Source organism: Proteiniphilum sp. (assembly GCF_034927365.1).
Lineage (GTDB): Bacteria > Bacteroidota > Bacteroidia > Bacteroidales > Dysgonomonadaceae > Proteiniphilum.
In genome coordinates this window covers 1-57,671 of the sequence record NZ_JAYFQD010000020.1, presented here as the reverse complement: position 1 = coordinate 57,671, position 57,671 = coordinate 1, and the positions used below count along the sequence as shown (strand labels likewise).

General features: G+C 43.3%; 38 protein-coding genes (1 of these 38 running past the window's edge). 23 read left to right on the top strand and 15 right to left on the bottom strand.

Annotation, left to right across the window (positions count from 1 at the left end):
* The 5 genes from VB073_RS13175 to VB073_RS13155 all read right to left on the bottom strand — a co-directional run.
* A protein-coding gene (locus tag VB073_RS13175) for an IS110 family transposase (RefSeq protein WP_323404655.1) crosses the window boundary here: on the bottom strand, positions 1-59 show its 5' end (the start). Its footprint begins 550 nt before the window's first position; 59 of the gene's 609 nt are visible here — the first part of the coding sequence; it begins with the start codon at positions 57-59; its stop codon lies beyond the left edge, outside the window.
* A gap of 340 nt (positions 60-399) precedes the next feature.
* Positions 400-3,870: a protein O-mannosyl-transferase family gene (locus VB073_RS13170; protein WP_323404651.1), complete on the bottom strand. Its 3,471-nt coding sequence runs from the start codon at positions 3,868-3,870 to the stop codon at positions 400-402.
* A gap of 353 nt (positions 3,871-4,223) precedes the next feature.
* Entirely contained in the window at positions 4,224-4,724 is a 501-nt protein-coding gene (gene tpx, locus VB073_RS13165) for a thiol peroxidase (RefSeq protein WP_323404650.1), read from the bottom strand.
* Positions 4,725-4,792: 68 nt separating this feature from the next.
* Positions 4,793-7,657: an excinuclease ABC subunit UvrA gene (gene uvrA, locus VB073_RS13160; protein ID WP_323404649.1), complete on the bottom strand. Its 2,865-nt coding sequence runs from the start codon at positions 7,655-7,657 to the stop codon at positions 4,793-4,795.
* 33 nt (positions 7,658-7,690) lie between these two features.
* The gene (locus tag VB073_RS13155; RefSeq protein WP_323404648.1) at positions 7,691-8,671 is read right to left on the bottom strand and encodes a lytic transglycosylase domain-containing protein; all 981 of its coding nucleotides are present in this window, start codon (positions 8,669-8,671) and stop codon (positions 7,691-7,693) included.
* A gap of 314 nt (positions 8,672-8,985) precedes the next feature.
* Between VB073_RS13155 and VB073_RS13150 the strand changes: the two genes are divergently transcribed.
* The 5 genes from VB073_RS13150 to meaB all read left to right on the top strand — a co-directional run bounded on the left by VB073_RS13150 (position 8,986) and on the right by meaB (position 20,742).
* Positions 8,986-11,970 (top strand): PEP/pyruvate-binding domain-containing protein, encoded by a 2,985-nt coding sequence (locus VB073_RS13150; RefSeq protein WP_323404647.1) that lies wholly within the window; start codon positions 8,986-8,988, stop codon positions 11,968-11,970.
* Between the two features lie 214 nt (positions 11,971-12,184).
* Positions 12,185-12,919, top strand: a complete 735-nt coding sequence (locus VB073_RS13145) for a hypothetical protein (protein WP_323404646.1) — start codon at positions 12,185-12,187, stop codon at positions 12,917-12,919.
* 274 nt (positions 12,920-13,193) lie between these two features.
* Entirely contained in the window at positions 13,194-19,031 is a 5,838-nt protein-coding gene (locus VB073_RS13140; RefSeq protein ID WP_323404645.1) for an alpha-2-macroglobulin family protein, read from the top strand.
* 139 nt (positions 19,032-19,170) lie between these two features.
* Positions 19,171-19,563: a DUF1573 domain-containing protein gene (locus VB073_RS13135; protein WP_323404644.1), complete on the top strand. Its 393-nt coding sequence runs from the start codon at positions 19,171-19,173 to the stop codon at positions 19,561-19,563.
* Positions 19,564-19,647: 84 nt separating this feature from the next.
* Entirely contained in the window at positions 19,648-20,742 is a 1,095-nt protein-coding gene (gene meaB, locus VB073_RS13130; RefSeq protein ID WP_323404643.1) for a methylmalonyl Co-A mutase-associated GTPase MeaB, read from the top strand.
* On the opposite strand, the gene VB073_RS13125 is transcribed toward meaB, so the two are convergent.
* A complete protein-coding gene (locus VB073_RS13125; RefSeq protein WP_323404642.1) occupies positions 20,690-22,867 on the bottom strand; it encodes an acylase in 2,178 nt (725 codons plus the stop codon). The two genes, meaB and VB073_RS13125, sit on opposite strands and share 53 nt — an antisense overlap.
* A gap of 311 nt (positions 22,868-23,178) precedes the next feature.
* Positions 23,179-23,757 carry a hypothetical protein gene (locus tag VB073_RS13120; RefSeq protein ID WP_323404641.1) on the bottom strand — a complete coding sequence of 193 codons (579 nt, stop codon included), beginning with the start codon at positions 23,755-23,757 and terminating at the stop codon, positions 23,179-23,181.
* Between the two features lie 464 nt (positions 23,758-24,221).
* On the opposite strand from VB073_RS13120, the gene VB073_RS13115 reads away from it, so the two are divergent.
* The gene (locus tag VB073_RS13115; RefSeq protein WP_323404640.1) at positions 24,222-25,580 is read left to right on the top strand and encodes a helix-turn-helix domain-containing protein; all 1,359 of its coding nucleotides are present in this window, start codon (positions 24,222-24,224) and stop codon (positions 25,578-25,580) included.
* A 202-nt stretch (positions 25,581-25,782) separates the two neighbouring features.
* On the opposite strand, the gene VB073_RS13110 is transcribed toward VB073_RS13115, so the two are convergent.
* Both VB073_RS13110 and pheT read right to left on the bottom strand, forming a co-directional pair.
* Positions 25,783-26,502 (bottom strand): YebC/PmpR family DNA-binding transcriptional regulator, encoded by a 720-nt coding sequence (locus VB073_RS13110; protein WP_323404639.1) that lies wholly within the window; start codon positions 26,500-26,502, stop codon positions 25,783-25,785.
* Between the two features lie 54 nt (positions 26,503-26,556).
* Positions 26,557-29,019: a phenylalanine--tRNA ligase subunit beta gene (gene pheT / locus VB073_RS13105; RefSeq protein WP_323404638.1), complete on the bottom strand. Its 2,463-nt coding sequence runs from the start codon at positions 29,017-29,019 to the stop codon at positions 26,557-26,559.
* Positions 29,020-29,263: 244 nt separating this feature from the next.
* Here pheT and VB073_RS13100 point away from each other — a divergent pair, with 244 nt between their 5' ends.
* The 3 genes from VB073_RS13100 (at position 29,264) to VB073_RS13090 (ending at position 36,585) form a co-directional block, all read left to right on the top strand.
* Positions 29,264-30,553, top strand: coding sequence for an O-acetylhomoserine aminocarboxypropyltransferase/cysteine synthase family protein (locus VB073_RS13100; RefSeq protein ID WP_323404637.1), 1,290 nt, complete (start codon positions 29,264-29,266; stop codon positions 30,551-30,553).
* 41 nt (positions 30,554-30,594) lie between these two features.
* Positions 30,595-33,567: a DEAD/DEAH box helicase gene (locus VB073_RS13095; protein WP_323404636.1), complete on the top strand. Its 2,973-nt coding sequence runs from the start codon at positions 30,595-30,597 to the stop codon at positions 33,565-33,567.
* Positions 33,568-34,128: 561 nt separating this feature from the next.
* Entirely contained in the window at positions 34,129-36,585 is a 2,457-nt protein-coding gene (locus VB073_RS13090; protein ID WP_323404635.1) for an HRDC domain-containing protein, read from the top strand.
* Positions 36,586-36,717: 132 nt separating this feature from the next.
* Here the strand turns inward: VB073_RS13090 and VB073_RS13085 are convergent, their stop codons facing one another.
* Positions 36,718-37,977, bottom strand: a complete 1,260-nt coding sequence (locus VB073_RS13085) for a phosphoglycerate kinase (protein WP_323404634.1) — start codon at positions 37,975-37,977, stop codon at positions 36,718-36,720.
* Positions 37,978-38,092: 115 nt separating this feature from the next.
* A complete protein-coding gene (locus VB073_RS13080) occupies positions 38,093-38,515 on the bottom strand; it encodes an OsmC family protein (RefSeq protein ID WP_323404633.1) in 423 nt (140 codons plus the stop codon).
* A 179-nt stretch (positions 38,516-38,694) separates the two neighbouring features.
* Here VB073_RS13080 and VB073_RS13075 point away from each other — a divergent pair, with 179 nt between their 5' ends.
* From VB073_RS13075 to VB073_RS13035, 9 genes are all read left to right on the top strand, one after another.
* Entirely contained in the window at positions 38,695-39,738 is a 1,044-nt protein-coding gene (locus VB073_RS13075; protein ID WP_323404632.1) for an asparaginase, read from the top strand.
* A gap of 324 nt (positions 39,739-40,062) precedes the next feature.
* Complete coding sequence (locus VB073_RS13070) at positions 40,063-40,551, top strand: hypothetical protein (protein WP_323404631.1); 489 nt, start codon at positions 40,063-40,065, stop codon at positions 40,549-40,551.
* A gap of 38 nt (positions 40,552-40,589) precedes the next feature.
* The gene (locus tag VB073_RS13065) at positions 40,590-41,033 is read left to right on the top strand and encodes a DUF1801 domain-containing protein (RefSeq protein ID WP_323404630.1); all 444 of its coding nucleotides are present in this window, start codon (positions 40,590-40,592) and stop codon (positions 41,031-41,033) included.
* Positions 41,030-41,383 (top strand): iron chaperone, encoded by a 354-nt coding sequence (locus VB073_RS13060; RefSeq protein WP_323404629.1) that lies wholly within the window; start codon positions 41,030-41,032, stop codon positions 41,381-41,383. Before VB073_RS13065 ends, VB073_RS13060 begins: the two co-directional genes overlap by 4 nt.
* A gap of 322 nt (positions 41,384-41,705) precedes the next feature.
* Positions 41,706-44,069 (top strand): TonB-dependent receptor, encoded by a 2,364-nt coding sequence (locus tag VB073_RS13055; protein WP_323404628.1) that lies wholly within the window; start codon positions 41,706-41,708, stop codon positions 44,067-44,069.
* A 29-nt stretch (positions 44,070-44,098) separates the two neighbouring features.
* Complete coding sequence (locus tag VB073_RS13050) at positions 44,099-45,220, top strand: alpha/beta hydrolase (protein WP_323404627.1); 1,122 nt, start codon at positions 44,099-44,101, stop codon at positions 45,218-45,220.
* A 128-nt stretch (positions 45,221-45,348) separates the two neighbouring features.
* Positions 45,349-46,542: a histidine kinase gene (locus tag VB073_RS13045; RefSeq protein ID WP_323404626.1), complete on the top strand. Its 1,194-nt coding sequence runs from the start codon at positions 45,349-45,351 to the stop codon at positions 46,540-46,542.
* A 12-nt stretch (positions 46,543-46,554) separates the two neighbouring features.
* Complete coding sequence (locus tag VB073_RS13040; RefSeq protein WP_323404625.1) at positions 46,555-47,319, top strand: LytTR family DNA-binding domain-containing protein; 765 nt, start codon at positions 46,555-46,557, stop codon at positions 47,317-47,319.
* Between the two features lie 142 nt (positions 47,320-47,461).
* The gene (locus tag VB073_RS13035; protein ID WP_323404624.1) at positions 47,462-47,809 is read left to right on the top strand and encodes a DUF2200 domain-containing protein; all 348 of its coding nucleotides are present in this window, start codon (positions 47,462-47,464) and stop codon (positions 47,807-47,809) included.
* Between the two features lie 85 nt (positions 47,810-47,894).
* On the opposite strand, the gene VB073_RS13030 is transcribed toward VB073_RS13035, so the two are convergent.
* From VB073_RS13030 to VB073_RS13020, 3 genes are all read right to left on the bottom strand, one after another.
* Entirely contained in the window at positions 47,895-48,485 is a 591-nt protein-coding gene (locus tag VB073_RS13030; protein WP_323404623.1) for an outer membrane beta-barrel protein, read from the bottom strand.
* A gap of 259 nt (positions 48,486-48,744) precedes the next feature.
* Positions 48,745-49,215 (bottom strand): hypothetical protein, encoded by a 471-nt coding sequence (locus tag VB073_RS13025; protein WP_323404622.1) that lies wholly within the window; start codon positions 49,213-49,215, stop codon positions 48,745-48,747.
* A gap of 146 nt (positions 49,216-49,361) precedes the next feature.
* Positions 49,362-50,246, bottom strand: coding sequence for a helix-turn-helix domain-containing protein (locus VB073_RS13020; RefSeq protein ID WP_323404621.1), 885 nt, complete (start codon positions 50,244-50,246; stop codon positions 49,362-49,364).
* A gap of 282 nt (positions 50,247-50,528) precedes the next feature.
* Here VB073_RS13020 and VB073_RS13015 point away from each other — a divergent pair, with 282 nt between their 5' ends.
* The 5 genes from VB073_RS13015 (at position 50,529) to VB073_RS12995 (ending at position 57,126) form a co-directional block, all read left to right on the top strand.
* Positions 50,529-51,590, top strand: a complete 1,062-nt coding sequence (locus VB073_RS13015; RefSeq protein ID WP_323404620.1) for an efflux RND transporter periplasmic adaptor subunit — start codon at positions 50,529-50,531, stop codon at positions 51,588-51,590.
* Between the two features lie 12 nt (positions 51,591-51,602).
* The gene (locus VB073_RS13010; protein ID WP_323404619.1) at positions 51,603-54,716 is read left to right on the top strand and encodes an efflux RND transporter permease subunit; all 3,114 of its coding nucleotides are present in this window, start codon (positions 51,603-51,605) and stop codon (positions 54,714-54,716) included.
* A 59-nt stretch (positions 54,717-54,775) separates the two neighbouring features.
* On the top strand, positions 54,776-56,137 hold the full coding sequence (locus VB073_RS13005; protein ID WP_323404618.1) for a TolC family protein: 1,362 nt from the start codon (positions 54,776-54,778) through the stop codon (positions 56,135-56,137).
* A gap of 34 nt (positions 56,138-56,171) precedes the next feature.
* The gene (locus VB073_RS13000) at positions 56,172-56,621 is read left to right on the top strand and encodes a thioredoxin domain-containing protein (protein ID WP_323404617.1); all 450 of its coding nucleotides are present in this window, start codon (positions 56,172-56,174) and stop codon (positions 56,619-56,621) included.
* Positions 56,622-56,697: 76 nt separating this feature from the next.
* Positions 56,698-57,126, top strand: a complete 429-nt coding sequence (locus VB073_RS12995) for a UDP-3-O-acyl-N-acetylglucosamine deacetylase (RefSeq protein WP_323404616.1) — start codon at positions 56,698-56,700, stop codon at positions 57,124-57,126.
* Between the two features lie 19 nt (positions 57,127-57,145).
* On the opposite strand, the gene VB073_RS12990 is transcribed toward VB073_RS12995, so the two are convergent.
* A partial coding sequence (locus VB073_RS12990; RefSeq protein ID WP_323404615.1) for a hypothetical protein occupies positions 57,146-57,671 on the bottom strand: 526 nt, incomplete at its 5' end.

Genomic DNA, 57,671 nt, shown 5'->3' with positions numbered 1-57,671 from the left:
TTGTCGCCGTCACGATCTTCGGGAACACATACTTGCATTTCTGTTGATGAAACATCAATACCTGCCGCGTTCAGATTAACAACTTCAAGCTTTAATCCTTTGATGGTCTTCGTTTTTTCGCTTTATACGTTTACGCGGAAAATCTTAACTTTGCATACAGATAACAGAGTTATTTGAAAGCATGAAAAACTAAGTGTATATCAGCACTTTCTCATCTACTTATCCGTTGCCTTTTTCATGCGAAATTTTTCCAGATTGCTGAAAGTCAAGCAAGTTCCCTCTGACTGCAACAATAGTATGTAAAAAATATCGTATAACAGAAGAATATGACACGACAAAGTAAGTTGCTGAAAATTATCCTGTTTATAAGATAATAGAGCTTCTTATATCACCAATGTATCATTCTTTTACAGAATATTGTTCCAATAATTTCGGGTTGAATTGGTGCATCATGCTGAACGCTTTTTGCATTGTTTGCTCTTCCATTCTCTGTTGCAAGGTATCACCAGTAGAGGTAGAGTAATACCCTTCTAGTGAGCCATTTGCGATTTCTTTCAAGAGAATATCTCCAGCATATGGTACACCCCGCATATAGAATGTTTGTGCACGTTGTAATAAATCGTCAATCAATAAGCTGTACTCTTCTTTGTTATATTGCTGATAAATACTGGTGATCAGCAACTGGTGAGTAATATTATTCCATACCACCTCGGAGAGTGTATTTGACAGTTGTGCCGGTTTTAACCGTACAAACCAGTCGAGGTTCCTGTTTATCCTGTCGTTAATTTCTTCGATAAGTGCCTCAGCCTTTTCTTTCTCACCCAGTCTGTAATATGATTCGGCAAAATCTAATCCTTCTGTACCGTAAGGCATGGTGGAAGGGGGTATCATTGTAGTGATTTTATCCAGTGCATTGAACGCTTTTTCGTTTTCACCTGCATCAATTAGTGCATCCACTAGTTGTGCAAAAGAAAGACGGAGCCTGTTAAGTACCCTTCGGCAATTTTCATCGAAATAGATATCGGGATTCTTTTCGAGCCCACCCCATCTGATCTTATTCATCATATTATCATATGTTGCGTCTATATTTACACTATCATAAAGAGGTACACCCGGTACAACCTGGTAAGTGAGACCATTGAGTGAGAAATTGCGGCTATGCATGTTCAGGAAGAGGTCATCGGGAATAGTAGTAGCGAAATGAATGGGACGCTGCCAGTTGTCGTCGTTGATATTGGTGAGGAGTTCCATAATCATTTGTTCACCAAAAGAAACGGAGGATTTGCCTCTTAGATCAATGTACATCTTGTCGGATGGTTTTGCGGCAAGTGTTTTCCAATCTACCTTCATGGTATCCACGTTAAGTGTCAGGATATTACCCGGAATAACAGGCATATCTCCAATATCGTAAAGTTGAGTCATCGGCTTATTTTGCCCTGTCTTTAGATTCTCCATAGTCTGCTTCAGGGAAAGCGTGTCTTTAAATGTATTCACATCGAAATAGGAGCTGAATGAAATGGGTAGAATCTTTCTCTCACGGAGCTTGTCTTCGTGTTGCTTTCTGGTGATAATGAATGCACTGCTTCCCGATTTTTCAAAATATTGCTGAGGTGTCCACTTAATAGGTAGCGGTTCCGACTCGTAGGCTTGTCGCATCAACTGGTCTATATACCATTTCACCTGCAGGAAGCTGAGGTTGGTCACACGCACGTCGGTACGGAATCCTTCGGTTTCCTGTACATACCAAAGCGGGTAGGTGTCGTTATCCCCATTGGTAAAAAGGATAGCATTTTCACCTGCGCAGCTCAGATAATTCATACCGGTATCCCTTGCCAGAGTCCTTTCTGAACGGTCGTGATCATCCCAGTTCTGGGAAGCCATTTGTATGGGGATACAGAGTGTTGCTGCGGTGACAAGGGTGGTAGTGACGGTGTTGTTGTTCATATATTTCCTCAGGAAGGAACTGATTCCCGCAACCCCAATCCCTATCCAGATTGAGAAAGCATAGAAGGATCCGGCATAGGCGTAGTCGCGCTCTCTTGGTTCGAAGGGAGTCTGGTTCAGGTAGAGGACAATGGCAATCCCGGTCATGAAGAAGAGCATAAAAACGATCGCAAAACTCTGTTTGCCTCTCTTTTTCAATTGCAACTGGAAAAGGATGCCTATGATACCCAGTAGCAACGGAAGCATATAGTATTTATTATGCCCCTTATTGTTGACAATACTGGGGGCTATATTGTCCTGGGGTCCCAGGCCCAGCACATGTGCGTCGAAGAAGGGGATCCCGGTAATCCAGTTTCCGGATGTAATTCCACCATAGCTCTGGATATCATTTTGTCTGCCGGAGAAGTTCCACATGAAATAACGCCAGTACATGTGATTGATTTGGTAGTTGAAGAGAAATTTCAGATTTTGAAAGAAGGTCGGTGGAATATTCTCATCAGTGACACCGCCCCAAACGCGATATCCCCGGATATGATTTGTAAAATTGGGATTTGTAGCCGGATCGGAATGCATACGTGTAAACAGCATTGAATGCGTATATTTATACGCATCAACCGCAGTAGATACAACATAGCGATCCTTTTGATCAGGTGAAGTTTTTATGATTCGATTGTATTGTTTCTTTTCGGTGTAAACGGCACTTCCATCGGCACTCCTCTCCACATCGGAAGCATATGTACTACCATAAAAAAGAGGTCTATTCCCGTACTGTTCGCGACTTAACACGCTCCCGAGTGAAAAGATATCTCTCGGCGAGTTCAGATCGAGCGGAGGATTGGCGTTTGACCGGATAGGGATCATGGCAAAGGAAGAAAATCCTATAAGGATGACCAACAGGCAGGTAGCCGCAAGATTAATGAATTTGATTTCCAGTTTTTTATATCTGAATATGAAATAGGCTCCTGTAGCAATGAGCATGACCCACAGCCAGGCACTGTTACTGATAAAAAGAATACCTGTCAACCCCAAACTGATAAAGAATGCTGTTTTGGCACGACTCTCTTTCCCCTTCGGGAAGAATGTCTCATAGAGCGTCCAACCGATCACACCTGTTAAAAGGATAATATAGACGAATGTGCCTGTATGATAGGAAAATCCCAACGAGTTCACAAAGAATAGTTCGAACCATCCTCCTATTTTTGTAAAACCGGGAATGATTCCCCACATTAATACAATAATAAGGCCAAAAGAGAGTAACAGGGCTTTGATACCGCCTTTCCAGTCGGGTGCCTCGTTTTTCTTGAAATAGTAGACCAATACGATAGCCGGAATGCACAGCAGATTGAGAAGGTGTACGCCAATGGATAATCCCATCACATAGGCAATTAGTACAATCCATTTGTCGGAGTCGGTTTTGTTGGCATTATCCTCCCATTTGAGAATCAGCCAGAACACCAGAGCAGTGAGCATGGAGGAGAAAGCATATACTTCACTCTCAACGGCAGAGAACCAGAATGTGTCGGAGAAAGTATAGGCTAATGCGCCCACGAGTCCGCTGCCGATTATCGCGATCGTCTGACCTGTATTGAGCACACCTTCCTCTTTTGTGACAATAAGTTTACGGGTCAGATGGGTGATGGTCCAGAAAAGGAATAAAATTGTAAATGCACTCAACAGCGCCGACATGATATTGACCATTTTTGCCACTTGGGAAGGGTCGGAAGTAAACTGAGAGAACAGATTTCCAACCAGCATGAAGATTGGTGCGCCGGGGGGATGACCTACTTCCAGCTTATAGGCTTGGGTTATGAACTCTCCACAGTCCCAGAAACTTGCTGTCGGTTCAACAGTCATTAGATATACGATCGCCGATACACTAAATACGATCCAGCCTGAGATTAAATTAATTAGTTTATAGTTTCTCATTTCAGATTTTTTTCTTTGAAATGCAAAGATGTAAATTTTTTAAGAGATATGTAACCGAACGATCCTAAATATTGTCTAAAAGATGTACTTTTGATCCCCCTTACGTCAATATTAGGATGTAAAGATCGTACAATGCAAAATAAAATCAATCTTATGAAACGGGTACTATCAACCTTATTGGTTGCTTTTTTATTTTATCCCTGCAAGCACAGAGTTTTTTGGAATAGTAAAGGATAAAGAGAATAATCCTCTCGAGTTTGTAAACGTAGCATTTATGCCTTACCTCTTAAAAGCGGAAGGTCCGCGAATCACTTCGCAGACCTTCCTTGTTAACACAATCTTCATGAAACAAACTACACTATCGAGTTGATTGCAGAATGATAATCCGGCTCCCGTGCAATCTCAGGAACCAGTTCCGTATATACTACCTTCCCTTCCGGATTTACTATTACCACAGCCCGGGCCAAAAGACCTTTTAATGGGCCGTCTACCATCAGCAGACCATAATCTTCACCGAATGACCTGTTACGGAAACAGGAAAGAGTAATAACATTTTCAATACCTTCTGCAGCACAAAATCTTCCGGCAGCAAAGGGCAGATCAGCAGAAATACAAAGCACTACTGTATCCTTCAGCGAAGCAGCTTCCTGATTGAAGCGACGTACAGAAGCAGCACATACACCGGTATCGATACTCGGGAAGATATTGAGAACAGCATATTTCCCCTTGAAATCCGATAATTTAGCTTCTGAAAGGTCTCCCTTTACCAACGTGAAATCGGGTGCTGTCGCGCCTTTGGTAGGCAACTCCCCGGTTGTCTGAACAGGATTACCTTTAAATGTGATACTTGCCATTATATTATTGCTTGTTTAAAATTGTTTTTAATTGTCCCTTTTGCGTAATCTCTAAACAAAGAGTTGATTTAAATGTTCATATCAATGACATTTTTAACTTTAAATACAGTTTTTAATAACTCATCTTTGAGATAAACGGCTGTATAACTCTCTTGGTTATCCACGATCTCTTCGGGTGTTCCTTTAGCCAGAATCTGGCCTCCACGCTCTCCTCCTTCCGGACCCAAATCAATGATATAATCGGCACACTTGATCATATCAAGATTATGTTCGATGACAATAACGGTATTACCCTTATCTACTAATTTGTTTAAAACACCCAATAGTACGCGGATATCCTCAAAGTGTAACCCGGTAGTGGGCTCGTCTAGCACATAGAGGGTATTTCCTGTATCTATGCGTGCCAGTTCAGTCGCCAGTTTTACCCGTTGGCTCTCTCCTCCCGACAGGGTAGTGGAGGGCTGTCCCAGCTTGATATATCCTAACCCTACTTCCTGCAGCACCTTTATTTTGTGGAGGATCGCCGGTACATTTTCAAAAAATTCTACCGCTTCGTTAATGGTCATGTCCAGTACATCGGCGATCGATTTTCCTTTAAATCGCACTTCCAGTGTTTCGCGATTGTATCGTTTGCCGTGACACTCTTCACAGGGAACCATTACGTCGGGCAGGAAATTCATCTCGATGGTTTTATATCCGTTGCCACCACATTTTTCGCAACGTCCACCTTTTACATTGAAGGAAAACCGTCCCGGTTTATATCCGCGAATTTTAGCTTCCGGCATACCGGCAAACAGCGTACGGATATCGGAGAAGACTCCGGTATAAGTAGCGGGGTTAGAACGGGGGGTACGTCCTATAGGAGATTGGTCTACACTTACAATCTTATCGAGGTGTTCCATCCCCTTGACCGATTGATAGGGTAGAGGATCTTTCAACGACCGGTAAAACTTCTGGCTGAGAATAGGCTGTAATGTTTCATTGATCAATGTCGATTTCCCACTGCCGGAGACACCTGTCACACAGATAAGCGTACCCAACGGAAATGTTGCCGTTACATTTTTCAGATTATTACCCCATGCTCCTTCAATCGTGAGCTTTTCACCGGAACCCTTCCTCCTCTTTTCGGGGATAGCGATCTCTAATTTTCCATTCAGATAGTTGGAGGTAAGTGTATTTCTCTTCAACATTTCCGAGGGAATTCCTTCAAAAACCACGTCGCCTCCTTTCTGTCCGGCAAATGGACCCATATCCACAATATAGTCGGATGCCAGCATCATATCCTTGTCGTGTTCAACCACTACTACTGAATTGCCCGAATCACGCAGTTTCTTCAACGAGTCGATCAGGCGATGGTTATCCCGTTGATGTAATCCGATACTGGGTTCATCAAGTATATAAAGTACGTTCACCAGTTGCGAACCAATCTGGGTGGCAAGGCGTATGCGTTGGCTTTCACCGCCTGAGAGGGATGCCGATGATCGTGAGAGTGAGAGGTAACCCAGTCCTACATCCAGCAGGAACTGAAGTCTCGAAAGAATCTCTTTCTTGATCTCTCCTGCGATGAGCCGCTGCTTTTCCGTAATCTCAGTTTCAGAAGAGACCATCCAATTATACAGTGACTGTATATCCATCTCCGCCAGTTCAGCGATATTTTTTCCGTTGATCTTGAAATGGAGCGCTTCCCTGTTAAGGCGTTGGCCACGGCATTCGGGACAGACAGAGGTGGTGATGAACTGGCCTGCCCACTTTTGGGCAGTCGCTGAAGCTTCGTCCTCCTGCTGCATTTCAATATATTTGGTTATACCTTCGTAAGAGACCATGTAGTTGGAGTTACCAAGCGACTCATTCTTTATTTTGAGCCGTTCGTCAGTGCCGTACATGATCTCATCGATCGCTTCCTGTGGTATATCCTTTATGGGTGTTTTCAATGTCACACCGTATTTCTCGCAGATGGCCGCGATTTGCCAGAAGAGCAGATTACTTCGTTCCTTTCCGAGCGGAGCAATACCTCCTCCTGCAATACTTAATTTAGGGTCGGGAACAACCTTTTCGATATCGATCTGATCGACAGAACCGATCCCCTTACAGCGGGGACAGGCTCCCTGCGGAGAATTAAAAGAAAAATTATGGGGTGCCGGCTCATTGTAGGAGAGGCCGGTAGTGGGACACATAAGGCTACGGCTGTAGTGGCGTACCTCGTTGGCTTCCACATCCTGTATAAGGATTAAGCCGGAACCCTGCTTCATAGCCGTACGTACACTACTCTGTAACTTGTCGGCGAACTTATTGGATACGATCAGTTTATCGATCAGTATTTCGATGCTATGATTTTTGTATCTGTCTACCCGCATGCCGGGAATGATCTCCCTGATTTCGCCATCGACCCTCACATGGAGGTATCCCTTCTTTCTGATCTGTTCGAAAAGCTCCTTGTAGTGTCCTTTCCTGTTTCTTACAACAGGAGCAAGGATATAGATCTTTTTACCAATATACTTCTCCAATATCAGTTCCAGTATCTGACTGTCGGTATACTTTACCATTTTCTCCCCGGTGATATAAGAGTATGCCTCACCGGCACGGGCATAAAGCAGACGGAGAAAGTCATATACTTCGGTGGTGGTACCGACCGTAGAACGCGGGTTTTTATTGGTAGTTTTCTGTTCAATGGAAATAACCGGACTTAAACCGGTGATCTTATCCACGTCGGGACGTTCCATTTTTCCAAGAAATCCTCGTGCATAGGCAGAGAAAGTCTCTATATAACGGCGCTGACCTTCGGCAAAAATGGTGTCGAAGGCGAGTGATGATTTACCGCTGCCGCTCAATCCCGTGATTACCGTCAGGGAGTCGCGGGGTATCGTCACGTCAATATTTTTTAGGTTGTGTACGCGTGCACCGTACACCTCTATCTGTTCTGTTTCGGATGCCATAATGATAGTAAACGCATTATAATCTGAAAAAGTTTACTTCACCACCCATGCAGTATTGTGTACCTTTGGGTTCTCTCCTTTTTTATAATAGAGGTCGTCCTGCGTAGGAATAAGTAGGGTGTAGGTTTTCCCCGACGTATTATTCAGACTGGTACCTCTTAACCAGGAGTTGAAGTCCTTCAACTGTGCATAGGTGATGTTGTGTTGTTTGGCAAAAGCGACCAGGTCGGGTATGGAAGTAGATACTTTTACTTCTTTGAATTGCATCGGTTTATAGAGGTGCTCCGCTTTGATAATGAATCCGTATTGTTGCGGATTTTCGAAAATCTGTTTCATTGCGAGCATACGGTAGTAGTAGCGGCTGGTTTCTTCCACTAACCAGAGATCGAGCGAGTCGTCAACCCCTTGTTCTTTCAATCCGGCGGTGATCCGCCCCTGACCACCGTTATATGCCAGTGCAGCGGCGCTCCATGATCCCAGTCTTTGATAGGCATCTTTCAGATAACGGCAGGCAGCAACAGTCGATTTTTCTACGTGATAACGTTCATCCACATTGGTTGTAGCTTCCAGACCATATTGTTTACCTGTCTCCTGAAGGAATTGCCAAAGTCCGACAGCACGTGCGGGGGATACCGCCCTTGGATCGAGACTGCTTTCTATTACCGCAAGGTATTTCAGGTCGTCGGGTACCCCTTGCTGTGTGAGAATCGGTTCGATGATCGGGAAAAAACGGTTGGCCCGTTTAAAAAGCAGCATGGTGGTAGAGTGGAAATAGGTGAAACTATTCAATTCCCTATCCATCCGCTCCCGTTTATCATAACGGTCGAAAGCTATTCGTTCTCCTGCGAACTCCATGCTTTCAGGGATCTCTACCGAGGCGGTCATAGCAAGAACCAATGGTCTTTCCGATTCAGTTTTTTCAATATCGTGTCCCGAAGTGAGGGATATGACAAGAATCCCTAATCCTGTTATTATCAGTATGGATAAAAAAATAAGTAATGTTGATTTCTTCATTCTTGTTTTCTGTAGGAAGTATAAAATGTCACTCCTTCAGGAAATAGTCTTCTCACCCTTCCCAAAGAACTAACAAATTTACAAAAATATCCAGATAATACAAATAGTACTATTCCGAATGTCTTATTATTGAATTATCAATAATCATTGTTCTACACTGTATTAAATTAATTTCTCCAAAATTAATCACTAATTTTGTGGATTCAAAGGTATAAAAATTAAAACTCGTGGGAGTTTCAAATTTAGACACAAGGACATGTTCAATATCTTGCCTTATGTCTTGATTCTTGGCTCTTGACTCTAATTTTAATTGTATGAAACTAAAAACGCCTGGGTCAGTAATTAAAGCACATGATATAAACCGGTTCCGGTTCAGGGATACACCTTTTGTGAAGTTGATGAACAAGCGTATCTACAATATCCTGATGGTTGCTTCCCGTTATGATATGTTCATTCTGGAGGATGATGGTCGTGTAGATGAACAGATATTTAACGAATATACATCGCTCAATCTTCGATACCCGCCACGGTTCACACAGGTGGCAAGCAGTAAGGAGGCTTTGGCGGAACTGAAGCAGAACCATTATGAGTTGATCATCTGTATGCCTAATATGGATAACAGTGATACATTCGACCTGGCAAAACAGATGAAGGAACGTTATGCCGACATCCCCGTGGTATTGCTTACTCCTTTTTCCAAGGCTGTAACACAATCATTGAGTAAATCTGATTTGAGTGGTATCGATTATGTATTTAGCTGGTTAGGCGATACCGATCTGTTGCTGGCTATCATCAAGATTATTGAAGACCGCATGAATGTGGAGCATGACGTGAAGACCGTGGGGGTACAGACTGTCATGCTGGTAGAGGATTCCGTCCGTTTTTATTCGTCGGCTTTGCCGTTGCTCTATAAGTTTGTGCTTAGTGAATCGAAAGAGTTCTCAAAAGAGGCGCTCAACGATCACCTGCGTATGCTCCGCATGCGCGGACGTCCGAAAATACTCCTTGCCCGTGATTATGAAGAAGCGGTCAATTATTACAAAAAATATGGTGATAATATGCTGGGCGTGATCAGCGATATGAGTTTCAACATGGATGGAGAGAAGAATAAGTTTGCCGGAAAGCGTCTCGGTGAATGGATCAGGAAAAAAGATCGCTCCATCCCTATCATCTATACATCTTCCGAATCGGAGAACCGGAAATATGCAGTTGAAGTGGATGCCGAGTTTATTGATAAAAATTCCAAAACTTTTCCCCAGGATCTTCGTAAGGCGATCAAGGAGAATCTGGGGTTTGGGGATTTTATTATTACCGATCCCAACACCAAAGAGGAGATATTTCGTATTAAAAATCTGAAGGAGTTGCAAATGAACATCCGTAATATCCCCGATGATGCCCTCTATTATCATCTCTCAAGAAATCATTTTTCCAGGTTTTTCTATTCCCGTGCCATGTTCCCCGTGGCGGAGATGCTCAAGAAGATCGATGTTTCGGAGTATGCCAATATGAATGATGCACGTGAGTTGATTTATGCCACTATCGTGCAGTACCGGCGCATGAAAAATACCGGTGTGGTAGCTGTCTTCGAGAAAGACCGGTTCGACCAGTATTCTAATTTCGCCCGTATTGGAGAAGGTTCACTTGGAGGGAAGGGGAGAGGATTGGCTTTCATCGGTTATATGGTGAAAACACACCTGGAGTTGAATAACAATCATGACTTCCCGGTGACTACACCCAAAACCGTGGTACTTTGTACCGATATCTTCGATGAATTTATGGAGGCCAATAATCTCTATCCGGTGGCGCTTTCTGAATTGGAGGATGAGATGATCCTGAAGGAATTCCTTACCGCCAAACTTCCAAAGCGTCTGGTGAGTGATTTTCTGGTCTTCTTTGAAGCAATAGAGGCCCCGATAGCCATTCGTTCTTCAAGTTTGCTGGAAGATTCACAGTATCAGCCATTCGCTGGTATTTATTCCACTTACATGATCCCATTTGTAAATGATAAATATGAGATGGTGCGTCTTCTAAGCAATGCTATCAAAGCCGTGTATGCATCTGTTTTCTATAAGGATAGCAAAGCCTATATGTCTGCCACGCAAAACCTGATTGATCAGGAGAAGATGGCTATTGTGCTGCAGGAGGTGGTCGGTTCACAATATGGTAACATGTTTTATCCCGCCATCTCGGGAGTAGCCCGTTCTATTAATTATTATCCTATCGGGAATGAAAAACCGGAGGATGGTATTGTGAATATGGCATTCGGGTTGGGGAAATACATCGTAGATGGCAATACAGGACTTCGTTTTTCGCCTCTTCATGCATCCAATATTCTACAACTGAGTTCGCTCGACTTGGCGTTGAGTGATACCCAGACCCGCTTTTACGCACTTGACCTTAAGTCGGAGATAAAAGATTTTATGATTGATGATGGTTTTAATCTCTTGAAACTTCGGCTCAAGGAGGCAGAAAAAGAAGGTCCTCTCAGGTATGTGGCTTCCACTTATGATCCACAGGATCAGCTTATCAGGGATGGTTATTATGAAGGAGGACGCAAGATTATCTCTTTTGCTAATATTTTACAGCATGGGATGTTCCCTCTGGCTGAAATACTGGATAGATTGTTGAAGGCAGGACAAAAAGAGATGGGTCGTCCCGTCGAGATAGAATTTGCGGTGGATATAGAGGATCAGCAATTTGCCTCTTTCTATGTATTACAGATCCGTCCCATTGTGGATAACAAGGAGGTGGTACATGAGAATCTCGAAGAGGTAGAGTTGTCCAATACGATCCTTTTCTCGAAAAATGCACTCGGAAATGGTATCTCCAATGATGTATATGATGTGGTCTACGTGAAGACCTCAGCCTTTAACGCATCGAAGAATCCACTGATAGCCAGGGAAATTGAGGCATTGAATAACCATTTCGCGACTACAGCTACCCATTACGTACTGGTTGGACCGGGTCGTTGGGGTTCTTCCGACCCCTGGTTGGGCATTCCGGTGAAATGGCCGCATATCAGTCAGGCACGTGTCATCGTTGAGTCGGGGATGGAGAATTACCGCATAGAGCCGAGCCAGGGAACCCATTTCTTTCAGAATCTCACCTCTTTCGGAGTAGGCTATTTGACAGTCAACCCTTTTGCGGAGAACGACGGATTTTTCGATGAAGAATATCTGAATGCTCAACCAGCAGTATATGAGACGGAATTCATCCGGCAAGTACATTTCGACATGCCGATGGTCATCAAAATAAATGGCAAAAAAAGAGTAGGGGTTGTAATGAAACCGGGAAAATAAATTCTTATTTAATCTTATCTATTGATAATTAATAGTATAGATGTATTGATGGTGTTTTTTCATGATTAATAGATGCTTCAAGTCGAGTTAAACATAGTTAAAAACAGTAATATGTGCAGCGTTTTTACTTTTGTGTCGTCTATGGTTATGTGTACATGAGATCTCAACCACACTAATTACACTATTTTTTAACTATAAAAAAAGAGTTATTATTATGAAAAGAATTTCCATTTATTTATTTGGCCTGATATTGTCGGGCGCATTGTTCGTTGCATGTGAAAAAGAAGGAGATGATCCAAAATTGACTTTGGACAAGAATAGCGTTGAAGTAATTGTAGGTGAGGAGACGGTTGTAAAAGTGAGCGGAGGAGAGACTCCCTATAAGGCAACTCCTGCCGATGATAAGGTTGAAGCTAAGGTGGATGGTGCTAATATAACCGTCAAAGGGTTGAAAGTGGGTAATACTACAGTGAAAGTGACTGATAAGAATGGTTTGGAAACCTCTTTAGCTGTTAAAGTCAAAGAGGATCCTTATGCAGGAGATAAAGCCGACGCCACGGTACGTGTCAAATGGAATAATTTCGAGAAAGTTCTTGGTGAGGATGCCGGAAGTTATACACTGACTAAAGCCGAAAATAAAACCGTTACTTTTTCATGGACGAATGAAGATGAGTCGTTAGTGCTTACTTTCAAAGATACAGCGGATCAGATTGGCGATGAGCAGGAAACAGCTTCCTTACAATCAACAGGTCCGGTAACTCCGGTGGGAGAATTGATCATCACTGCGGGTGAGGACGAAGATAAATATGACGTAACTGTATTGAAGCTTTTACAGGCTAAGTCTACTGATGATGAAGAAGGAACCCCGGTTACTTACTGGGTGAGCTTCACTGCCGATGGAAAAGAAGGGATTTTCGTGTCTCCTTTGACGCCAGAGGCAGAAGAGTAATTAAACACTATATTGCTTTACCGGTATCTTCTTTATATCTCTCAAAAGAAGGTACCGGTTTTTTATTTACCGATCTCATTATCCTTTTATTATTCCCTTTTTAATCAAAACAAAAACTTTCTGAATTTGTTAAAAAGATAGTTCAATTACATTAAACTATTTCTGTTTTTACCTATCGAATATTTTTATAAACAACAGCACTATGAACAAGATTTCCCTAATACTGCTCCTTATGATTTTTTCCTCAGGAGTTTTTTCCCAAAATAACCGATCGATGAATAAGAATGATTATACCAGCGAATGGGCGAAAGTGGCCGATTTTGAAGAAAAATCACTGCCGCAGTCGGCTTTAGATGCCGTAAATGCTATTTTACAAAAGGCCGTGAAAGATAAAAACGGACCACAGGTTATCAAGGCTTTGATCCATCAGGGAAAATATGACCTTACACGGGATGCGCAAAACGATACCCTTATTTTCCGGAACCTGAATGATATGTTGGAAAAAAGCCGTGACGTGGTGGAACAATCGGTGTTACATTCCATGCTGGCTGAATTATACCTGCAATATTACCAGAAAGACCGTTGGAATATCGATCAACGTACCGATTTAGGAGATTTCGTGCCGGCTGATATGAAGGAGTGGACACGAAATATATTCTTTCAAAAGGCTGTAGAACATCTGAACGCTTCCATTACGGCCCAAAAGGAACTGGAAAAGGTGAACGTGGAGTCGTATGCGGCAGTGGTAGAACTGGGCAAGGATTCGAGACGTTTTAATCCCACCATGTGCGATTTTCTGATGAGGCGTACGATAGGACAATCCTTGCAAATGCGGCAGGAAGAAGATTTGGGTCGTCTACTGGCCAAAAAGAATATTCTACAGAAATCCTTATTTGCACCGGCGGATGAGTTTGTGAAACTGTCGTTCGATCCCCAACCGTCAGAAGAAGGGTTGTGGGTACTGGAATATTATCGGAAGCATATGGCATCGTTGCTTGACAGGGGGCTACACCAGTCCGTACTGTTGACAGAACTTGAAAAACTTGATTACCTATCAAGATTGCATAATGCTTATCAGGCTCATGCTTTACCCTCGCTGGAAAAGATGCTAAAGAAATGGGAAGCTGACCCGTTTAGCGTCGAGATTATCGATAAACTGTGCGATTTCTATCTCCAAGAGAAGAATGTGGGTCAAGTAGAAGATACCGTATATGAAAAAGAAAAGAGTCGCAAGATATATGAGCTGTTAAAAAAAACAATTGCTGCCTTCCCGAAATATGAACGCATCTCGATATTGGAAAACAGGTTATCACAGCTGACACAGCCCTCTTTTACCATCTCCGGGGCAAGTACATTCCCAAAAGAGGGAAAGATGGAGTTGAAAGTCAATTTCAAGAATATCCGGTCACTTAAGGCAAGACTCTATCGTATCAATTCTCCTGTGGAACTGCAGGAAGAGACATCGAAAGTGAGGGGGCAGATCATAGAAAAGACTGTATTTGTCAAGGAGATTCCTATCTCTCTACCCGATACACCTGCATATTGGTACGGGGAGGCATCTTTCACGATCGACCCTGTTGATTTCGGTGTTTATGTACTGAATTTCAGTGCTACACCTGAAATGGATAAAAACAGAGGAATCGATTATTACTTTTCTGTATCTGATATGGCTGTTTTTTCCCGTGGATCATCCGAAAAACGATATGACTTCTTCGTGGTGAACAGAATTACCGGTACACCGGTACCCAACGCGAAAGTAAATATTTACAAACTGCCGGGCAACTGGAACAACTCCCGGCTTACACTGGATCAGTCGATTACTACCAATGACCTGGGTTTGGCGGTCTATGATAAGAAAATACCGAATAATGATGTCTTTTATCATGTTGTTTCGGGGGATGACAATGGTTATATGTTGAATGACCTGCCATCGGCCTACTATAATTACTCCGATAGAAATAGCGAGCCAAGGGAAATGACAAATATCTTTATCGATCGGAGCCTATACCGTCCCGGACAGACTGTCTATTTTAAGGCGATACAGATTCGTGGAGGTGCCGGAGAACAATCCGTTATCGCCGGTAAACCCATTGAATTGGTATTGAGGGATGCCAATCACCGGGAGATATCGAAACAAACGATAACCACAAATGAATATGGTTCCATTGCTGGCGAATTTGTCTTGCCGCAAGGGGCTTTGCCGGGATATTTTACGATTGGAGCAGACCAGGGCAACGTGAGTTTCAAAGTGGAAGAATATAAACGTCCCACCTTTGAAGTGATCTTCGACAAGATAGAAAAAACGTATAAGTTTGGAGAAGAGGTCTCCCTCAAGGGGAAAACAGTGAGTTTTTCAGGAATCAACTTGCAACAGGCCACGGTAGAGTATCGTATTACCCGCAGGCAGGCATGGTGGCGATTTTGGGGCGGATCAGCCGATCATTATGATGACGGCAGTGTAACTACCGGCGAAGATGGTACTTTCGAGATACGATTTACGCCCGAGAAACCGGAAAATCAACGCTTTGACAGAGCGGCATATTCGTTTGCCGTGGAGGCTACAGTGACCGATATCAACGGCGAAACACAGACTGCTTCTTATTCCGTGGCTGTGGGCGATATATCCATGGTATTGTCATTGGAGATGCCCGGACAATGGGTAAAAGAGAACGATCAGAAGATCGTGATCTCTGCCAAAAACCTGGATGGGAACGATATCGCTGCCAGCGGAACCTATCAGATCTTCTCCCTGCTCGAAAATGATTCCATATCTCAGCAGGTGGCGGAGGGTGAGTTCAGGACAGGAGAACAACCTGAATTGAAGAAACAACTGCCCGGCTTGCCTTCGGGTAAATACCGGGTGAAGCTACAGTCGAAAGATGATAAAGGGAATGCGGTTGAAACTGAAAATGATTTTGTGCTCTTTTCATATGCAGATAAGCGTCCACCCATAAAGACCAACGAATGGCTAGTCCGGAAAAACAGCCGGTTCTCTCCGGAGAAAAATGCGGAAGTGATTCTGGGAGTATCAGAAGATGTACATGTGCTGTATGAATTATGGCAGGGAAATAAGCTGCTGGAACGAAAATGGATCAGGATGGAAAATGAGAATCGCCTCTTTTCGTTCCCATATAAGACGGAATATAAGGATGGAATCACCCTGATGCTTACCTATGTAAAAGGGGGGAAATTCTATGCACACAGCGTGGATCTCGTACCGGAAGAAGAGAAGAAAGAGTTGAAAGTGAAACTCGATGTGTTCCGTGACAAGATCCGCCCCGGTACGGAAGAGGAATGGCGGATCACGGTGGCAGATGAGAATGGAGATCCCGCACCGGCGGAAGTGTTGACGTCGATGTATGATTTTTCACTCGACAATATTTATCCTTCAGGAACGTGGAATCTCTATCGCTTTTCGAAGCCACATTATTTTTCGAGAATGGGATTGGCAACTGACCAGTCGTTTTACGAGTCAGCCGCAACTGGTAACATATCAATGCCGTGGAAGAACGTCAATTCTTTTAATTTCGACAGTTTTAACTGGTATGGCTATTCATTATTCTATTCAGGCAGGCAGATGTTGAGAAATGCAAAGGCACAAACAACGTTGCATTTTGTCCCTCCAGTGATAACTAAAGATGAAAGTGTTGATATCGCTGAACTGAGTAATAATATGGTTATCTCTGTGGCAGATGTGGTAGGAATTGATGATGCCGGAGTTGATATCGCGGCTCAATCCGTTCCATCATCCATTGCTGAGCAGTCCAAAGAGGAGGAAGGGGCACCCCAGGTACGGTCCAATTTCAACGAGACCGCCTTCTTCTTCCCCCATCTCAGGACTAATGACAAGGGAGAAACCCTGATCGTCTTTACTGTGCCGGAGAGCAATACTAAATGGCGTTTCCGCGTGTTGGCACACGATAGGCAATTAAATAGCGGAAAGGCAGAAGCCTTTACCGTGTCACAAAAAGAACTGATGGTGACACCCAATATGCCGCGATTCCTGCGGCACGGCGACAAGGCTGCTATCTCTACCAAGATATCCAATCTTTCAGATGGTGAGATCAATGGCTCTGTAAAACTGGAATTTTTTAATCCTCTTACCGAAGAGACTATCTCTACTATATCATTGGATAACCAGGAACAGCCGTTTTCGTTGGGACAAGGTGCTTCTTCCGATGTATGGTGGGGATTCGATGTGCCGACGGACATCGATATTCTCGGTGTGCGTATCGTAGCCGGCAGCGAACAATTCAGCGATGGTGAGCAACATGCGTTGGCGGTGCTCCCTAACCGGATGATGGTGACCGAAAGTATGCGGATGGACCTGAGTGGAGGAGAGACAAAAGAATTCACCATGGAGAGGCTCGTCAACAAATCATCCCGTACCATACAGGATTACCGCCTGACGCTCGAGTTTACTTCCAATCCGGCATGGTATGCCGTACAGGCATTGCCGGCACTGGGTGAGCCGGATAGCGACAATGCCGTTTCCTGGTTTGCCTCTTACTACGCCAATTCGCTTGGAGCATATATCGGCGAGGCATTTCCGAAAGTGAAAGCGATGGTGGAGGCCTGGAAAAAACAGGGAGGTACCAAAGAGACTTTACTTTCCAATCTGGAAAAGAACCAGGAGTTAAAGAGCGTTCTGTTGGAAGAGACCCCGTGGGTGCTGGAAGCCCAAAACGAAAAGGAACAGAAAGAGCGGCTGTCGTTACTATTCGACCTGAACCGGGGCCGTCATCTTACCTCCGCAGCGATGAACAAGTTGAAGGAACTGCAAACCAACCAGGGCGGATGGAGCTGGTTCAAGGGCTTTTATCCGAGCGTAGGAATCACTCAGTATATCCTTTATGGATTTCAACAACTGGAACAACTGGGTGCTAAAGTAACCCCCGATGAGGCGGTTGCGATGCAGAACAAGGCGCTCTCCTTTATCGATACTGAGGCTCAACGCCGTTTCGAAGAGATGAAAAAGTATAATAAGGAGTGGAGAAATATCAAAACGATTTCGGTTACCGACCTCGAATATCTCTATATCCGTTTGGGTTATACCGAACATCCGATGGCGAAGGAAACCAGGGAGATGACCGACTTCTATCTCTCGGTGATTGAAAAGAACTGGACACAATTTGGGTTGTATGAGCGTTCCCTGATTTCGGTGTTGATGAGCCGTCAAGAAAAGACGGGGGTGGTGGATGCCATCTTGAAATCCTACCGTGAACATGCCACCCATTCGGAAGAGATGGGTATGTATTGGGCAAATAACCGTGCCCACGTATTTATGTCGCAATCGGCCGTTTCGGTACATACCTTTATCATGGATGCCTTCCGTGTAGGCGGAGCCAAGGCGGATGAAATGGATCAGATGAAACGATGGTTGTTGAAACAGAAGCAGACCCAGATGTGGGAAACCACCCATGCTACGGCAGATGCCGTATATGCGTTGTTGAGTACCGGAAGCGACTGGTTTACCACGGAAGGCAAGGCCACTATCACAGTAGGTAAGATAAAAGTGAAGCCGGAGAGCCAGGAATTGGGGAGTGGCTATTTCAAGGAGTCTTGGAGCCGTAAAGAGATAAAGCCCGAGATGGGTAAGGTAAGGGTGTCCCATCAAGGGAACACTCCCGCCTGGGGCGCACTCTACTGGCAATATTTTGAAGACATGGACAAGATCAAAAAAACAGATGGTTCTCTTGATATAGAGAAGCAACTTTTCGTAGAGCAGACCACCGCTTCCGGAAAACAGTTGGTACGTATTACCGAAGATAATCCGCTAAAGGTAGGGGATAAAGTGGTGGTGCGTTTGACGGTACGGAGCGACCGCGATCTGGAATTTGTTCATCTGAAAGATATGCGTGCAGCTTCTTTCGAGCCTGTTAACCAGTTATCGGGGATGGGATGGCAGAATGGTATCCCTTATTATCAGACTTCGAAAGATACCTCTACCAGTTTCTATTTCGATAATCTGCCAAGGGGTACTTATCTTTTTGAATATGAGGTATATGCGAACCGTCCGGGTAGTTATTCCAATGGTGTTACTACTATTCAGAGCATGTATGCTCCCGAATTTACTTCGCATACTGCTGGAATGAGAATTATTGTTAAATAATAAACAAGCTTTAAACTGATTTGTTACTTTTGTGTCTCTAGAGATTGAAAATACTGAAGTTCACAGAATAGATGGTGAATGAAATCGATAGTATTGAATAGAGAAGGTTTCATGCATCAAAACAAAATAAAATGATCATATGATGAAGAAGTTGAGTTTAATCGTATTGCTTACCGTTTTAGTTAGTGGTATTGCTTTCGCACAGCAAAAGCCGGAAATGGAGTTTAAAAAGACAGAACATAATTTCGGCACAATAAAAGAAGAGATAGGTTCTGTATCTACACAGTTTGAATTTACCAATACCGGTAAAAGCCCGCTGATCATACAACGGGTATCGGCATCTTGTGGATGTACTACTCCCACTTACACAAAAGAACCAATTTTACCAGGTAAAAAAGGAACTGTTTCTGCTACTTATTCTACCGTCCGTCGTCCCGGCACATTCAGTAAGAATATTACAGTATACACCAATGTACCTGATACTGTATATGTGCTCACTATCAAAGGGACTGTGACACCGAAGCAAGAATAATTGGCTGTTTCAGGTTGATAATACAGGCCGAATGAGCTATCTTTGTAGAAGTTCATTCGGTTTTTTAATTTGTTGATAAATATAATGGAACATCCCGAAAACGATCCAAAATATAAAGGACTTATTGTCAATAAAGGTGTCTCCCGACCGCCCAGTGTAAATCCTTACCTGCAGAAAAGGACAAAAGAGCATGAGCGTTCAGTGGCGGAATATGCTGAAGGTATTTTGTCCGGTAACAGGGTCGTACTTAGTCAGGCTGTTACCTTGGTCGAGAGTTCGCGTGCTGATCATCAGGAGAAGGCCCAAGCCATCATTGAACAATGTCTTCCCCATGCAGGAAAATCCATTCGGGTGGGTATTACCGGTGTTCCCGGCGCAGGGAAAAGTACCTCTATCGATGCATTCGGTATGCATCTTTTACAACAGGGACATAAACTGGCTGTCCTGGCTATTGATCCCTCGAGTGAGCGCTCGAAAGGGAGTATCCTGGGGGATAAAACGCGAATGGAAAAACTCTCATTAGAACAGAATGCTTTTATTCGTCCTTCACCATCGGCTGGATCATTAGGTGGAGTGGCACGTAAGACTCGCGAGACCATCGTCCTGTGTGAAGCAGCCGGCTTCGATTATGTGTTTGTTGAAACCGTCGGGGTGGGGCAGTCCGAGACGGCTGTACATTCGATGGTCGATTTCTTCCTGCTGATCCAGCTTGCCGGTACCGGTGACGAGTTACAGGGTATCAAGCGGGGTATTATGGAGATGGCTGATGGTATTATAATTAACAAGGCCGATGGGGACAACATCGAAAAAGCGAAAATGGCCCAGCGTCATTTCAGCAATGCATTGCACCTGTTCCCTCTCCCGGATTCGGGATGGATACCTAAAGTGTTGACTTATTCCGGATACTATAACCTCGGCATTGCAGAGGTTTGGGAGATGGTGCACAAGTACATCGATTTTGTGAAGGCAAACGGTTATTTCGATAGGAAGCGAAATGAGCAGGCAAAATATTGGATGTATGAAACTATCAATGAACAGTTGCGTAATAGTTTCTACCGGAATCCCGAAATTGCCGCACTCCTGGAAAAACTGGAAGGTGATGTCCTTAGTAACCGGAAAAGTTCTTTTATCGCAGCCCGGGAAGCGCTCGATCTCTTTTATTCAAAAAAACTTTTTTAAATACCATATTTTTTAGAATATCCTCTCTGGATAAAAATGCAGAGCGGAGTTGTTTTTTGGATAGCAGTTCCAACTGATTTCCCGCGAACTTGTTTCCCGGTTGCGATGCATTACCATAACTTAGTAAAATCTCTGCTCTTACGGTCTCTCCAAACTCAATGACTGCTACAAACGTATCACCATGATAGGCGTAGTTTTTATGGTAGGTTGTATTTCTCAGATCTTTTTCTTGATCCTCACTATTCCCGGTTTCCCTGTTTTCCCCATGTGGTGAAAAATAGACGGTTCTGAATACTCCGTGATCGTGATGGCTCCCGTTGCCCGGGAACTCAATATCGTTTATCCTGAAGCGGTTTACGTCGCCCCATGCCACATCTATTGAACCATACTCCTCAACCACCTCACGGGCGGTTTCCGACAGAAGAGCCACGGCTTTCTCCGGGTTATTCAATCCATCCGGAGTAGACAACGGACTCTCAACACTCCAGGGAATGGCAAATATATCATTCTCCAGTTTATCAAACCACCTGCCAAAAAGAACAGCACCTTTACTATCGGCGTTAGTCTCTCCATCCCACTTTTGTAAAACCAGACCAGCTGCCATCGCCAATGAATCAGGAAACAGCTCGACAGCAGCAAGCAGATCATCCAGAAACCGGTCGGCTACCTCCATGCCGGTGTTCAGCTTATAATCCACCAGCTCCTCAAAACTGATGGAATCATCATCCTTAATCAGGTTTATTGCACGTTGTGCCCTGAATGAAGTGGGTCTCTCCTCAGGTTTAGGTGACATGTATGGCGCAAAATCATCAGGATTTAATAAGACAGGGTAGGTAGATGTCCAGGGTGCGTCGTTGGCATTCTGCACAAATCCGGTTTCAGGATTAACCAATTTAGGCAGGTCATCCAAATTGTGGTAGCTGTTCCAGATTAAATCCGACCTGCTTCCATCAACCTTTCCATTCCAGAACGACCAGTCGCCTTCCTTTCTCACAGGAATATTCCCGTTAAAAAGATAGATGATATTTCCCTCCTTGTCGGCATAAACCAGGTTAAACATCGGAATCTGCATCATCCGCAACGCTTCTTCAAACTCATCCATATTCCCGGCTTTGCCCATCCGGTGATACTGTGCGTAATAGGAATCCTTTTCAAGTCCGGCAATCCTTACTGCATAAGCCTTATCGTCCGTCTCACCTATAACCGGCCCATGCTGCGAATATTTCAGCCTGATATCCTTTTCCTGTGTGGTGCCATCCTTTTGCAAAACCTTTATGCTGATGCTCTTCTCCTCAAACGGTTTAGTCTTCCCGTCGAGCAGATATCCGCCATCCTGCAGCGTCAATTCATACCTGTCGGAGGCATCGATGGTATTGACCGTATGTGTCCACCCCAGCTGTTCGTTGAATGCGATATTCAATACCGGCATCCCCACAAGGGTAACCCCGTACACGTTGAAGCCGGGAGCATTGAGGTGCGCCTCAAAAAAGAGGTAGAAATCTGACCATGGCAGATGTGGATTCGCAACAAGCATCGCGTTTCCCGATGCGGATTTTGAGGGAGCTATCGCGTATGAGTTGGAACCCGGTATAATTTTATTCCTGCTTTCTTTTATTTCATAGACAGCACTTCTGATATCATTTCCTCCTAAAAACTCAAGATTCATCACCCTTTTACCATGAGACAGCACATCTACAGCCGAAACCGGCAGTACTACTTTTACCCGCTCATCTATTTTGTCCGGATGAGCCTTCGCATAATCGTTTAATCCCTTTACAAATGCATCAAGAAGCTGTTTGTCGGTATCTGTAGTTCTATCGTACTGTGCTGCTGAAGAGTCAGGCAGGTTGAACAGATGCATCATTTGGTCCGATTCCAGGTACTCCTCACCGAAATATTCAGCCGCCCTTCCACGCGCTTCAGCATATAATTTCAGTATCAGGTTGGCATGATGCTGCATCTGGACCCATCCGAAAGCATAATACATATCTGCCTCATTGCCGGCATAGACATGCGGCACCCCCCATTTGTCCCAAATGACCTCCGTCCTGTTTTGGGGTTCCTTTTCACCGCAGGAAAAGAGCAGTACGACAAGGAGGACAGGTATAAAAATTGTTCCTTTCATAAACGTATATGTTAGTTTGAATAACAATCTATATGTGATATTAGTTTGCTGTGTAATTGTTAACTGACGATTGAATAGAGGATGAATTTTCAGTACGATATCTAATCGATTCATCAGGTTTTAGAGAGAGATTTAAGGTGAAACTCTTATACACTTGACAGGGAGGTTCGAAAACGAAAGTAGGAAGGAAACTATTTCGTTTTCTTCCTACTCGATTGTATTATTTGCCGTTTTTTATTTTTATGAAAGCTTTTTTCTATAGCTTCATTTATGTCCCCTGATCTCCGGATTTTTTCCTGAATATTTCTTACTTATAATTTTATTGAAATACCTAATTCAAGAGCTGAAATACCATAACCTATCTCAGCAAAAGCAGCTAATTTATCTGAGAAATGATAGCGTGCGCCGATGAATGCAGAGTATCCCAAGCCACTGACTCCCGTTGGTCCCGATGTATGGCTGCCCGGATCATCGCCGAAAAACTTGCTGTTGACTACGTTGTATCCCAACATCAATCCGGTGTAGGTATCTAACTTATCAACGAATTGATAGTGGAAAGTGCCGCGTGCACCGATTATAAGGTAGCTGTATTTATATCCATACGTAGAATTTGAGATAGATGTTTCCCATTTATTGGCTGTGTATGCCATATAACCTCCTACACCGACAGAGGCTTTGCCATCCAACAGTCCGTCGATGATACCTTGCTCGTAGGATACCGAAAGAGGAGGAATGCTGCTTGTATATCCGCTACCCCCATAGTAGCTCCCTATACCAATACCCACATTCACAATTCTGTCTCCTTTAGAAAACGGATTTTTCGCATGAATACCCGTTAATGCTCCGCACGTAGTAAATACCACGATAAATGCAAAAAGTTTTTTTGTCATAAAATAAATAGTTTGATGTTATTGCCTACTCATAGAGCTTTTCGGCTACCGCTGTTATTCATTAACCCCCGTTTGATACAGATCAGAGAGGTTTCAATAATTTCTTTTTTTAGTTTTATGGATATAGTTGCGAGAAACAAAGGTAAATAAATCCAAAAGCTGCTTACAGAACGGTATTTGCATTGCATAAAAATAAATTTACTCTCGATAAAAGAAACAAAAACGTTTTTTTGAGGAATGTTTGCATTCGGTAAAATTATGATATGTCAACTTCGGTTGAGATTATCGTGGCATAAACATCAATGTTTGATCCAAAACCGTTCCGGATGAGTTTATTTGTTTGCTCTGGGTAAAAATGATTTGCTGTAGGTAAAAAGATGTCTCTTTTTGATTGTATTTTTTTTACTATACCAGACATACCTTTAACCGAAATATTATCTTTGCATTTCCTAACAAACTGAACTATGCCTCATAAATTTTTGATGAAAAACAACCTGCTGAAATCCTTGTCCCGGTACAAACGGGCCATTATATACACGGTTATTTTATTCCTCGTTGCTGTCGGCCATTATTTCTTTATGCAGATGTCTTTAGAGTCATTTAGATATATCCGCCAGTCTGTGATATCGATGCTGTGCTTTCTGTGCTTAGGTGGAGCGTATATGCTGATGTTACGGAAAAAGGGAGGGAGGGCAGACGCACTATTTGTTTTTTTGATGTTTATGGTCGGTTTGACCAATTTACTCTCCCTTATTAAGGGATTGACAACGGGCTATGCCGGTGTGGTGGAATATAAATTTATGTCGTTCTCCATGCTGATCTATGGCAGCGTCTATGCTTATATATTCCTGTTATATCCCCTCGAAGCTTTTCGTCCCGGATGGTTGACGCTGAAGCGGGCAATATTCCTTTTCTTACCTACCGTTGCTATTTTGGTAATATATCTGTTTAAGATAAAAATATTAAATGTGGCAGTACCTGTGATTGATAACTGGACATCCTTGATCCATGAATTCTGGAACATGAATGTCTGGCTCCGTTTACTTATCCTGGTTTATCCGGTTTTCGGGCTTGTGATAATGCTCCGTTACCGGAACAACTACATGGAATGGTGTGAAAATAATTTTGCTTCTATGGAAAACATAGATATCAAATGGCTGGAAGATTATATTTTCGGTAATTTAGTGATTACACTATCATGCGAGGTAGTCGTCTTTAGTGATAATGTCCGTAGTGTCCTTATGCACAACATCATTTTTCTCTTCTTTTTTCTGTATGGTTTTTATCGTGTTTTATTTCACAAGAATCCTTATCCTGAAGGGTATTTCAAAGCGGGTATGAACGAGACAAATGCCCAAATCAGGGAGGCTCTGGGGACTGACAACAGATATCAGGGTAGGGATGGAGAGATGGGTATTGTTTTTATGCCGGAAAATGATTCAAATAATAAGTCCCTTTTTGCCGATAAATTGCCTGGCTACAGGGATAAACTGGAACAATGGATGCGGACAGAGAAACCACATTTACGTAAAGACTTTAAGTTGACTGATGCGATGGAAATACTGCCGCTGAATCGCAGTTATCTCTCCCGTTTGTTCAATGAAGGGTATGGCGAGAGTTTTTATCATTTTGTAATGCGTTACCGTATTGCAGAAAGTAAGCATTTGCTGCTGTCACGTCCCGATTTGACGATCACCAGTATTGCCGATTTATCAGGATTTAGTTCGTTATCAGTGTTTAGCAGAGCGTTCGCGCAAGAAATAAATTGTAGTCCTATGCAATGGCGTGAAAGAGAAATGTCAGTAAAAAACCCAACTATCTAATAAATAAATAGTTGGGGTAATTTTTTTATTTAGCGAAACTGCCAGGATATAAAAAATTCAGTCCAATGAATGAGATATGAATTTTTCTACTTAATTTTGTGTCATTGTCATGACGGCGCACTCTTCTAACGGTTAGGAAAATTGTTTCTCAGGCAATGAATAGCGGTTCGATTCCGCTGTGCGCTACTTCCCTAACCATAATTTATTCTCCTTCCGCCATGTTGTGGAAAACGTTTTGTACGTCTTCGTCCTCTTCAAATTTTTCCAGTAATTTTTCGATCTGTGTACGTTGTTCTTCATTGAGTTCTTTGGTGTCGTTCGGAATACGTTCGAACTCGGCAGAATGGATCTCAAAGCCGTTCTCTTCCAGATAGCTCTGGATTTCGGAGTAGGATTTGAAATCACCGTAGAGAAGTATATCCTCTTCATCCGCTTCCACTTCGTCTACACCGTAATCGATCAATTCCAGTTCCAAATCTTCCAGCGACACACCTTCTTTGGCGGCAATCTTGAACACGCATTTGTGGTCGAATAAGAATTCCAGGCTACCAGAGGTCCCCAATGAACCGCCGTGTTTGTTGAAATAACTGCGGACATTGGCCACCGTACGGGTGGGGTTGTCGGTAGCTGTTTCCACTACGATAGCAATGCCGTAAGGTCCGTATCCTTCATATACCACTTCCTTATAATCGGAGTGATCCTTGTCGGTTGCCTTCTTGATGGCACGTTCCACGTTGTCTTTCGGCATGTTCTCTTTCTTTGCCTGCTGGATCAGCACGCGCAGACGAGGATTGGTGTCAGCTTCCGGACCGCCTTCACGGACTGCAATGGTAATCTGTTTGCCTAATTTCGTGAATACGCGGGCCATATTGCCCCACCGTTTCATCTTGGTTGCTTTTCTATACTCAAATGCTCTTCCCATATTGTTTATATATCCTTTTATCTAAATAATGTATTATCCAAATTCTTCCCAGTCTTACCTTAACTGTGCACCCAACTCTTCTTCCAAATTCTTCTGTATCCGTTGCATCACATTGTCGATCTGCTTGTCATTAAGCGTCTTTTCTTCGTCCTGTAACAGGAAGTTGACCGCGTATGATTTTTTGCCTTCGGGCAGGTTCTTCCCTTCATAGACGTCAAAGAGAGATACCTGTTTCAGAATTTTCTTTTCTGATTTGATAGCAATCTGCAAGATTTGGTCAAAGGTGATTCCTTTGTCGATCAGTAGTGCTAAATCTCTGCTTACCGCCGGGAATCTGGATATTTCCGAAAAGTGTACCGACTGTTTTTCGGACTCTTTCATCAGTAGGTTCCAATTCATCTCAGCGTAAAATATCTCTGTGTCGATATCGAATTTTTTGCATATTGCCGGAGAAACAATACCAAAGAAGCCAATGGTACGCTTGTGTGTTTTGATACTCATACCTGCGGAGAGGAGTTCGTTTTGTGTCGTTTCAAAAAATACCTGATTCCCACTTACTCCCATTCTTTTCAATATATTCTGCACGTCAGCTTTCAGTTCGAAGACAGAACTTTGTTCTGCTGCCGCCGCCCAGTTTTTGTGGGTGCGCTTGCCGCATATCCATAGCCCGATATGGAATTCTTCGGAGTAACAAGCAAGGTTATTCTCCTCATTCTTTTTTGCCGCATCGTAGAAATAGCAATTGCCGAATTCATAGAAATGGAGATCGGTATTTCTACGGTTGCGGTTGTAGGCTATACTTTCTAATCCTCCAAACAGTAATGTCTGCCGCATCACGTTGAGGTCGTTACTCAGCGGATTAATAAGCGGTACACACTTCGTGGCAGGATAGCTTTCTAAAATTTCATAGTAACCCCTTTTTGTCAGCGAGTTATTCAATATCTCGTTAAAGCCGTTTGCCGTGAGCTGCTCAGAAATAAGTGTCTGCAGTTTTTGTTTGCGGTCTGCCGGCATTTGAGTAGAGAGGTTTGCTTTCAACGAATCACTGATCTCCACGTTATTGTATCCGTAGATGCGGAGAATATCTTCGATCACATCCACATCGCGTGTTACATCTACCCTATACGTAGGAATGAGCAGCGTGAGTTCGTTGTCTGTTTCGTTTTCTATCTCAATCTCCAGGCTGTGCAGGATACTTTTAACCGTTTCTTTGGGTATCTCTTTTCCTGTCAGCTTGTTTGTCTTGTCATAGGAAAGGGTTACCCGTGCCCTTTCTAGGGGTATAGGATAAATATCGCGAATGTCACCTTCAATTGTGCCGCCCGCCAGTTCTTTAACCAGCAAGGCTGCCCGTTTTAGTACATAGACCGTGTTCATGGGATCGGCACCTCGTTCGAAACGGAACGACGAGTCTGTGTTTAGTCCGTGACGACGGGCGGTCTTCCTTACCCAGGTGGGGTTGAAATAGGCCGACTCCAGGAATATATCGGTCGTCTTTTCGGTCACACCCGATTCCAGTCCACCGAATACACCGGCGATACACATCCCCCCTTCCGAATTGCAGATGATTAGGTCATTCTCACTCAGTTCGTGCTCCTGCTCATCCAATGTGACGAATTTGGTTTTGTTGGGCATGGTGCGCACCACGACTTCGTTTCCGGTGATCTTTGCCGCATCAAAGGCATGCATGGGGTGTCCCGTTTCATGAAGCACAAAGTTGGTGATATCCACGATATTGTTGATGGGACGGAGCCCGATTACTGACAGTCTGTTTTTTAACCAGTCGGGACTCTCTTTGATCGTCACTCCGCGAATGGTCAGTCCAGAGTAGCGTGGACAGGCCTCCCTGTTCTCCACGATCACTTCGATACCGCCCTCCCGGGTGTCCACCGAAAATCCTTTCACCGATGGTTTGGTCAGTGTATAGGGTTTCCCCGCCTGTTTCAGCCATGCTGCCAGGTCGCGTGCCACACCGAAGTGGGAGGCTGCATCGATACGATTCGGGGTTATATCTACTTCCAGCGCATAATCGCTCTTTACGTTGTAGTATTCCTTGGCGGGTGTTCCTACTTTAGCATCTTTCGGCAGTACGATAATCCCGTCATGCGAAGTGCCGATTCCTATCTCGTCTTCGGCACAGATCATGCCGAATGACTCTTCACCGCGGATCTTGGAACGTTTGATCGTGAACTCGTCATCGCCAGAATAGAGTTTCGTGCCGATAGTGGCTACCACCACTTTCTGCCCTGCTGCCACATTGGGTGCACCGCAGACGATTTTCAACGGCTCTTCGCCGTTACCGGTATTGACGGTAGTCAGGTGCAGATGGTCGGAATTGGGGTGGGAGACGCATGTCTGTACTTCCCCGATTACAAGGCCTTCCAATCCCCCTTTGATGGTTTGTATCTCTTCCACACTCCCGGTTTCCAAACCTATGGAGGTGAGTGCATCGGATGTCTCTTGCGGCGACAGATCAAATTGAAGGTACTCTTTGAGCCAGTTATACGATATGTTCATTATATATAAAATTGCATGGATCCGTGGAGGAAGAAATCCGGGACCCTGATTCTTTTTCAAATAGGGCTCAAAATTACAAAAAAAAGCGATAAGTCCGGTTATATAGCAATGTTTTTGAGGCTTATCCCTTCAAACAATCTCACCAATCCAAATTTAATTTTTTAACTTTGCCCCCACGTCGGTGCACCTTCCATTTTTTCGGGGAATGTGATTAAAATGAAACAACTCTATAAATAATCATAAAATGAATAAACAGTATAACAAGGAAACAATCTGTGTGCAGTCGGGATGGACTCCCAAAAAAGGAGAGCCTCGTGTATTACCCATATATCAAAGCACCACTTTCAAATACGAAACCAGTGAACAGATGGCAAAGCTATTCGATCTGGAAGAGAGTGGATATTTTTATACCCGCCTGCAGAACCCTACCAACGATGCGGTAGCCGCAAAAATTACGGAATTGGAAGGTGGCGTGGCAGGAATGTTGACATCTTCGGGACAAGCTGCATCTTTTTATGCTATCTTCAATATTTGTGGTGCGGGTGATCATTTCGTAAGTGCTTCCACCATTTATGGCGGTACATATAACTTGTTTGCTGTAACCATGAAGAAGTTGGGTATTGAGGTTACATTCGTGAATCAGGATGCTAGTGAGGAAGAGATAGCCAAAGCTTTTCAACCCAATACCAAAGTATTATTTGCCGAAACAATCTCTAATCCGGGATTGTCGGTGTTGGATATCGAGAAATTCGCCCGAATTGCCCATAAGCAAGGAGTTCCATTGATTGTGGATAATACATTTCCTACGCCCATCAATTGCCGCCCGTTCGAATGGGGTGCCGATATCGTGATCCACTCTACTACCAAGTATATGGACGGTCATGCCACAGCGGTAGGTGGCGCGATTATCGATAGTGGTAACTTCGACTGGGACAGTTATCCTGGCAAGTTCCCGGGATTGACTACCCCCGATGAGTCCTATCATGGCCTGACCTATACCAAAAGTTTTGGAAAAGGAGCCTATATCACTAAAGCCACTGCCCAGTTGATGCGTGATCTTGGCGCCATCCAATCTCCACAAAATGCTTTCCTGTTGAATGTCGGATTGGAAACTTTACATTTACGTATTCAACGTCATTGCGAGAATGCGCAAAAAATGGCTGAGTATCTTCAAAATGATGAACGTGTGGCATGGATTAATTATAGCGGACTGGAAAATGATAAATATTATGCACTCGCACAAAAATATCTCCCCAAGGGTTCTTGTGGTGTATTGACATTCGGGTTGAAGGGCGGTCGTGATTTTGCGATTCGTTTTATGGATAGTCTTCAATTGGTAGCTATTGTCACTCATGTGGCAGATGCGCGTTCATGTGTGCTCCATCCCGCAAGTCATACCCATCGCCAACTCAGCGATGAACAGCTTGTTTCGGCCGGAGTACAGCCCGATTTGATCCGTTTCTCCGTAGGTATTGAAAATATTAATGATCTTATAGAGGATGTGAAACAGGCGCTGGATAAGGCTAGTGAATAGTGAAGAATTAAGAATGAAAAATTAAAAGTGAAGAATGAATAGTGAATAGCGAATCACTTATCATAACACTTGTGCTTCACCCGAATTTCGGTTATATGCTTCAACCTGTTTTCGCTTCTTTCGATGAGGAGGCGGAAGTGTATAGAATAGTAGAAGTGGCTCGTCCCACTTCTACATCCTTTCAGAAGTTGAGGAAGGAGGAGCAACAGATCGTCAGGTTGGCAACATCCTGCTCGGATAGAGAGTTGATGCGTTCCTTTTCCCGGGAAAAGAGCGAGGCCACTTTTCTGCAAAAGATCTCCCCAAAAGATATTGAACTCTACATCCGTCCTTTTATCGAGAAGAAACAGGGTGAGTTGGCGGCCATTGTCCGTAAGATGGATATGCCCCTCTTCTCGCGTGAGAAGATTAGCATCCGTGATCTTCGGCCCAGCCAGGCTTTGGAGGTATTGAAAGGGCCGTCGGAGATGGTTTTTCATTTTTCTCAGTCGGAGACATTTACCTATAACGTAGCGGTCAGGAATGGTAGTGAGGACGTAACCCTTTATGAACAGTTCTTTGCTCCGCTGGCTGCTGATCCCGCCATTGTGGTGATTGGCAGGCAATTGCATTATTTTAACGATGTAGATGAAAAGAAACTACGGCCTTTCTTCAAGAAAAAACAGATTGAAGTGCCTGCCCGGAGTATCCCCGATTATATCCGCACTTTCGTGCTGCAGTGTGTGAAAAGTTATGAGGTGACGGGCGAAGGTATTTCCATCTTTCCCCTACATTATCAACCTACAGCCGTGTTGACGCTTGAAACCGATTTCAATTTATTGCCTGTGCTTAGCCTACAGTTTCATTACGGTTCCCATCGCTTTTCCATCGATAGGCCTTATACGAAAGTGGCAGAGATGGTGGAGGAAGGGGGTGTGCTTTCCATCGGTTGGTTCTTTCGGGATGAAGCGTGGGAGAGAGCACATGTATCGATGCTCGGGAAGGGAGGATTGATCAAATTGAGTAGCGGCCAATTCAGTATAGCCGCAGAGAGTAACTCCGCAGAAGACAATTCTACTGGTCTGATCGAGTGGATCAACCGGAACGGGGAGTTGTTGAAACATTTCGAGTTGAAGCAATCGCTTGGAAAACTGGTCTATTTCACAGGCGAGATTAATTTACAGGTGGATGTCTCTGATAAAAATGACTGGTTCGATCTCCATTGTATTGCCTGTTTCGACGATATCAGAATTCCTTTTGCACAACTCAAAGAACATATCCTGAATGGGAGGCGTGAGTATGTGTTGCCCGATGGCCGCATTGCCGTATTACCATCGGTATGGTTTTCCCGTTTTGATGAGATGTTCCGGTTTGGGAAGGTCTCAAGCAACTCTATTCGCCTCCAAAATACCCATTTCCGTGTAAAGGAACTGGCTGAGAACGGCAGCTTTTCGGAGGTAAAGACCGGAGAGAGATTGCTTTCAGTCGATCTTCCTCCTTCATTGAACGCCACATTACGCCCTTATCAGGAGAACGGGTTCCGTTGGCTGGCTTATCTGCAGGAAAACGGTTTCGGTGGATGTCTTGCAGATGATATGGGATTGGGTAAAACATTACAAACGATCACCTTATTGTTATACCTGTATGTGGATAGATCTGAAACGGATGGAGGTTCCATGCTATCACAAATGTCGGAGGAGACTCGAAAAGAAAATGGAATACCTCGTCAACTTTCTCTTTTTGACGATTTTGTAGAGGCAACAGCCTATAACGGAGAGAAGGTTGGTACAATACAGCCTCGCATGAATAAAAACCTTCCACCGACGCTGATCGTAATGCCTACATCGCTTATCCATAACTGGTTGAACGAGATGGCCAAGTTTGCCCCGCAACTGAAAGTCTACGCCCATTACGGGAGCAATCGCCTTCAGGGTGATCACTTCAGAAGAAAGATAAACCGTTGCCAGGTGATTTTGACGAGTTACGGTGTTGTAAGACAGGATATCGACCTGTTAAGCCATTATCATTTTCATTACCTCGTGCTGGATGAGAGTCAGTATATCAAAAATCCGGAATCGAAGATCTTTGAATGTGTCAAACAGTTGCATTCAACCGGTAAGCTTGCGTTGACCGGTACACCCATCGAGAATTCACTCTCCGACCTATGGTCGCAAATGGATTTTCTGAATGAAGGTATCCTCGGGAAGAGGAGGGCATTCAAAGCGCGTTTCAACGAGCGTGATGTGATCAATGAAGAAGAGTCACGACTCAAACTTCTCAGGATTATCGATCCTTTTATCCTTCGCCGCACCAAGGAAGAGGTTGCACCCGAGTTGCCGCCATTGACCGAAGAGACGGTCTATTGCGAGATGGAGGAGGAACAGGCGTTATGCTATAATGAAGAGAAGAGCAAGATCCGAAACGTCTTACTGGAACAATGGAGCGAGGCGGATAAATCCTATACTGCGGCAGCATTGAGCAGCCTCACACGGTTACGCCTATTGTCCAATCATCCCGCGATTTCCCTTCCCGGTTACGATGGATCGTCGGCCAAATTCGATCAGGTCATCTCGCAAGCCGAGACCATCTTTGCCGGAGAACACAAGGTGTTGATCTTCTCCTCTTTTGTGAAGCATCTTCAACTCTTCGCCGAGTATTTCGACCGGTGTGGATGGCGTTACGCTTGGCTGACCGGTAGCACGACCGATCGGCAGGGAGAAATCGATAAGTTCAATACGGATGACGATGTACGAGCATTTTTTATCTCGCTCAAAGCGGGTGGGACAGGGTTGAACCTGACCGCGGCCGATTATGTGTTTATCCTCGATCCGTGGTGGAACCCTGCTGCAGAGATGCAGGCCGTCAGCCGTGCCCACCGTATCGGTCAAGAGCGGAACGTGACACTCTACCGCTTTATCACCAAAGATACGGTAGAGGAAAAAATCCAGCGGTTACAGCACTATAAAAGTTCATTGTCGGATGCGCTGATCAAGTCGCAACTTTCCGTAGAAGAGATAAAGGAGTTGCTGGAGTAGACCATAGATTAACCTCAATCACTTCGCCTGAATATTCAAAAAATTAAAAATCAACTCATTCTTCTGCTGTTCTTTATGTAAAAGGTGCCAAAAAGATATTGGAAGAAAAATCTATTGCGTATATTTGTACATTAGCTTTTATCGCAATTCGAAATTGTCGCCAAGTGATGGCAAAAAGTGACTCAAGTAAATTTCATCTTGACAAAATATCCTGTATCGTTATTAACAGATTTCTTGAATGTTGAAACGTTCAAAAGAAAATGAAGGCATATACTTATGTAGAACGATTGAGAAAATATAGAATTGAAATCACGATGGAAGAAAATAAGTCCCAGATAATAATTTATCAAACGGAAAACGGAGAAACAAAATTAGATGTTCGTTTTCAGGATGAGACCGAATAAAATTATATGATGCTACTAAATAATTGAATGATTTGTAGACTTTTCAAATTCGCATGAGAAACTTAACTCCTTTATATTTCTAAATCTCCGTAGTTTTAACTAATTTTGCCTTACACTCAAATAATTGGCCCTGGAGGGTGTCATACATTGTGATAAAATGGATAACAATCAACTGGCATTTGAATTCGCACTGCATACCAACCGGAATCTGTTTATTACCGGAAAGGCAGGAACTGGAAAGACGACATTTCTTCGCCGACTGAAAGAGATTTCGGGAAAGCAGGTGGCAGTGGTGGCACCCACCGGTGTGGCAGCGATCAATGCAGGGGGGACGACCATCCATTCTTTTTTCCAGTTGCCGCTCACCCCTTTTATTCCCACTCCTGAAGGACGAAAACAACTGGTCGCCCAGACAAGAATGCGGGGAAATCGACGACGTGTGCTGCAAGATTTAGAGCTATTGGTGATTGACGAAATCAGTATGGTGCGAGCCGATTTGCTGGATGCGATTGATACTTCTCTCCGGCATTTTCGTTATCGGGGTGACCAACTCTTTGGTGGTGTGCAGGTGGTCTTTATAGGTGATATGTTCCAGCTCTCTCCCGTTGCAAAGGAAGAGGAGTGGCGGCTGCTGTCGGAATATTACCAGAGCCCCTATTTCTTTCATAGCAGGGCAATCCAGCAGGATTCACCGGTCTATATCGAATTCGAGAAGATTTACCGCCAGACCAACAATGATTTTATACGGGTGTTGAACGAGATACGGAATGATTGTCTCTCCCCGGAGAGTTTCAGGATGCTTGAGCAACGCTATAATCCGCAGTTTGTACCTAAGGAAAAGGATGATTATATTGTCCTCACTACCCATAATTATAAGGCGGATCAGATCAATACCCGTGAATTAGAAAAATTAAAAGGGAAAAGCCATAAGTTTTCTGCCAGGATCGAAGGGGATTATCCTGAGAAGAACTACCCCACCGAACCAGAACTGGAACTGAAGCCCGGTGCTAAGGTAATGTTCCTTAGGAACGATACTGAGGAAGGCCGTTTCTATAATGGTAAGACAGGTGTAGTGGATAGGTTTGACGACGACCGTATTATTGTCCGTTGTGATGAGAATGAGTATATCGAGGTGGAACGCACCCAGTGGGAGAATATCGGTTATTCGACCAATCCGGAGACAAAACAGATAGAGGAAAACAGCCTGGGCCGTTTCACGCAATATCCGTTGCGGTTGGCATGGGCAATCACCATCCATAAGAGTCAGGGGCTTACCTTCGACAAGGTGGTGATTGATGCGGGACAAGCTTTCGCTCCGGGTCAGGTGTATGTGGCGTTGAGCCGTTGCCGCTCGTTAGAAGGTGTCGTGCTATTAAGTAAGATCCATCCCGATAGTATGCGTAACGACCGGCAGATCGTAGATTATGAAAAGAATAAGTTAGATGCAGATCTCCTTGAAACACAACTGGGTGAATCCCGTAGGGCGTATCGTTCCTATCTTCTGCTGTCGGTTTTTAATTTCACATCTATCCTGTCGCAAATCAATCGTCTGGTAACGAAGATCAACGAATTGGGAGAGTCGTTCAATAAAGAGACGCTACCTTATCTGCAAAATATCCGTTTGCAACTGGAGGAGATGGAGCGGGTGGCAGCAAAATTTCAGATACAGTTAAAGTCGATGCTTCATCAGTTCATTGTCGATGAAGAACATCTCGGAGAGCGGTTAGGTGCAGCTGCCAATTTCTTTGAGGAGAAGATCAACCTGCTGATAGACGACCTGCGGAAATCGCCTGCATCGACTGATAGCCGTGCGCACGCTGCAGAATATAACGAAGCGATTCAGGATGTTTTTTCCGATCTGGCTTTGAAAAAGTATCTCCTGAACAAGTTAAAATCCAACACGACGATCGAAGCCTATTTCAAGGCGAAAAATAGTTTCAGGCTTCCTTCATTCAGTGTCAATGCTTATGCTGTGGTGGCATCTAATAAATCCGACCTGTCGCATCCCGGCTTATACCGGCTGTTGATGGAGGAACGGAATAATATTTGTGCACCGCGTGATTTGCCTATTTATATGGTGGCGGGTAGTAAGACACTTTACGAGATGGCAGAATATTTACCGCAAAACAAAAAGGAGTTGCTTCGGATCAGCGGTTTTGGACCGGCTAAGGTGGAGAAGTATGGTGAAGCTTTCTTGTCGATCATACAAGAGTATTGTGAAAGGCATGGTTTGCGGTCCCGTATACCTGAAAAAGGAAATTCCAGACGAAAAGGCAAAGAAAAGAAAGAGAAGGAAGAAAAAAAGGAGAAGAAGCAAAAAGGTGACAGCCGTCGGTTGAGTATGGAGATGTTCCGGTCGGGAATGACGGTCGAAGAAATAGCCGAAGAGCGGAATCTGGCTGTGTCGACTATCGGAACACATCTGGCAAAATATGTGGAGACCGGCGAACTGATCATTACCGATTTTATTCCACGAGAGCGACTACGTCTGGCAGAGGAGAAACTTAGTGCTGCTTCGCCCGATGATCCGGTATATTATACATTAAACGTTGATTTCTCGAATACCGAAATCATGATGATCCTGGCACATAAGAGAAACCGCGGTATGATATAATAAAAAGGGTGGAAGCCCGTGATGAGTTCCACCCCGAATTATTTTCAGTTTAAGAATCAAGAGCCAAGAATCAAGAACCAGGACTGATTACTTTACACAAGGCTTTTGCTTTGTCTGTTTCATTGACGAGGATTAATATCCACGGATCGCTTTGATTCCGGGAAGCACCTTGCCTTCGATCATTTCGAGCAGAGCACCACCACCGGTAGAAACATACGATACCTCATCGGCCTGACCAAATTTATTAACGCAAGCCACCGAGTCGCCACCACCTACTAGTGAGAAAGCACCTTTCTTGGTTGCATCCACGATAGCATTAGACACTGCGCGCGATCCCTTGTCGAAATTGTCGAATTCGAACACACCTACCGGACCATTCCACAGGATGGTTTTGGAGTTTTTTATCACTTCGGCGAAAGCTTTTTCCGATTCTGGTCCAATATCAAGTCCTTCCCATCCGTCGGGAATTTCATTTACCGGGGCAAAATCACTCTTGGCATCATTGTTGAAGCTGTCTGCAATTTTGGCATCAGTTGCTAATACCAGGTTTACACCTTTCTGTTTTGCCATTTCAACTAACTCTTTCGCCAGATCCAGCTTGTCATCTTCCACGATAGAGTCGCCAATCTTGCCACCGAATGCCTTGGCGAATGTGTAAGTCATTCCACCGGCGAGAATCAGATTGTCCACCTTGTCCAGCAGGTTTTGGATGATCTCTATTTTGGTAGATACTTTTGATCCACCCATAATGGCGGTGAAAGGACGTTCTGTTTCGTTCATCACTTTTTCAACCGCTACTATCTCATTTTGCAACAGGTATCCGAACAGTTTGTTGTCTGCATCGAAATGATCTGCAATCAGTGCTGTGGAAGCGTGTGCACGGTGTGCTGTTCCAAAAGCGTCATTTACATATACATCGGCGTATGAGGCCAGTTTCTTGGTGAATTCTTTCTGTGATTCTTTTACCTCTTTTTTCGCTTTGACAGTCTCTTCTTCAGTGGCATCGGCCGCCAGGCGCGGTTTGCCTTCCTCTTCCGCATAAAAACGGAGATTTTCCAGGAGCAAAGCTTCTCCCGGACGCAGTGCAGCGGCTTTTGCTTCAGCTTCTTCGCCTATACAATCGTTGGCAAACTGTACATCCACACCCAATAGTTCCGATACACGAGGAAGAATATGTTTGAGTGAAAATTTATCGGTCGGGCCTTTCGGTCTGCCTAAATGCGATCCTATGATAACGCTGCCCCCGTCTTTCAGGATTTTTTTCAACGTAGGGATAGCTGCGCGGATACGTGTATCGTCGGTGATGTTGAATTTCTCATCGAGAGGTACATTGAAGTCCACACGTACAAATGCCTTCTTACCGGCAAAATTAAAAGTGTCCATTGTTTGCATAATCAGTATATTTTATAAAAAATGTTTTGCGAAATAACCCAATTACGGCAATGCCGAAGAAGATGCAAAGTTAAGAAAAATATGGAAAATTTTCCGTAATAAGGAGAAGAAAAATTCAGGAGTTCTTTATGACTACTTCATAGGTCACAGGTACCGCTTTCTTGTACATAGCCAGTACTCCACAATAGTTATCGAATGATAGTTTACATGCCCGTTCCAGTTTCTCTTTCGGAAGGTCATCCCCTTCAAACTCATAGATTACTTTCAGCGATGTATATTGTTTGGGATGTTCTTCGCTCATTTCTGCTTGTATACGGATGTCAAAGCCTTTCAGGTTGATTCTCATCTTACGGACAATTTCCACTATATCCAGTCCTGTACATCCGGCGGCGGCAACCAAAAGTAATCTTTTTGGCCTTGGTCCTGCATCGTTGCCACCAGCTTCTTTCGCCAGATCGATTGTGACTATATGTCCATCGATCTCGGTATCGAAAATATTATTTTCTCTCCACACTGTTTGAATAGAATGTGTTGCCATTGTGACTCTTTTTAATGATTATCTGAATATTCAGTTTAAACAAATTGTATCTCTTTTGGTTCGTAGAGTAAAAAAGTAAAGTTATAGAGGGTTGAGGAAGTGTTATCATGATGAAAATAATGTCAAAAAGATAATTATATCCTTTCAAATTGCTATTTTTGTGCAAAAATTATGCAAGTATGATCGATAGAAATGCGAATGTACTCCTTATGTATACAGGAGGAACTATCGGAATGGTGGAAAATGCAGATACGGGTGCTTTAGAACCGTTTAACTTTAGTCACCTATACGCCAATATGCCCGAGATAAAACGATTGAAATTCAATGTGGAGAGCTATCTTTTTGATCCTCCCATCGATTCTTCGGATATGTCGCCTTCTATCTGGCAGCATATCGTTCATGTAATTGAAAATCATTACAATGAATTTGACGGTTTCGTGATCCTCCACGGTACTGATACTATGGCTTATACCGCTTCGGCGCTGAGTCTGATGCTGGATAATCTCACCAAACCGGTGATTCTGACCGGATCACAACTTCCTATCGGTAAACTCCGGACGGACGGGAAAGAAAATCTGATTACCGCTCTCGAGATTGCAGCTGATAAGGATGCTACGGGTCATCCTATTGTTCCGGAGGTGTGTGTGTATATGCAAAACCTGCTCATGCGAGGGAACCGCACTGCGAAGATCAATGCCAATAATTTCAGCGCTTTCACCAGTCCCAATTATCCCTATCTGGGTGAGGCAGGACTGAATATCAGATATAGTGATCAGTTCATCCTTAGGCCTGATTATGACAAGGCGGTAAATTTCAATTACGCGATGGACCCACATATGGTAATCCTGAAACTGTTTCCTGGCATTACCGAAGAAGTGGTGAGGGCACATCTCACAATCCCTGGTCTCAAAGGGGTAGTGCTTGAAACGTATGGAACCGGTAACTGTCCGATCTATCCCTGGTTTACAGATTTATTATATGATGCGATAGAACGGGGGGTAGTGATTGTCAATGTCACCCAGTGTCTCTATGGTGGTGTAGAGATGCACCGTTATGAGAATGGGCAGCGCTTGGAGAAGTTGGGTGCGGCGAGCGGGTATGATATTACTACCGAGGCCGCTCTTGCCAAACTGATGATCCTGTTTGGAGAAGGAAGAGCACCGGCAGAAGTAAATCGTCTTGTATCTGTTTCCCTTCGTGGCGAATTGACGATAAGGGGGTAAGAAATTAGGTTATAATATATAAAAGCTGTATATTTATGATTGATAGTGAGTTAACCCGTTAAAAGAGCAAGGACTGACAGCAAAGAAATAGAGAAATTTTTAGTTTTATATAGTAAAATTATCCCGTTATGTAGAGATTAAAACGGAAGATGATATTCACTCCGTTGCATATTCACCGTCAGTTCTAAATCACGAAATAATGCCAGGTTTCGAATATTTAATATTATGGTTTAAATATTACGTTTTTTAATCATAGAAATTCATGAACAATCTTGCACAGCATGTGTTCATTTCTGTAGAAAAAGATGAATAAAACTGTGGGGAATGAAATATTTATTTTTGACAATCTCGCTGTTGATAGTAAATTTGGTTTTGGGACAATCGGATCCTCAAAACAAGAGAGATACAACAATCACGAACCCTAATTATGACAAAGCGTTGGCTGAGAAATTAGGCGGGGATGACTTCGGGATGAAAAGCTACTTCTTTGTCATCCTGAAAACAGGTGCGAATACAACTACAGACAGAGACCATATTAATGAGAGTTTCAGAGGGCATTTAGATAATATCCAAAGACTGACACAAGAAGGCAAATTAATAGTTGCAGGGCCATTAGGGAAAAATGAAAATAGCTATAGGGGAATTTTCATTCTGAACAATATTGATTCGGTGGAGGAGGCGAGAGTATTATTACTTACCGATCCTGCTATCAAAAACGGATTGTTGGATTTCGAGATTTTTACCTGGTACGGTTCGGCTGCATTACCCGAGTATTTACCCGTTTCCGATAAAATTTGGAAAATAAATCCTTGATAGTTGATTGTCCATTACAGAAATAAAAACATAATCCTATGGCAGAGATAAAGACAAAACAACATAATGGCGATGTTCATGAGTTTATCAATTCGTTTGCAGATACTGAGCAGAAGAAAAAAGATAGTTTTGAACTTCTGCAGCTGATGCAGGATATTACGGGTTATGAACCCAAAATGTGGGGAGAATCCATGATCGGATTTGGAAGATATCATTACAAATCGGAAAGAAGTCGTCAGGAAGGAGATTGGTTCCTTGTCGGATTTTCACCCCGAAAGGCTGCGATTTCATTGTATGTTTATTCTGATGCTCCGGGCCAGGAAGATTTGTTGAAGGATTTGGGGAAATTTAAAATGGGCAAGGGATGTATCTATGTCAAGAAGGTGTCAGATATTGATCAGGAAGCCTTGAAGAAAATTATTGAATCAACGATTGACTTCTTACGGGAGAAGTATGATAACAAATATGATTATGCGATATGAACAAAGCTGTAAATGAATATATATCCCAATTTCCGGAGGAAGTACAACACAAATTGGAGGTGATTCGGGCAATCATAAAAGAGATGGCACCTGAGGCCGAAGAGAGTATTTCCTATGGTATACCTACTTATAAATTGAATAAAAAACCATTAGTCTATTTCTCCGGAAATAAGAACCATATCGGATTTTATGCTACACCGACAGGACATGCAGCCTTCGCTGAAGAACTTTCCAGATACAAACAAGGAAAAGGTTCAGTGCAATTTCCATTCAAAGAACCTTTACCACTCAAACTGATAGAACGAATTGTACAGTTTAGAGTTGCAGAGAACAATCAGAGAAAAAAATAGAAACAATAAAGCCATTCAACCAATGAGAACACACCATTAAATAGCGTAAATGCGCTTTCGTCAGCTTATATTTCCTTTCTTGTATATTGGATCCTACTTTTGTTTCGAAGTTAATTTATTAATCATTAGATATTTTAACGATGAATACAAAAGGATTATTTGTGCTACTGGGTTTAGCGTTGTTTTTATCATTATCCAGAAGCAGTACTCAGATTCAAGGGCTTGTCCCGATGGATGAATCGATGCAGCAATTATTGGATTTTCCTGCCGACTATCGTGGTGAAAAATACAAATTAATTCTGATACAAAATTAAGAATGTCAATGCAAATTCTAAGATTTATAAGATTAGCGTTTCTATGGCTTTCCATTGTTTTTTCTGCGACAGTTGCAGGGCAAAATGGAACGCCGTTTCAAACCGTTCGTGGAAAAATAAATGATAAACAAACGTTCGAAGCTGTTGAATTGGCTTCGGTTCTATTATTTAACGAAAACAGGCAATATGTTACGGTAAGCGCTGCAGACGGCGAATTTTCCATCGCCGGGGTCGCGGTGGGAAGGTACGCTGTAAGGATAACTCTATTGGGCTATTTCGAATACAATGCCGGTAATATATTGGTTTATTCGAGAAAAGAAACCGTATTGGATATTTCATTGGAACAACGGGTTACACTGCTAGATGAACTGCAGGTAACTCCAAAGGTGGAGAAAGACCAACCCTTGAACCGTATGGCAACGGTAAGCGCCCGCATGCTAAGTATGGAGGAAGCCAACCGTTATGCTGCGTCATGGGGGGATGTAGGACGTATGGCGGCGAATCTTGCCGGAGTTGCGGCGGCGAACGATTCACGCAATGATATTATCATCCGGGGAAATTCGCCGATGGGAGTCCTTTGGCGTTTGGACGGCTTCGAGATACCTAATCCCAATCATTTTGGCACAATGGGAGGTACAGGAGGACCTATCGGCATGTTGAACAACAATCAGTTGACGAATTCGGATTTTTATACCGGTGCTTTTCCCGCGCAATTCGGCAACGCCACGTCAGGTGTATTCGACCTGAAAATGCGTAACGGAAACAACCGTAAACGGGAGTACCTGATGTCCATCGGCTTTAACGGGTTGGAGTTAGGTGCCGAAGGTTATTTCACGAAAAACGCCAATGCTTCCTACCTGATAAACGGGCGCTATTCCTTTCTCGAAATAATGCAGGCGGTCGGTGAAATTACATCTTCGCTGCAAGGCACCATACCGAAGTACAAAGACCTCTCCGCCAAAATCAACGTGCCGCTTAACAAAGCCAACCTTTCTTTTATTGCTTTGTTGGGTGCGAGCGGAATCAACCTGTTGACCGATATGTCCGATAGCACGCAATGGAAACCGGGCGATTGGTCGGCCAATTCGATGATGAGCAATACGCAAATTTTCTTCGGACTGAATTATACACAGCGTTTCGGAACATCAACCCGCCTGGAAAACCGCTTTTCCTATCAAAAATTCACGGGACTGTTGGGTTCGGATAAAGTATCGTTCAATAATGAAGAAACTGAAAGATATTACAGGGGGGATAATAGGGAAGCCCGTCCGGCGTGGCAATCGGTTTTGTACCATCGTTTCGATGTGAAGAACTTCCTGCAAACCGGTGTGGGAGCGGATTATCTTATGACGCAGCTTCGTGATACCGTTTACAAGGAAATGAGTGCAATTCCCTTTCACGATGCCGATAAAAACTTAACACTCCTGAAAGCTTTCGCGCAATGGCAGCACCGTTTCAACGATAACCTCAGCTTGATACCGGGCGTGTATACGCAGTATTATACTTTGGCGAAGGATTTCTCCATAGAACCGCGTCTGGGTTTCAAATGGAACATTACGCAATCCCTTGTTTTGAACGCCGGTTCGGGGCTTTATTCGCAGATACAGCCGAGGCAGATCTATTTTTACATCGATGAAAACGGAAAACTGCCCAATGAAACCGTGAAAATGAGCCGCAGTTGGCAAAATGCAGCCGGAATTGATTGGAAAGTAACAAAATCCGTGCGGATAAAAACAGAGGTGTATTATCAGCATTTGTACAATATTCCCGTAACTCCCGATGTAAGGAAAGAAACCATACTCAATATAGGAGATGATTTTTACAACAATTGGGATTATACTTTTGAAAACAAAGGTAAAGGACGGAACTACGGCGTGGATATAACGATAGAAAAGTTTTTCGAGCAGGATTATTATATCCTGGCAACAGCTTCGCTTTACGAGTCGAAATATACTGATTACGACGGCGTGGAACGCGACAGCCGCTTCAACGGTAATTTTTCTCTTAATCTGCTCGGCGGATACGAATTTAAGCTCGGAAACCACTCGTTGCTTACCTTGAACAGCAAAATATCCTGGTTGGGAGGCAAACGCTATCTCGATATTTATATGGATGAGAATGGCGACACGCAGATACAGCCGGGCGATGAAGCGTTTTATTCGAAACAATTTCCCAATTACTTTAAGCTTGATTTCAATGTGGGAATGAAGACAAACTATAAACGTTTAGCCGTGGAATGGTTTATGGAATTGGGCAACCTGACCAACCATAAAAACATTATAACACAATATTACAACCAAAATCAGCATAAAATGATCTATTCCTATCAATCAGGATTTATGCCTATGGGCGGTTGTAAGGTGTTCTTCTAAAAAATCTTTGTTTCTTGATAATTAGAATAATGAAGTCCTATTTTCACACATCTATGATTTTTTTTACGCTACTTTTAGTTTCGGGATTATTTATATCGCTATTCATATGCATTGCATTTGTAAGCCCGGGCAAACCCGAAGTGCTTAGGGACAAAAATGGAGAAATTATCGAGGGAAGCATTTCCGAAAAAGTATTTGTTTCCATCGGTGGGGTGAAACAGGGAATGTTTATCAGGAGTAAAAACATTGAAAATCCTGTTTTGCTCTTTTTGCATGGTGGGCCGGGCTTCCCAAATTATTTCCTGTTCGAGAAATTCAACCCCGGACTTGAGGATTACTATACCGTCTGTTATTGGGAACAGCGGGGTGGCGGCCTATCATATACCCCTGAGGTGACTGTCGAAAGTATGACCCTTGAGCAACTTACCTCTGATGCCATTGAGGTAACCAACTACCTTCGAAAAAGATTCGGAAAAGATAGGGTTTTCATCATGGCATGGTCGGGTGGTACCACCATAGCCTTACCTGCGGTAGCGAAGAATCCCGAACTCTTTTATGCCTATATTGCTATGGGACAGATAACCGATCAGTGTAAGTCGGAAAGAATGGCTTACGATTTTATGCTAAGCCAGTATGCCGAATCTAAGGACCGTCGATCAGTGAAGGCGTTGAGAAAATATAATGGTTTGAAATCGGAATCGGACTTGATTTCCTTCTACAACTCCTCAACCCGCGACAAGCTGATGCATGAGTCGGGTATCGGTACCATGCGCAGTATGAGATCCGTATTGAAGGGTGTTTTTTTACCTGTATGGACTTGTAGGGCTTACACGCTAAAGGAGAAATGCAATATCTGGAAATCGAAGATATTTTTCCTTCCCAGGACCAATCTGAAGACCGAAACACTTATGACCGATTTCACAGAGGCATATCCCAAAATCGATGTCCCCATCTATTTTATAAGTGGCAAATACGATCTAACGGTGAATATTCATTTGTCGAATGACTACTATCATTCAATTTGTGCTCCGGTAAAACGATTTTACACTTTCGAAACTGCGGCTCATGGACCGTTATTTGAGGACCCCGAAAGATTCAGTGAAATCTTGGAGAAAGATATTTTGTATTTAGAAAAATCATTTGGCAGATAGAATGCAAAAGACAAGTTCAACCCTATAAATATCACCTTCAGCACCTGTTTTTGCACCATCAATGCAATATTCTTTTATTTGTGGATAACTTTCAGTATTTTTATCCGGTTTATCGTAATAAGGATAATATGATATTCAGGCAAATATATAAGTATATCATAAGCCTTGCCAACCGCACATTTTATGGGGCAAAGGTGAAAGATGAGGAGGAGAAAAACAGGTCTGCACAGGAACTGATAGCACAGGTAAAAGATACCGAGAGTAAATATCAGGATTTGTTGAATCTGCTTCCTCAACCGGTTTTTGAATTGAATATGCAGGGTGAAATTGTTTTAAACAACAAGGCGGGGGATGAATTCTTTGGCCCGATACTCGATGAAGCCAACCAGCGACAGTCTGCACTTGATTGTTTTATCGAGGAGGACAGGCCAAGAATCATAGAAAACTTCAAAAAATCGGCCCAGGGTATCGATACCGAACCGGGAGAATTCACCGCCATAAAAAAGGATGGAACCACTTGCCCGGTGATGGTTTTTGGGAATCCTATCATAAGAAATGGCGAGATAATCGGCCGTCGGGGAATTATCGTGGATATTTCGGAAAGAAAGAAGCAGGAAGAAAAGCTTGTAAAGGCGAAAGAGGAGTTGGAACGGATAAACAACACCCTTGAGCAAACCATCGCCGAGCGTACAAAGCAACTTACCGAGGCGAATACACAACTGCTGAAGTTACAGAAAGAGAATTTGCAGTCGCAATTCGAGGTGCTGAAGCAGCAGGTAAATCCCCATTTCCTATTCAATAGCCTGAATGTGCTTACTTCGCTTATCAAGGTCGATCCCGACCTGGCGGAGTTGTTCACTGAAAGGCTGTCGAAAGTGTACCGCTACGTGCTCGAGAACAAGGAGAAGGATATGGTAAGCCTGAGCACCGAACTCGAGTTTCTGAGCGCCTACCAGTTCTTGCTTGAAATCCGGTTTATGGAGAAGCTGTTTATCGACATAAAAATCGATAAATCGTTCCTCGATTACCAGATATTGCCTATTGCCATTCAGTTGCTTATCGAGAACGCCATCAAGCACAATACCTTTTCAAAGGTACAACCTTTAAAAATAAAGATATTTGTCGATGAGTTGCAACGGTTGAACATCGTGAACAACCTGAATCTGCGGGAAACGAAACTTGTATCCACCGGCGTCGGCCTCGAAAATATACACAGACGTTACGCCCTTGTGTGTGACCAGAAACCGGAGTTTATGAAAACTTCCGACTCCTTTATTGCCAAACTCCCTTTACTAAAGTCAGAGAAAATAGAAACAGCATAATAATACACCCATATGAAAGTTGTAATCATAGAAGACGAAGCTTTTGCCGCTTTGCGGTTGAAGAAGATGATTCAGGAATATAATGCCGAGATAAAAATTGTGGCGGAACTCGAATCGGTTGCCGAATCGGTGAAGTGGTTCCGATTGAACCCTGAACCCGATCTCATTTTCCTCGATATTCACCTTGAGGACGACCTTAGTTTTGCCATTTTTGAGCAGGTAAACATATCCAGCCCTGTAATCTTTACTACGGCATTCGACGAGTATGCTATCAAGGCGTTCAAAATGAAAAGCATTGATTATCTGCTTAAACCCATTGTACACGAGGAACTTGCCGCTTCGTTGAAAAAATACGAACAGTTTAGCGGCTTACAACGAAACGCTGTTGACCTTCAATTGTTATACAACCTGCTGACAGGAAACGAGAAGAAGTACAGGGAGCGTTTTTCCATATCGGTGGGTACTAAGATCAAGATGGTTGAGGTAACCGATATTGCCTACTTTTTTACAATGGACAAGGGGTTGTATCTTCGTACATCACAGGGAAATACATACAATCTGGATTTCTCTTTGGATAAGCTGGAAGAGATGTTGAATCCCGCCTCATTCTTCAGGATTAACCGCAAATACCTGGTAAATATCTCGTCAATTGTAAATATGGTGGCATACTCCCGCGGCCGCGTGAAGTTGGAGCTAAAACCTAAAGCCGACAATGAGTTTGACCCCATTGTGAGTATCGATCGTTCATCGGAATTCAAGAAGTGGTTGAATGCTTAACCTGAATATCAAGATGTACATTCAATAACCGCATATATATTAGAGTTTATATCGAATAAGGTTTAAGATATCTGATTATCAATGGCCTTATTGTTTAATCAATATAATGTCTATTAATGACAGAAAATAATAGAAGACTAAAATGGATAATACAAGAATTTATAAGATATCTTTTGCCAGTGTCTATCCCTTCTATATCCAAAAAGCGGAAAAGAAAGGGCGTACCAAGGCGGAAGTGGATGAGATCATCTTTTGGCTGACAGGGTATGATGAGCAGACTTTACAGAAACATATTGACAATCAAACTGATTTTGAGCATTTCTTTGCTCAGGCAGAAATCAATCCGAATGCATCTAAAATAACGGGTGTGATTTGCGGTTACCGGGTGGAAGAGATCGATGATGAACTGGTACGGAAGATTCGTTATTTAGACAAGTTGATCGATGAGTTGGCTAAAGGAAAGGCAATGGAGAAGATCTTAAGGAAGTAAGAAGGTTGATTCTTATAACAAAATGAATTTTCGGGGTTTTGGAGTACTTTGTCACAGTAACCAAAACCCCGAGAAGTTGATTTGATTAGAAGTAGCGAACTAAACCGATACGTAGCGAGAGGTAATTGTGATCAAGTTCTTTTATGACACCGTCAAATTTCGAATCTCTCTTCAGATGATTGAATTTCAGCCCTGGCGTTAAACTCCATTTTTCACCAAGTGATATTTCAACTCCCGTAGCTACCTGATAACCAAAGCCATGTTTCGTATCACTAATAATCTCTCCTTCACTGTTTTCTGTCTCAATATGGTTAAAGAGGCCTGCTAAACGTAGATAACCACTGACGGGAGAATTGCCAAATGGTTGCTTATACTGGACTCCAAGTAGATATCCAGTCTCTTCAAAAGAACCATCAGGGCCGATAAAAGATTTTCCCACGCCAAAATGATTCCATCCCCAACCACCATAAATCCCAAATTGTGGAACTAAATTGTAATGCACAATACCCTCAAAGTTCAAACCAGGATAAGCCGTTATGCCACTCAACTTCTTCGTGGCAATCGACACTCCGCTATTCAATTCCACGCCAAACCGTTTTCCTTTTTCTATTCCGAACAGACTTGAGGGAATAAGTAGAACCAGTACAAAAAACACTAATACATTCTGTTTCATCATTTTTTAATTTTAATTGGTTGATGATGCAAAGGTAAAACGCCCCGATAGGCTTCATCAAATAATAGAGTATGAGCCTGTCATTTTTGAGGTTGAATACCGCAAAAAAAGCATATGAACGTTCATTATCCATTCGGAAGACTCCCTAAAAAGATGCAGACAGAAGCCTACAGGGCATGGGTAGCCAAAGATATCAGAGAAAGGAACAAGGCCGAATGGCACTTGTGAAATTTCTTTAGTATGCTTGAGTTCCCCGATATCTCTAAAAATAATACCCCAAACTGATAAAAGGATACAGAGATCGGGAGAGACCTGAATATCCCACTTCGAATGCCATGGGACCAACAATAGAGTTGTAGGAATAACCGATACTTCCGTCAAGGAAAGATTGTCCTTCAGTGAGTTTTAACAATTTATCGTGATGCACTATACAATTCAGGTTGGTGTGTATGCAGTGGTTTGGGGTGAAGTGGTAACGAATATTGGTTTGGACTGCAACAACTGTATTTTTTAATAGTTCCATGCCACGCGTCCCCTGTAAAGCAATTTGCTGAGGGACATAGTGGCCGTTGTATTGCCCTCCGACAAAATTAGCGTACATCAACGGGATGTTGTCATTCGGGTTGAAAATGGTTCTTGCCGACATCCCGGGGGTGATGTAAAGTTTATCGGATAATCTGACCGGCTTATAGTATTTTATATCCAATGTGTTAAGAGGTGCTTTGCCTTGCATCTGTTATAAATTATCAATCTCTGCCCCACGTGCAACTTCATATTATACACGTAGAATTCCGAAAAATTAAGATGGATAGAACTCTTAAAAAATAGTCCAAATGTGAAAAACATGTGTTTGTGCAAGTAAAAATGCCTACGCCTGCATCAACTTTCCCTATATTGAATCGGGGAAATACCTGTTCTTTTTTTGAAATAACTGCCGAAAAACGATGCGTTGGGGAAATTCAGTTTTTCCGAAATCTGTAAGACTGTCAGATTAGAACTTTTCAGCATCGCTTTGGCTTCCATTATGACCATTTCATCTATCCATTGCGAAACTGATTTTCCGCTGGCCTCCCTGATCACTTTTGATAAATACTTGGGAGTAAGGGACATTTTATCCGCATAGAATTGAATGCTTCTTTCCTGCCTGTGAAATTGAAACAATAATCCTATAAAATGTGTCAAGAGTTCTTCTCTACGGGTCAAGGCTTTACCGTTTGTGGTTATTTTGTAAGAGCTTAGCAATTGAAGCACCTCGTACATAAGTGTATGCAATAAACTCTTGGTTATTTCTTCCCTGTACAGATGATCCTCTCTTTTATATTTTTTCACGATGAAAGCATGGAAATCGAGCAAATTCAACATTTCCTCTTCTTTAATCTTCAGGCATGTAATCCCTCCTATTTTTTCAAAAAGGTTTGTCTCCGCAATCAGTTTAAAGTCAGAAACAAAGTCGAAAGAAATAAAAATAAACTCTACTAACCAGTTCTCGCTGTGATCACATACTTCCACTAAATAATTAGGCAAAAGCGTAGCAATCATATTCGGTTCTATATGATACTCCTGCAGATTTATTTTTATGCGGGCGTTTCCCCGTACACAAATCGCAAGGGCTATACCTTCTATTATATTAGGATATTGAAAATCAAAGGTGTAATCTTTGATTTTGACTCCGTTATCCGAGAGGATGAAATTTTTTCCTCCTGTTATCGGGGCCTGCCTGGATACATCTTCCAACGAAAATCTTCCATATCTTTCTTTGTTCATAATCCTAATAGTCTGATAATTATTTATTTAATCACCTGAAACACAGGCGAATAGATGCCAATCTGAGTGTGTTTGCAAGAGGCTTATTGTCAGCATCTTATATTTATTTTTAAAAAGAATGCCTAACTATTGTAATTCTATATCCAATCATTAAATCAATTACAAATATAGTGATTTGACGGTTAGAATAATAGAAAAACGACATTTTGAACATTATCGACGAATATTTGACTTCTATCCGTACGCTTAATTACTGCACCTTTGTATCCAAAAAAAGCAATTATGATTAAAACCAGATTTATTCCAGGATGGAGCATATGCTGCTTACTGATATTGGGTATGTATGTGTCTTGTTCCTCAAAAAAGGAAGACAGGGCGGATTCAAAAAATGTGCGTGTGAAGGTTCAGAAGATAGAACACAGTAACGGCATTTATAAAAAAGAATATGTCGGGACTGTAGAAAGTGAAAATTCTGTAAATGTCAGTTTTCTGACGATGGGAAATATTGAACAGATGACAGTGCAGGAAGGAGAGTCCGTTCAACAAGGGCAACTCCTGGCAAAACTGAACACAAGTTCGGCAGAGAATATGTATAATATAGCGAAAGCGACGCTTAACCGCGCCCGGGACGGGTATGATCGGTTATCGGCGCTGCATGAGAACAAAAGCCTTCCCGAAGTCCAATACATTGAAGTAAAGACGGCATTGGAGCAAGCCGAATCGGCAGAGAAAATAGCCTTCAAGAATCTGGAAGACTGTAATTTATATGCGCCTTTCTCGGGTGTTATAGGCAAACGTTACATGGAAACGGGTGCCAATATCACGCCCGGAATTCCGGTTTACAGTATAATGAACATAAATACAATAAAAGTAAAAATAGCGATACCCGAGCGTGAAATATCATCCGTCAAGATCGGTGAAAAAAGCCAGGTAATCGTTCCGGCGCTCAACGGCCGCTTGTTTGAAGGAAAGGTTATTGAAAGGGGCGTAACGGCTCATCCCATATCGCATACCTACGACATAAAAGTGCAAATTGAGAACAAAGACCATCAGTTGTTGCCGGGCATGGTTTGCAAGGCTTACCTGACAAGTGGCGAAGGTTCGGAAAATGGCGCATGGGAAAATATTGTTGTTCCGCTTAAATCCGTTCACTTGGATCATTCAGGGAAACACTTCGTATGGCTGGTAGATAAAGAAGGCAAAGCGTTTTACCGTGAAGTAAGCATCGGAGGTTTTATCGGTAATGGCATAACTGTTACCGGCGGATTGCACGAAGGGGATATGCTTGTCACGGAAGGTTATCGCAATGTAAGTCCGGGAGCAATAGTGGAAGTTGTAGAATAATAAAACGGGAAAATGAAAAAAAAGGCAGCGTTCATAGACTGGACGATGAAATACAACAGGTTAGTCCTGCTTATCGTGACGGTGTTAATTGTTTTCGGTATTTATGCATTGGTAGAAATGCCCAAACGTGAGTTTCCGGCAGTTACCATTCGCCAGGGTGTTGTGGTCGGAGTATATCCCGGAGCAACTTCCGCCGAAGTGGAAGAACAATTGGCAAAACCGCTCGAAAACTTTTTGTTCACCTACAAAGAGGTGAAAAAGTCAAAAACATATTCCTGGTCTAAGGATGGAATAGTATATGTTTTTGTCGAACTGAACGACGATGTCTATAATAAAGATGAAGTCTGGTCGAAAATAAAGCACGGTCTGACAACCTTTAAAATGCAATTACCCTTGGGTGTACTGGCATTAATAGCCAACGATGACTTTGGCGACACATCGGCATTGCTTATCACCCTTGAGTCCGATACAAAAACCTATCGTCAGCTCGAAGAACAATTGGAGATATTGGAAGGAAAGCTCCGTTCCATCGAATCGGTATCCAACCTGCGTCGTTACGGGACGCAAAAGGAACAAATCAGTATTTACATCGAAAAAGAAAAGCTGGCGACTTATGGCATCAGTGTGCTTAATCTCTATCAAACGTTGATAACCAAAGGTTTTATTACACTGTCCGGAAAGATTGACAATAAAGATATGGTTGTTCCGATTCATATAGAACGCCCCTACCTGTCCGAAAAAGACATTGAAGAGCAAATTGTCTATTCAGATGTGCAAGGCAACCATATTCGTCTGAAAGACATTGCCAAAGTAGTGCGTGAATACCCTAAGCCGGATAGTTATATTACCAACAACGGGAAAAAATGCCTGGTGCTTTCCACCGAAATGAGGGAAGGATTCAATATCGTCCAATATGGGAAAGATGTGGATGCCGTGCTTCAGGAGTTTCAGGAAAGCCTGCCGGAAGATATCAGCATTTACCGGATTGCCGACCAACCTAAGGTGGTGGACAGTTCCGTATCCAATTTCCTGAAAGAACTGCTGTTAGCGATAACGGCGGTAATACTGGTCGTTGTCATACTACTTCCGTTGAGGGTTGCCGCGGTGTCCGCCTCGTCTATCCCGATCACAATCTTCATAGCCATAGGGCTCTTGTTTGCCGCAGGTTTTGAACTCAACATTGTAACGCTGGCAGCCCTGATAGTAACACTGGGAATGATCGTAGACAATTCGGTAGTGATCGTGGATGATTACCTTAGAAAACTAAACGAGGGTGAGTCCAGGAAAGAAGCAGCCCTGGAAAGCGCCCGGGAATACGTGAAGGCTATTGCATCGGCTACCTTGGCCATTTGTCTCGCATTCCTGCCGTTCTTGTTTGTGCTGAGTGGAATCATCCGCGACTTTATTGTAGCGTTCCCGTGGACAATATTGCTTACGCTGGGCATATCATGGGCTGTCGCTGTGCTTGTTATTCCTTTTCTGCAATATTTTTTTATACGAAAAGGATTACGGATGGGTAAAGACGAAAAACCCAAAAAGGGGACAATCTTGCTGGAAAAATTTCAAAACAGTTACGAATGGTTGCTAGCAAAGGTATTCCGGTATCCCAAAATATCGATACTGGTAACTGTCGCAACCATCGTTGCCGGCATCATCATCTTTATGGATTTACCCCTGAAGCTGCTGCCTATTGCCGAACGTGACCAGTTCGCGGTGGAAATATACCTGCCCGAGGGTAGTTCCCTGCAACAAACTGAAGCGGTAAGCAAAGACATGGAGGGGATATTGCGTGCAGATGAGCGGGTTGTTTCCGTAACCGCTTTTTACGGAGCAGGGTCACCGCGTTTCCATACAGCCTATGCCCCGAAAATAGGCGGCCCCAATTTCGTGCAGTTTATTGTGAATACCACATCCAATCGCGATACGGAAGAGATACTGGATGACTATGCGGATAAATATGCACATCATTACCCAAATGCATTTGTCAAATTCAAGCAGTTGGAATACGTACCTACGGACGGCGATGTGGAAATCCGTCTGGCGGGAGACAATATTTCCGATCTGAAACAATTCGCGGACACATTGATGACCGAATTGAACAAATTGGAGGAACCTGTCAGGATATATACCAGCTTTGCAGAGCCTCTGCAGGGTGTCAAAGTTTCGGTGGATCCTATCGAATCGAGCCGGCTCGGAGTAAGTGAAGCCATTTTGGGTATCAATCTGGCGTCACGGTTCGCCGATGTTCCGATCACCACTGTCTGGGAGAATGATTATTCCTTGCCGGTTGTTCTTAAATCGAATTCGGCAGATATGGAAGCGGCAGATGTTGCCAACGAATATGTATCCGGAATACTTTCCCCTGCCGTACCTCTCCGCCAGATAGCCGACGTATCGCCCGATTGGAACGAAGGACAAATCGTAAGGCGTAACGGTATCAGGACTTTGTCGGTGTATGTGGATATGAAAAGAGATGAAGCTGTAAGCAAAGTACAGTCGAAAGTGGAAACGATTGTCGATGATATTGCCGGCAAAGTGTTACCCGAAGGTGTTTCTATCTCTTACGGAGGGGTGGAGGAATTTAATAACGAAAACCTGCCCGGAATAGTGAGAGGCCTGATAATCGCCGCCGCTATCATGTTCCTGGTAATGGTTTTCCACTTCAAGAAGATCAGTCTTGCCCTTCTGGTGTTGGCATCAATATCATTCAGTATTTTCGGAGTTGCACTGGGTATGAGTATAGCGGGACTTCCCATCAGCGCCACGGCCATATTGGGTATGGTGAGCCTGATAGGGATTATTGTCCGCAACGGGATCATTATGTTTGATTACACGGAAGAGCTCAGGCGTACGCAACACAAGACAGTACGCGAAGCAGCCATCTTATCGGGCCAGCGCAGGCTGCGGCCTATATTCCTGACATCCGCCGCCGCATCGATGGGCGTGATTCCGATGATTATCAGTCAAAGCCCCCTGTGGAATCCGATGGGCACGGTAATCTTTTCAGGGACAATTGTCTCCATGATATTTGTTGTTACTATCCTGCCCCTGGTTTACTGGTTGGTGTACCGGCATAAAGATGAAGAAAATGGACAATCCTCCATTTCTGAAAACGCGGAAGCATAAAAACAACTTCTTTAAAAGACAAAAAAGGTCCTTATACTTTATATGTAAAAAATAAAATAATGAAAAGAAAATATATCGTCCCGATCATAATCCTTTGTGCCTGTACAGGAACAATGCAATCGTGGGCACAGACAAAATACAGCCTTGAAGATTGTAAACAAATGGCTGTTGAGAACAATCGTACAATAAAAAACAGCCGGTTGGAAATTGAAGCGGCAAAACAAACAAAAAAAAGTGCCTTTACCAATTATTTCCCCAAAGTGAGCGCAACCGGGATGGGTTTTCGTTTTAACAATCCTTTACTTGAGTACAATATGCCGGGGGGCAACCTGCCGGTGTATGACGGTAACCCTGCCAACCTTCCTGCTGCCACCCAATTCGCCTATTTTCCGGGCATTTCGCTTTCATTACTCGATAAGGCTACCATCGGTGCTGTTACCGCCGTACAACCGGTGTTTGCGGGAGGACGCATTGTTACCGGTAATAAGCTGGCCCGGTTGGGGGTAAATGTGAATAATAGCAGGCTTATATTATCCAAAAGCGAAGTCCTGCTACAAACAGAGGAGCAATACTGGCTCATTGTTTCACTGAACGAAAAACTGAAAACCCTGCACATGGTTGAAATGCTTCTCGATACTGTGTACAAGCAGGCGGACAATGCTTACCGGGCGGGATTGATAAACCGGAACGACGTGATGAAAGTATCTATCAAACAAAGTGAAATGAAAATGAACCAACTTAAGCTCGAAAACGGGATAAAACTTGCAACGATGGCCTTTAGCCAATATATCGGATTGGCTTACGATTCGACTATGGTTTTGTCCGATACGCTTATTATCAGCCAAAACCCTTATGAAGTATACCTGGATGCTGACCAGGCTGTGCTTAACCGTGAGGAATATAAGTTACTTCAAAAGAGTGTGGAGGCAGAAGAGCTGCAGACCCGGTTAAAGATCGGGGAATATTTGCCTGAAGTAGGCGTTGGCGTAGGAGCAGTATACTATGATTATGATTTTAGCAATAATAAAGGCACATCCAATACAATGGTATTTGCCTCTGTAAAGATCCCCATTTCCGATTGGTGGGGAGCTTCCCATGACATAAAAGAAAAGAAATACAAGGAACAAATTGCCCGGAACAATAGCCAGAATAACACGGAACTGCTTTTATTGCAGATCCAAAAAGCGTGGAACGAACTGAATGAGGCATACAAGCAAATAGATGTGGCCCATGAAACGATGGTTCAGGCCGAAGAAAACCTGAGGATTAACAGTGACAATTATGAGAACGGGATTGTAAATATTTCTGATATGCTCGAGGCACAGGCTATGCTCCAGCAGACAAAAGACGATCTGACCGATGCCCGTTCGGGTTATAGGATCAAGTTTGTTACTTATTTACAGGTAACCGGACGGTATTAAAGTAGATAAGATAATAAAGTACTATTTGAATATTATGGAATTAAAAACTTGGCATTTTGTGACAGCCCTTATCTTGTTTACAGGACTGGCCTATCTGCTGGGAAATTGGCAATTGAAGAAAAGACCTCCCGATAAAACGACCCGGTATCTGACTGAATTGAATGATGAGATATCTATCACCGACAGCCTCTCTTCCGGCCTGTGTTTTGTGTTGTTCTATACTGAAAATTCGGTGGTATGCGACAAGATGGCAGACAATCTTAATCGCGTCGCGAAAAATAAACAACATGAAACAGGCTTTTTCAGGCTTAATCTGGACAAATATCCCGGGAACAGCGAAAAATACATGGTTTCCGGCGTTCCTACTGTATTGATTTTAAAGGATAACAATGAAATCAGGCGGATTATGGGCATTGTTCCTGAACAAAACCTGGAACTAATTTATTCGAGAGCAACCCGGGAAGGGCAAACGGCATTGCGTTGAATTTATCGTAAAATAAAGCAGTGCTTAGGTTCATTTACCGGTAGCATATTCATATACTAAATCGCTGAATCACCCTATGGTTAAGCAAAGAACACTGAGCAAAAAGTTTTCATTGAAAGGGAAAGGACTTCATACCGGACGAAAAGTGCGTATAACTTTTCATCCGGCTCCTGAAAATTTTGGATATAAGATCCGTCGGATCGATTTACCCGGTTGCCCCGTCATAAAAGTAAGTGTGGAAAATATTCATTCCACGGACAAAGGAGTCACTTTATCAGTCGGGGAGGTACAGGTAGGTTTCGTCGGGCACGGATTAGCCGCTCTTTACGGTTGTATGATTGATAATTGCCTGATCGATGTGAATGGACCGGAATTTCCCTTATTGGACGGAAGTTCCATCGAATTCGTGTACCCTCTCTCTTCCGAATGTTGGGTCAACTGTGTCTATGGAGGTCTGTTCGGAGGGTTGCTGGGTGCTTTATTTCCAAAGAACAAAGTGAATTAACAGATCTGGTTTCATATTTCTAAAAATAATACCCGACACTAATGAAGGGATACAAAGATCCGGAGAGACCTGAATATCCCACTTCGAATGCTATGGGCCCAACAATGGAGTTATAGGAATAACCGATACTTCCATCGAGGAAAGATTGCCCTTCAGAGAGTTTTAACAATTTATCGTGATGCACTATAAAATTCAGGTTGGTGTGTATGCAGTGGTTGGGGGTGAAGTGGTAACGAATATTGGTTTGGGCTGCAACAACTGTATTTTTTAATAGTTCCATGCCACGCGTCCCCTGTAAAGCAATTTGCTGGGAGACATAGTGGCCGTTGTATTGCCCTCCGACAAAATTAGCGTACATCAACGGGGTGTTGTCATTCGGGTTGAAAATGGTTCTTGCCGACACTCCGGGGGTGATGTAAAGTTTATCGGATAATCTGACCGGCTTATGGTACTTTATATCCAATGTGTTAAGAGGTGCTTTGCCTTGCATCTGGTAAAAATTATCGGTGTGGAATGCGTAGTGGAATGAAAAATACTGCCCGGAA

Bases quoted from the DNA above. Each gene is read 5' to 3' on its own strand.
- VB073_RS13070 (WP_323404631.1), top strand. From the start codon at position 40,063: ATGAAATATTTATTTTTGACAATCTCGCTGTTGATAGTAAATTTGGTT.
- tpx (WP_323404650.1), bottom strand. From the start codon at position 4,724: ATGGCAAGTATCACATTTAAAGGTAATCCTGTTCAGACAACCGGGGAG.
- VB073_RS13060 (WP_323404629.1), top strand. From the start codon at position 41,030: ATGAACAAAGCTGTAAATGAATATATATCCCAATTTCCGGAGGAAGTA.
- VB073_RS12995 (WP_323404616.1), top strand. From the start codon at position 56,698: ATGGTTAAGCAAAGAACACTGAGCAAAAAGTTTTCATTGAAAGGGAAA.
- VB073_RS13010 (WP_323404619.1), top strand. From the start codon at position 51,603: ATGAAAAAAAAGGCAGCGTTCATAGACTGGACGATGAAATACAACAGG.
- VB073_RS13050 (WP_323404627.1), top strand. From the start codon at position 44,099: ATGAAGTCCTATTTTCACACATCTATGATTTTTTTTACGCTACTTTTA.
- VB073_RS13085 (WP_323404634.1), bottom strand. From the start codon at position 37,977: ATGCAAACAATGGACACTTTTAATTTTGCCGGTAAGAAGGCATTTGTA.
- VB073_RS13045 (WP_323404626.1), top strand. From the start codon at position 45,349: ATGATATTCAGGCAAATATATAAGTATATCATAAGCCTTGCCAACCGC.
- VB073_RS13125 (WP_323404642.1), bottom strand. From the start codon at position 22,867: ATGAAAGGAACAATTTTTATACCTGTCCTCCTTGTCGTACTGCTCTTT.
- pheT (WP_323404638.1), bottom strand. From the start codon at position 29,019: ATGAACATATCGTATAACTGGCTCAAAGAGTACCTTCAATTTGATCTG.
- VB073_RS13135 (WP_323404644.1), top strand. From the start codon at position 19,171: ATGATGAAGAAGTTGAGTTTAATCGTATTGCTTACCGTTTTAGTTAGT.
- VB073_RS13075 (WP_323404632.1), top strand. From the start codon at position 38,695: ATGATCGATAGAAATGCGAATGTACTCCTTATGTATACAGGAGGAACT.
- VB073_RS13140 (WP_323404645.1), top strand. From the start codon at position 13,194: ATGAATAAGAATGATTATACCAGCGAATGGGCGAAAGTGGCCGATTTT.
- VB073_RS13015 (WP_323404620.1), top strand. From the start codon at position 50,529: ATGATTAAAACCAGATTTATTCCAGGATGGAGCATATGCTGCTTACTG.
- VB073_RS13005 (WP_323404618.1), top strand. From the start codon at position 54,776: ATGAAAAGAAAATATATCGTCCCGATCATAATCCTTTGTGCCTGTACA.
- VB073_RS13080 (WP_323404633.1), bottom strand. From the start codon at position 38,515: ATGGCAACACATTCTATTCAAACAGTGTGGAGAGAAAATAATATTTTC.
- VB073_RS13115 (WP_323404640.1), top strand. From the start codon at position 24,222: ATGCCTCATAAATTTTTGATGAAAAACAACCTGCTGAAATCCTTGTCC.
- VB073_RS13170 (WP_323404651.1), bottom strand. From the start codon at position 3,870: ATGAGAAACTATAAACTAATTAATTTAATCTCAGGCTGGATCGTATTT.
- VB073_RS13155 (WP_323404648.1), bottom strand. From the start codon at position 8,671: ATGAAGAAATCAACATTACTTATTTTTTTATCCATACTGATAATAACA.
- VB073_RS13065 (WP_323404630.1), top strand. From the start codon at position 40,590: ATGGCAGAGATAAAGACAAAACAACATAATGGCGATGTTCATGAGTTT.
- VB073_RS13120 (WP_323404641.1), bottom strand. From the start codon at position 23,757: ATGACAAAAAAACTTTTTGCATTTATCGTGGTATTTACTACGTGCGGA.
- VB073_RS13035 (WP_323404624.1), top strand. From the start codon at position 47,462: ATGGATAATACAAGAATTTATAAGATATCTTTTGCCAGTGTCTATCCC.
- VB073_RS13020 (WP_323404621.1), bottom strand. From the start codon at position 50,246: ATGAACAAAGAAAGATATGGAAGATTTTCGTTGGAAGATGTATCCAGG.
- VB073_RS13110 (WP_323404639.1), bottom strand. From the start codon at position 26,502: ATGGGAAGAGCATTTGAGTATAGAAAAGCAACCAAGATGAAACGGTGG.
- VB073_RS13100 (WP_323404637.1), top strand. From the start codon at position 29,264: ATGAATAAACAGTATAACAAGGAAACAATCTGTGTGCAGTCGGGATGG.
- VB073_RS13055 (WP_323404628.1), top strand. From the start codon at position 41,706: ATGCAAATTCTAAGATTTATAAGATTAGCGTTTCTATGGCTTTCCATT.
- VB073_RS13040 (WP_323404625.1), top strand. From the start codon at position 46,555: ATGAAAGTTGTAATCATAGAAGACGAAGCTTTTGCCGCTTTGCGGTTG.
- VB073_RS13090 (WP_323404635.1), top strand. From the start codon at position 34,129: ATGGATAACAATCAACTGGCATTTGAATTCGCACTGCATACCAACCGG.
- VB073_RS13025 (WP_323404622.1), bottom strand. From the start codon at position 49,215: ATGCAAGGCAAAGCACCTCTTAACACATTGGATATAAAATACTATAAG.
- meaB (WP_323404643.1), top strand. From the start codon at position 19,648: ATGGAACATCCCGAAAACGATCCAAAATATAAAGGACTTATTGTCAAT.
- VB073_RS13000 (WP_323404617.1), top strand. From the start codon at position 56,172: ATGGAATTAAAAACTTGGCATTTTGTGACAGCCCTTATCTTGTTTACA.
- VB073_RS13030 (WP_323404623.1), bottom strand. From the start codon at position 48,485: ATGATGAAACAGAATGTATTAGTGTTTTTTGTACTGGTTCTACTTATT.
- VB073_RS13145 (WP_323404646.1), top strand. From the start codon at position 12,185: ATGAAAAGAATTTCCATTTATTTATTTGGCCTGATATTGTCGGGCGCA.
- VB073_RS13150 (WP_323404647.1), top strand. From the start codon at position 8,986: ATGAAACTAAAAACGCCTGGGTCAGTAATTAAAGCACATGATATAAAC.
- uvrA (WP_323404649.1), bottom strand. From the start codon at position 7,657: ATGGCATCCGAAACAGAACAGATAGAGGTGTACGGTGCACGCGTACAC.